General features: G+C 72.2%; 54 protein-coding genes and 2 riboswitches (1 of these 56 cut by a window edge). Of the genes, 29 read left to right on the top strand and 25 right to left on the bottom strand.

The genetic code is table 11. The features are described from left to right. Window positions 1–64, bottom strand: the start of a protein-coding gene (locus ABZ924_RS14015; RefSeq protein ID WP_361907991.1) for a CDP-alcohol phosphatidyltransferase family protein. It extends 659 nt beyond the left edge of the window; 64 of the gene's 723 nt are visible here — the first part of the coding sequence; its start codon is at window positions 62–64; its stop codon lies off the left edge, out of view. A 64-nt stretch (window positions 65–128) separates the two neighbouring features. Continuing rightward, window positions 129–1,328 (bottom strand): MFS transporter, encoded by a 1,200-nt coding sequence (locus tag ABZ924_RS14010; RefSeq protein WP_361907988.1) that lies wholly within the window; start codon window positions 1,326–1,328, stop codon window positions 129–131. A 71-nt stretch (window positions 1,329–1,399) separates the two neighbouring features. Here ABZ924_RS14010 and ABZ924_RS14005 point away from each other — a divergent pair, with 71 nt between their 5' ends. Then, window positions 1,400–1,903, top strand: coding sequence for a MarR family transcriptional regulator (locus ABZ924_RS14005; RefSeq protein WP_361907985.1), 504 nt, complete (start codon window positions 1,400–1,402; stop codon window positions 1,901–1,903). 51 nt (window positions 1,904–1,954) lie between these two features. Here ABZ924_RS14005 and glgX read toward each other — a convergent pair whose 3' ends face one another. Then, the gene (gene glgX, locus ABZ924_RS14000; protein ID WP_361907982.1) at window positions 1,955–4,348 is read right to left on the bottom strand and encodes a glycogen debranching protein GlgX; all 2,394 of its coding nucleotides are present in this window, start codon (window positions 4,346–4,348) and stop codon (window positions 1,955–1,957) included. Between the two features lie 206 nt (window positions 4,349–4,554). Between glgX and ABZ924_RS13995 the strand changes: the two genes are divergently transcribed. From ABZ924_RS13995 to ABZ924_RS13965, 7 genes are all read left to right on the top strand, one after another. Beyond that, complete coding sequence (locus ABZ924_RS13995; protein ID WP_361907979.1) at window positions 4,555–5,751, top strand: Ig-like domain-containing protein; 1,197 nt, start codon at window positions 4,555–4,557, stop codon at window positions 5,749–5,751. Window positions 5,752–5,927: 176 nt separating this feature from the next. After that, a complete protein-coding gene (locus tag ABZ924_RS13990; protein ID WP_361907977.1) occupies window positions 5,928–7,910 on the top strand; it encodes a choice-of-anchor A family protein in 1,983 nt (660 codons plus the stop codon). Between the two features lie 181 nt (window positions 7,911–8,091). Further along, entirely contained in the window at window positions 8,092–9,318 is a 1,227-nt protein-coding gene (locus ABZ924_RS13985) for an Ig-like domain-containing protein (protein ID WP_361908081.1), read from the top strand. A gap of 107 nt (window positions 9,319–9,425) precedes the next feature. Next, entirely contained in the window at window positions 9,426–10,193 is a 768-nt protein-coding gene (locus ABZ924_RS13980; RefSeq protein WP_361907974.1) for an enoyl-CoA hydratase-related protein, read from the top strand. A gap of 249 nt (window positions 10,194–10,442) precedes the next feature. Next, window positions 10,443–10,946, top strand: a complete 504-nt coding sequence (locus tag ABZ924_RS13975) for an ATP-binding protein (protein ID WP_361907971.1) — start codon at window positions 10,443–10,445, stop codon at window positions 10,944–10,946. Window positions 10,947–11,320: 374 nt separating this feature from the next. Continuing rightward, complete coding sequence (locus ABZ924_RS13970) at window positions 11,321–12,121, top strand: polysaccharide deacetylase family protein (protein ID WP_361907968.1); 801 nt, start codon at window positions 11,321–11,323, stop codon at window positions 12,119–12,121. Then, window positions 12,118–13,317 (top strand): YncE family protein, encoded by a 1,200-nt coding sequence (locus tag ABZ924_RS13965; protein WP_361907965.1) that lies wholly within the window; start codon window positions 12,118–12,120, stop codon window positions 13,315–13,317. Before ABZ924_RS13970 ends, ABZ924_RS13965 begins: the two co-directional genes overlap by 4 nt. An 89-nt stretch (window positions 13,318–13,406) precedes the next feature. Here ABZ924_RS13965 and ABZ924_RS13960 read toward each other — a convergent pair whose 3' ends face one another. Together ABZ924_RS13960 and ABZ924_RS13955 are read right to left on the bottom strand one after the other, a co-directional pair. Next, window positions 13,407–14,645, bottom strand: a complete 1,239-nt coding sequence (locus tag ABZ924_RS13960; protein ID WP_361907963.1) for a cytochrome P450 — start codon at window positions 14,643–14,645, stop codon at window positions 13,407–13,409. Further along, window positions 14,626–15,432, bottom strand: coding sequence for a tRNA-dependent cyclodipeptide synthase (locus ABZ924_RS13955; protein ID WP_361907960.1), 807 nt, complete (start codon window positions 15,430–15,432; stop codon window positions 14,626–14,628). The genes ABZ924_RS13960 and ABZ924_RS13955 overlap by 20 nt, the downstream gene beginning before the upstream one ends. Window positions 15,433–15,687: 255 nt before the next feature. Between ABZ924_RS13955 and ABZ924_RS13950 the strand changes: the two genes are divergently transcribed. Continuing rightward, entirely contained in the window at window positions 15,688–15,900 is a 213-nt protein-coding gene (locus ABZ924_RS13950) for an EF-hand domain-containing protein (RefSeq protein WP_361907957.1), read from the top strand. A 115-nt stretch (window positions 15,901–16,015) separates the two neighbouring features. On the opposite strand, the gene ABZ924_RS13945 is transcribed toward ABZ924_RS13950, so the two are convergent. The 5 genes from ABZ924_RS13945 to ABZ924_RS13925 all read right to left on the bottom strand — a co-directional run bounded on the left by ABZ924_RS13945 (window position 16,016) and on the right by ABZ924_RS13925 (window position 19,341). Next, window positions 16,016–16,591, bottom strand: coding sequence for a PadR family transcriptional regulator (locus ABZ924_RS13945; protein WP_361907954.1), 576 nt, complete (start codon window positions 16,589–16,591; stop codon window positions 16,016–16,018). A 91-nt stretch (window positions 16,592–16,682) separates the two neighbouring features. Continuing rightward, a complete protein-coding gene (locus tag ABZ924_RS13940) occupies window positions 16,683–17,504 on the bottom strand; it encodes an ATP-binding cassette domain-containing protein (protein ID WP_361907952.1) in 822 nt (273 codons plus the stop codon). Further along, on the bottom strand, window positions 17,501–18,250 hold the full coding sequence (gene cbiQ / locus ABZ924_RS13935; protein WP_361907949.1) for a cobalt ECF transporter T component CbiQ: 750 nt from the start codon (window positions 18,248–18,250) through the stop codon (window positions 17,501–17,503). The genes ABZ924_RS13940 and cbiQ overlap by 4 nt, the downstream gene beginning before the upstream one ends. Before the next feature lie 3 nt (window positions 18,251–18,253). Further along, window positions 18,254–18,640, bottom strand: a complete 387-nt coding sequence (locus ABZ924_RS13930; protein WP_361907946.1) for an energy-coupling factor ABC transporter substrate-binding protein — start codon at window positions 18,638–18,640, stop codon at window positions 18,254–18,256. A 5-nt stretch (window positions 18,641–18,645) separates the two neighbouring features. Next, on the bottom strand, window positions 18,646–19,341 hold the full coding sequence (locus ABZ924_RS13925) for an energy-coupling factor ABC transporter permease (protein ID WP_361907943.1): 696 nt from the start codon (window positions 19,339–19,341) through the stop codon (window positions 18,646–18,648). A gap of 27 nt (window positions 19,342–19,368) precedes the next feature. After that, window positions 19,369–19,588, bottom strand: a riboswitch (cobalamin riboswitch). Window positions 19,589–19,816: 228 nt separating this feature from the next. Between ABZ924_RS13925 and ABZ924_RS13920 the strand changes: the two genes are divergently transcribed. Then, window positions 19,817–20,530: a flavodoxin family protein gene (locus ABZ924_RS13920; protein WP_361907941.1), complete on the top strand. Its 714-nt coding sequence runs from the start codon at window positions 19,817–19,819 to the stop codon at window positions 20,528–20,530. Here ABZ924_RS13920 and fxsT read toward each other — a convergent pair. The 4 genes from fxsT to ABZ924_RS13900 form a co-directional block, all read right to left on the bottom strand. After that, window positions 20,527–23,616 (bottom strand): FxSxx-COOH system tetratricopeptide repeat protein, encoded by a 3,090-nt coding sequence (gene fxsT, locus ABZ924_RS13915; RefSeq protein WP_361907938.1) that lies wholly within the window; start codon window positions 23,614–23,616, stop codon window positions 20,527–20,529. The two genes, ABZ924_RS13920 and fxsT, sit on opposite strands and share 4 nt — an antisense overlap. Then, window positions 23,613–24,062 carry a hypothetical protein gene (locus ABZ924_RS13910; RefSeq protein ID WP_361907935.1) on the bottom strand — a complete coding sequence of 150 codons (450 nt, stop codon included), beginning with the start codon at window positions 24,060–24,062 and terminating at the stop codon, window positions 23,613–23,615. The genes fxsT and ABZ924_RS13910 overlap by 4 nt, the downstream gene beginning before the upstream one ends. A gap of 119 nt (window positions 24,063–24,181) precedes the next feature. Next, the gene (locus ABZ924_RS13905) at window positions 24,182–24,556 is read right to left on the bottom strand and encodes a tetratricopeptide repeat protein (RefSeq protein ID WP_361908078.1); all 375 of its coding nucleotides are present in this window, start codon (window positions 24,554–24,556) and stop codon (window positions 24,182–24,184) included. Continuing rightward, complete coding sequence (locus ABZ924_RS13900; RefSeq protein ID WP_361907933.1) at window positions 24,526–24,816, bottom strand: hypothetical protein; 291 nt, start codon at window positions 24,814–24,816, stop codon at window positions 24,526–24,528. Before ABZ924_RS13900 ends, ABZ924_RS13905 begins: the two co-directional genes overlap by 31 nt. Before the next feature lie 248 nt (window positions 24,817–25,064). Between ABZ924_RS13900 and ABZ924_RS13895 the strand changes: the two genes are divergently transcribed. Then, window positions 25,065–25,199, top strand: coding sequence for a hypothetical protein (locus ABZ924_RS13895; RefSeq protein WP_361907930.1), 135 nt, complete (start codon window positions 25,065–25,067; stop codon window positions 25,197–25,199). 151 nt (window positions 25,200–25,350) lie between these two features. Here the strand turns inward: ABZ924_RS13895 and ABZ924_RS13890 are convergent, their stop codons facing one another. From ABZ924_RS13890 to gcvT, 7 genes are all read right to left on the bottom strand, one after another. Then, window positions 25,351–25,884 carry a hypothetical protein gene (locus ABZ924_RS13890; protein WP_361907927.1) on the bottom strand — a complete coding sequence of 178 codons (534 nt, stop codon included), beginning with the start codon at window positions 25,882–25,884 and terminating at the stop codon, window positions 25,351–25,353. A 94-nt stretch (window positions 25,885–25,978) separates the two neighbouring features. After that, window positions 25,979–26,386, bottom strand: coding sequence for an SsgA family sporulation/cell division regulator (locus ABZ924_RS13885; RefSeq protein ID WP_361907924.1), 408 nt, complete (start codon window positions 26,384–26,386; stop codon window positions 25,979–25,981). A gap of 219 nt (window positions 26,387–26,605) precedes the next feature. Then, the gene (locus tag ABZ924_RS13880) at window positions 26,606–26,917 is read right to left on the bottom strand and encodes a hypothetical protein (protein WP_361907921.1); all 312 of its coding nucleotides are present in this window, start codon (window positions 26,915–26,917) and stop codon (window positions 26,606–26,608) included. Between the two features lie 310 nt (window positions 26,918–27,227). Continuing rightward, window positions 27,228–28,610 carry an L-serine ammonia-lyase gene (locus ABZ924_RS13875; protein WP_361907918.1) on the bottom strand — a complete coding sequence of 461 codons (1,383 nt, stop codon included), beginning with the start codon at window positions 28,608–28,610 and terminating at the stop codon, window positions 27,228–27,230. 291 nt (window positions 28,611–28,901) lie between these two features. Then, window positions 28,902–30,158 (bottom strand): serine hydroxymethyltransferase, encoded by a 1,257-nt coding sequence (gene glyA / locus ABZ924_RS13870; RefSeq protein WP_361907915.1) that lies wholly within the window; start codon window positions 30,156–30,158, stop codon window positions 28,902–28,904. A gap of 16 nt (window positions 30,159–30,174) precedes the next feature. After that, a complete protein-coding gene (gcvH, locus tag ABZ924_RS13865) occupies window positions 30,175–30,555 on the bottom strand; it encodes a glycine cleavage system protein GcvH (protein WP_361907912.1) in 381 nt (126 codons plus the stop codon). A gap of 80 nt (window positions 30,556–30,635) precedes the next feature. Then, window positions 30,636–31,751 (bottom strand): glycine cleavage system aminomethyltransferase GcvT, encoded by a 1,116-nt coding sequence (gene gcvT / locus ABZ924_RS13860; protein WP_361907909.1) that lies wholly within the window; start codon window positions 31,749–31,751, stop codon window positions 30,636–30,638. 173 nt (window positions 31,752–31,924) lie between these two features. After that, window positions 31,925–32,028: riboswitch (glycine riboswitch) on the bottom strand. Window positions 32,029–32,342: 314 nt separating this feature from the next. Here gcvT and ABZ924_RS13855 point away from each other — a divergent pair. From ABZ924_RS13855 to ABZ924_RS13805, 11 genes are all read left to right on the top strand, one after another. Beyond that, complete coding sequence (locus ABZ924_RS13855; protein ID WP_361908075.1) at window positions 32,343–32,987, top strand: AAA family ATPase; 645 nt, start codon at window positions 32,343–32,345, stop codon at window positions 32,985–32,987. 102 nt (window positions 32,988–33,089) lie between these two features. Continuing rightward, complete coding sequence (locus ABZ924_RS13850; protein ID WP_361908073.1) at window positions 33,090–33,824, top strand: enhanced serine sensitivity protein SseB; 735 nt, start codon at window positions 33,090–33,092, stop codon at window positions 33,822–33,824. Window positions 33,825–33,907: 83 nt separating this feature from the next. Then, window positions 33,908–34,648 (top strand): enhanced serine sensitivity protein SseB C-terminal domain-containing protein, encoded by a 741-nt coding sequence (locus tag ABZ924_RS13845; RefSeq protein ID WP_361907906.1) that lies wholly within the window; start codon window positions 33,908–33,910, stop codon window positions 34,646–34,648. A gap of 623 nt (window positions 34,649–35,271) precedes the next feature. Further along, the gene (locus tag ABZ924_RS13840; protein WP_361907903.1) at window positions 35,272–36,264 is read left to right on the top strand and encodes an ABC transporter permease; all 993 of its coding nucleotides are present in this window, start codon (window positions 35,272–35,274) and stop codon (window positions 36,262–36,264) included. Window positions 36,265–36,305: 41 nt separating this feature from the next. Next, window positions 36,306–38,069 (top strand): ABC transporter substrate-binding protein, encoded by a 1,764-nt coding sequence (locus ABZ924_RS13835; RefSeq protein WP_361907900.1) that lies wholly within the window; start codon window positions 36,306–36,308, stop codon window positions 38,067–38,069. A gap of 140 nt (window positions 38,070–38,209) precedes the next feature. Further along, a complete protein-coding gene (locus ABZ924_RS13830) occupies window positions 38,210–39,211 on the top strand; it encodes an ABC transporter permease (protein WP_361907897.1) in 1,002 nt (333 codons plus the stop codon). A 92-nt stretch (window positions 39,212–39,303) separates the two neighbouring features. Beyond that, window positions 39,304–40,326 carry an ABC transporter ATP-binding protein gene (locus ABZ924_RS13825; RefSeq protein ID WP_361908070.1) on the top strand — a complete coding sequence of 341 codons (1,023 nt, stop codon included), beginning with the start codon at window positions 39,304–39,306 and terminating at the stop codon, window positions 40,324–40,326. A 5-nt stretch (window positions 40,327–40,331) separates the two neighbouring features. Then, window positions 40,332–41,435 (top strand): dipeptide ABC transporter ATP-binding protein, encoded by a 1,104-nt coding sequence (locus ABZ924_RS13820; protein WP_361907894.1) that lies wholly within the window; start codon window positions 40,332–40,334, stop codon window positions 41,433–41,435. A 937-nt stretch (window positions 41,436–42,372) separates the two neighbouring features. Then, window positions 42,373–43,029, top strand: a complete 657-nt coding sequence (locus ABZ924_RS13815) for a trimeric intracellular cation channel family protein (RefSeq protein ID WP_361907891.1) — start codon at window positions 42,373–42,375, stop codon at window positions 43,027–43,029. A 58-nt stretch (window positions 43,030–43,087) separates the two neighbouring features. After that, the gene (locus ABZ924_RS13810) at window positions 43,088–43,945 is read left to right on the top strand and encodes a thioesterase family protein (protein ID WP_361907890.1); all 858 of its coding nucleotides are present in this window, start codon (window positions 43,088–43,090) and stop codon (window positions 43,943–43,945) included. 158 nt (window positions 43,946–44,103) lie between these two features. Continuing rightward, window positions 44,104–45,267: a cysteine desulfurase family protein gene (locus ABZ924_RS13805; protein ID WP_361907887.1), complete on the top strand. Its 1,164-nt coding sequence runs from the start codon at window positions 44,104–44,106 to the stop codon at window positions 45,265–45,267. A 16-nt stretch (window positions 45,268–45,283) separates the two neighbouring features. Here ABZ924_RS13805 and ABZ924_RS13800 read toward each other — a convergent pair whose 3' ends face one another. Together ABZ924_RS13800 and ABZ924_RS13795 are read right to left on the bottom strand one after the other, a co-directional pair. After that, the gene (locus ABZ924_RS13800) at window positions 45,284–46,027 is read right to left on the bottom strand and encodes a hypothetical protein (RefSeq protein WP_361907884.1); all 744 of its coding nucleotides are present in this window, start codon (window positions 46,025–46,027) and stop codon (window positions 45,284–45,286) included. A 100-nt stretch (window positions 46,028–46,127) separates the two neighbouring features. Beyond that, window positions 46,128–46,817, bottom strand: a complete 690-nt coding sequence (locus ABZ924_RS13795; protein ID WP_361907882.1) for an N-acetylmuramoyl-L-alanine amidase — start codon at window positions 46,815–46,817, stop codon at window positions 46,128–46,130. A gap of 69 nt (window positions 46,818–46,886) precedes the next feature. On the opposite strand from ABZ924_RS13795, the gene mnmA reads away from it, so the two are divergent. Continuing rightward, window positions 46,887–48,026: a tRNA 2-thiouridine(34) synthase MnmA gene (gene mnmA, locus ABZ924_RS13790; RefSeq protein WP_361907879.1), complete on the top strand. Its 1,140-nt coding sequence runs from the start codon at window positions 46,887–46,889 to the stop codon at window positions 48,024–48,026. Between the two features lie 58 nt (window positions 48,027–48,084). Here mnmA and ABZ924_RS13785 read toward each other — a convergent pair whose 3' ends face one another. Beyond that, complete coding sequence (locus ABZ924_RS13785; protein WP_361907877.1) at window positions 48,085–49,014, bottom strand: NADP-dependent oxidoreductase; 930 nt, start codon at window positions 49,012–49,014, stop codon at window positions 48,085–48,087. 124 nt (window positions 49,015–49,138) lie between these two features. On the opposite strand from ABZ924_RS13785, the gene ABZ924_RS13780 reads away from it, so the two are divergent. Beyond that, a complete protein-coding gene (locus ABZ924_RS13780) occupies window positions 49,139–50,119 on the top strand; it encodes a helix-turn-helix domain-containing protein (RefSeq protein WP_361907875.1) in 981 nt (326 codons plus the stop codon). An 81-nt stretch (window positions 50,120–50,200) separates the two neighbouring features. After that, a complete protein-coding gene (locus ABZ924_RS13775) occupies window positions 50,201–50,548 on the top strand; it encodes a DUF1330 domain-containing protein (protein ID WP_361907873.1) in 348 nt (115 codons plus the stop codon). A 696-nt stretch (window positions 50,549–51,244) separates the two neighbouring features. Here ABZ924_RS13775 and ABZ924_RS13770 read toward each other — a convergent pair. Then, a complete protein-coding gene (locus ABZ924_RS13770; protein ID WP_019707740.1) occupies window positions 51,245–51,448 on the bottom strand; it encodes a cold-shock protein in 204 nt (67 codons plus the stop codon). Between the two features lie 237 nt (window positions 51,449–51,685). Here ABZ924_RS13770 and ABZ924_RS13765 point away from each other — a divergent pair, with 237 nt between their 5' ends. The 4 genes from ABZ924_RS13765 (at window position 51,686) to ABZ924_RS13750 (ending at window position 56,626) form a co-directional block, all read left to right on the top strand. Continuing rightward, on the top strand, window positions 51,686–52,537 hold the full coding sequence (locus ABZ924_RS13765; RefSeq protein ID WP_361907871.1) for a menaquinone biosynthesis protein: 852 nt from the start codon (window positions 51,686–51,688) through the stop codon (window positions 52,535–52,537). 366 nt (window positions 52,538–52,903) lie between these two features. Continuing rightward, on the top strand, window positions 52,904–54,709 hold the full coding sequence (locus ABZ924_RS13760) for a protein kinase (protein WP_361907869.1): 1,806 nt from the start codon (window positions 52,904–52,906) through the stop codon (window positions 54,707–54,709). Window positions 54,710–54,783: 74 nt separating this feature from the next. Continuing rightward, entirely contained in the window at window positions 54,784–55,983 is a 1,200-nt protein-coding gene (gene mqnC / locus ABZ924_RS13755) for a cyclic dehypoxanthinyl futalosine synthase (RefSeq protein ID WP_361907867.1), read from the top strand. Between the two features lie 28 nt (window positions 55,984–56,011). After that, entirely contained in the window at window positions 56,012–56,626 is a 615-nt protein-coding gene (locus ABZ924_RS13750; protein WP_361907865.1) for a hypothetical protein, read from the top strand. Window positions 56,627–56,842 lie beyond the last annotated feature (216 nt).

Raw genomic sequence — 56,842 nt, 5'->3', positions numbered from 1 at the left:
AGACCCCCTTCGCCGACTTCTGCGCCCCGCGCAGCTCCCGCAGCGCGACTCCGACACTCGCCATGCGCACCCCTGATCCGTACGAGGGCACACGTGCACGGGTGTTGCACGTGTGTACGAAGGCCACATCATCGCAGGGCGGGGACGGGCTCCCGTTCCGCTTGCCGGCGGACGTCCGGAAGCAGCAGCACCCCGAGGTTGGCGGCGGCGGTGAGGACGGCCGCGACCAGCAGCGGCGCCGCCGTCCCGGTCGCCGCGGCGAGCGGCGCGGCCACCGCCAGCCCGAGCGGGCGGGCGGCGAAGGAGATGAGGGTGTCCAAGGAGCCGACCCGGCCGAGCGCATCCAGCGGGATCCGGCGCTGCATCTCGGTCTCCCACAGCGGGCTGAGCACCCCCAGGCCGAACATCGCGGCGAAGTACGCGCCCGCCGTCACCGCCACCGGCAGCCGCAGGGCGAACGCGGCGAGCGGCAGGGCCTGCGCCGCGGCCCCGACGGCCACGCCGTGCAGCGGGCGGCGGATCGGCAGCCGGCCGGCCGCCCACACCCCGACCAGCAGCCCGGCCGTGCCCACCTGCGCGACGACCACCCAGGAGGTCGCCCCGCCCAGGCTCTCGACGGCGATCAGCGGTCCGAGGGTCAGCAGCAGCCCGGCCGCCAGGTGCCAGACCCCGTGGGCGAGCACGTTGGCCAGGAACCACGGGTGCCGCCGGGCCTCGGTCCAGCCGTCGCGCAGTTCGGCGCCGAAGCCGGCCCGGACGCGGCCGCCCGGCGCGGGCGCGGTGCGCAGCCCGCCGAGGGTGAGCGCGGAGCCGGCGAACAGCGCGGCGGTGAGCAGGGACGACCAGCCGGCTCCGAGCGCCAGCATCATCGCGCCCGCGGCGGCCGGTCCCGCGATCTGGGCGAGGCCGCCCGCCACCCCGAGCCGGGCGTTGACCTTCAGCCGGTCCGGCGCCGGGGCGACGGCGGCGACGAGGGTACGGGCCGAGGGGTTGCCGAAGGCGACGCCGGCCCCGGTGACCGCGGCCAGCGCCGCGAGCGCACCGATGTGCACCGGGCCGGCCAGCAGCAGGAGCCCGGTCGCGGCCTGCGCGGCGGCGCGCACCAGGTCGGCGGCGAGCACCACCCGCCGGGCGGGGAAGCGGTCGGCGGCGACGCCGGCGACGGGGAGCAGGAGCAGCATCGGCAGCAGCTCGCTCGCGAGGACGGTGCCGAGGTCCCCGGCGGAGCCGGTGCCCACGACGGCCAGGGTGAGGGTGGTGGGGATGAGGGCGGAGGCGAGCGCGGCGAAGGTGCGGCCCACGAGCAGCCGCCGGATCGGCGAGGTCATGCCGGTGAGAGTATTTCGCCAGCGAATCATTCGTCAACGAAATATCTGGTGCGGGGTGCGATACTTCCCGCATGGACGCAGTGGACCCCGAGGACTCGGTCGACCGGCACATCGCCCGCTGGAGCGGCAAGGTGCCCTTCGACGTGCCCACCGAGCAGGTCATCACCCGGATCCAGCTGCTGGCCAAGCACGTGAAGTACGGCAAGGAGCGGGCCCTGGCCGAGACCGGGCTCCAGGAGTTCGAGTTCGAGACCATGCACCGCCTCGCCTCCCGCGGCACGCCCTGGCGGGCCCCCTCGGCCGAACTCGCCGCCGAACTGCTGCTCTCCCCGGCCGGCATGACCGGCCGCCTCGACACCCTGGAGAAGTCCGGACTGATCCGCCGGGTGCGCGCGGCGGGGGACCGCCGCCGCGTCGACGTCGAGCTCACCGAAGAGGGCCACAAGCGGTGGATCGAGGCGATGCGCTGGCGCGGCATGGCCGAGGCGGAGATGATCGAGCCCCTCGACGACACCGAACGCACCGCCCTGTCCGCCCTGCTGAAGCGGATGCTGCTGCACGTGGAACAGGCCTGACGGCGCGCGCCCGCCCGATCCACCCGCCCGCGACTGCCGCAGCCCGGCCCCTCAGCCCGCCACCCGCAGCAGCAGCACCGACCGCGCCGGCACCGTCAGCGTCTCCCCGCCGCGGTACCGGGTCCCCGGGGCCGCGGCCTGGTCCTCCCGGGCCGTGTCCAGCACCAGTTCGTACTCCGCCGCCCACGGCGGCCCCGGCAGCACCCACGCCAGCGGCCGGTCCCCGGCGTGCAGCAGCGCGAGGAAGCTGTCGTCGGTCACCTGCCGCCCCTGCTCGTCGCGGCCCGGGATGTCCCGTCCCGAGAGGTACATCCCGAGCGCGGCGGTCGGCGCGTACCAGTCCCGCTCCGTCATCTCCCCGCCCGCCGGGGTGAACCAGGCCAGGTCCCGCAGCCCGTCCGCGCCCTGCGGCCGCCCCGAGAAGAACGCCCGCCGGCGCAGCACCGGATGCTCCTGGCGCAGCGCCACCAGCCGCGCGGTCAGCGTGCACAGCTCCCGCCACGCCGGATCGCCCAGCAGCGACCAGTCCACCCAGCCCGTCTCGTTGTCCTGGCAGTACGCGTTGTTGTTGCCCCCTTGCGTCCGCCCGAACTCGTCGCCCGCCACCAGCATCGGCACCCCGGTCGACAGCAGCAGCGTCGTCAGCAGGTTCCGCAGCTGCCGCCGCCGCAGCGCCCCGATCCGGGCGTCGTCCGTCTCGCCCTCGGCCCCGCAGTTCCACGACCGGTTGTCGTTCGTCCCGTCCCGGCCCGCCTCCCCGTTGGCCTCGTTGTGCTTGCGCTCGTAGCTCACCAGGTCCCGCAGCGTGAAACCGTCGTGGGCCGTCACGAAGTTCACCGAGGCGTACGGCCGCCGCCCGCCCCACGCGTACAGGTCGCTCGACCCCGACAGCCGGTACCCCAGGTCCCGTACGTCGGGCAGCGCGCCCCGCCAGAAGTCCCGCACCGCATCCCGGTAGCGGTCGTTCCACTCCGTCCACAGCGGGGGGAAGGCCCCCACCTGGTAACCGCCCGAGCCCACGTCCCACGGCTCGGCGATCAGCTTCACCCGCCGCAGCACCGGATCCTGCGCGATCACCGCCGGGAACGGCGAGAGCATGTCCACGTCGTGCATCGAGCGGGCCAGCGCCGCCGCCAGGTCGAAGCGGAAGCCGTCCACCCCCATCTCCGTCACCCAGTACCGCAGCGAGTCGGTGATCAGCCGCAGCACGTGCGGCCGCCCCGCGTGCAGGGTGTTCCCGCAGCCCGTGTAGTCGGCGTAGCGCCGCTGGTCGGACTGGAGCCGGTAGTAGCCCCGGTTGTCGATCCCGCGCAGCGACAGCGTCGGGCCCAGCTCGCCCGCCTCCGCCGTGTGGTTGTAGACCACGTCGAGGATGACCTCGATCCCGGCCGCGTGCAGGGCCCGCACCATCCGCTTGAACTCGCCGACCTGCTGCCCGACCGTACCGGAGGCGGAGTACCCCGCGTGCGGGGCGAAGTAGCCGATCGAGTTGTAGCCCCAGTAGTTGCGCAGTCCCCGGCGCAGCAGGTGGTCCTCGTGTGCGAACTGGTGCACCGGCAGCAGCTCGACCGCCGTCACCCCCAGCCGCACCAGGTGCTCGACCGCCGCCGGATGGGCCAGGCCCGCGTACGTGCCGCGCAGCTCCTCGGGCACCCCCGGATGGCGCATCGTGAACCCGCGCACGTGCAGCTCGTAGATGACCGAGTCCGCCCACGGCGTCTTCGGCCGGACGTCGTCCGCCCAGTCGTCGTCATCGTGGACCACCACCCCCTTCGGCACGAACGGCGCCGAGTCGCGGTCGTCGCGCACGGTGTCCGCGATGTACTGCTGCGGCCAGTCGCGGACGTGCCCGTACACCTCGGGGGGCAGGGAGAACTCGCCGTCGACGGCCCGCGCGTACGGGTCCAGCAGCAGCTTCGCCGGATTGAACCGGGCCCCCGTCCACGGGTCCCAGCGGCCGTGCACGCGGAAGCCGTACCGCTGCCCGGGCCGCACCCCGGGCAGGAAGCCGTGCCAGATCTCGTGCGTGAGCTCGGTCAGCGCGCAGCGGGTCTCCGCGCCGTCGGCGTCGAACAGGCACACCTCCACCGCCTCCGCGCCCTGCGCCCACAGCGCGAAGTTGGTGCCGGCCGTGCCGTCCGGACCGGTGCGAAACCGGGCCCCCAGCGGATGCGAGGACCCCGGCCACACCGGGGGCCCCGCCGCTGTCCGCGCCGCCCGCAGGGCCGGCTCCGGACCCGGCGACGGCGCCGCGGGCGCCGTCGCGGGCGGCGCCGCGGGCCCGGGGCCGGCCACCGGCGCGGGCGCGTGCGCCGGCGCGGGCGCAGCGGCGCCCTGCACCCCGATGCGCCCGCCCGGCGCCGCGTCCGCGGCCCGCGCCGCTCCGGCCTCCACTGCCCCCATGGCGGCGGTATCCACCGCCTCGTACTCGGCTGCGCTCGACACTGCCCGCCTCCACGGCTCACGGGTACCGGCGGGGGCAGGGGTGGTGCGGCCCCGGGCGTCCCGGCCCGGGCCCGCCCCCGTCTGGTCCTTCCCACTGTTCTGCCCGGACAGTTCCGCCCGGAACGTGGGCCGCGCCGACGTTTCCCCCGGGGGGCCCGGTCGTTGGACGGTTCGTGACACTTCTGACGAGGCGGGCAGGGGCGGGCTTGGCCGCCGTGGCGGCATGGGCGGCCCTGCTGGGCGGGCTGGCCGGGTGCACCGACGACGGCCGTCCCCCGGTCGAGATCGAGCTGCCCGGCAAACCGAAGGCGCCCGAGGACGCCATCCGGATCACCCCCGACGACAACGCCAGGGGGGTCCCGGCCGAGGGCCCGCTGACGGTCCGGGTCCCCGAGGGCCGCCTCGAGCGGGTCGTCGTCACCAAGGTCGAGGACGCCCAGGAGGAACGCGTCCCCGGCTCCATCGCCCCCGACGGCCTCAGCTGGAGCCCCGACCCGGAGGCCGGCAAGCTCGCGCTCGCCGCCAAGTACACCGTGGACGCGGTCGCCCTCGACGGCCACAACCGCCGCCAGGCCCGGCACACCAGCTTCACCACCTACGTGCCCGCGGAGCGGTTCATCGGCTACTTCAAACCCGAGAACCGCTCCACCGTCGGCACCGGAATGATCGTCTCCTTCAACTTCAGCCGGTCCATCGTGAACAAGGCCGACATCGAACGGGCCATCACCGTCACCGCCGAGCCCGCCGTCGACATCGTTGGCCACTGGTTCGGCCGCGAGCGCCTCGACTTCCGGCCCAAGCAGTACTGGGAGCCCGGCACCGAGGTCACCGTCCGGGTGAACCTGCGCGACGTCCAGGGCGCGCCGGGCTCGTACGGCATCCAGGACAAGACGATCAAGTTCACCGTCGGCCGTTCCCAGGTCTCCACCGTGGACGCGGCCGCGCACACCATGGAGGTCCGCCGCGACGGCCGGCTCGTCCAGACCCTCCCGATCAGCGCCGGTGCGCCGAAGAACACCACCTACAACGGCAAGATGGTGGTGATGGAGATGTTCGACGTCACCCGGATGAACGGCCAGACGGTCGGCTTCGGCGGCGAATACGACATCCCGGACGTCCCGCACGCCATGCGCCTGACCACCTCCGGGACCTTCCTGCACGGGAACTACTGGGCCAGCCCCGACACCTTCGGCTCCACCAACACCAGCCACGGCTGCGTGGGCCTGCGCGACGACAAGGGCGGAGGCTCGGACACCCCCGCCGGCTGGTTCTTCGACCGGACCCTGGTCGGGGACGTGGTGGAGGTCGTCAACTCGCAGGACAAGACGGTCGCCCCGAACAACGGGCTGGGCGGCTGGAACATGTCCTGGACCGACTGGGTCGCGGGCTCCGCCATCAGCTGACCGTACGGGCCGTACGGTCCGTACCGATCGCACGGGACCAAGGGCCACACCACCCGGGTGATTGTCCTACCGGAAATCCCGCGGGCCTGGAGTGTCGTCCGTCCGCCGCGCCGCCGCCTGCGCTGGGCTGGCCCCAGCCCAGCGGCGCACGCGCGCCAGGACACGGACGGAGCGTCATGTCAGCAAGGAAATGGCCCCTCGGACTCGCGGTCACCGTCGCCGTCGCACTGGCCACCGGGGCCACGGCGGCCTCCACGGCCCTCGCGGCCGTCCCCGGCGGGGCCGGGACCGGACCCGCGCAGGTCCGGTCCGCGCCGGACGCGGGCGTCCGGGTGCAGGGCGTCCGCGCGCCGGGCGTCCGTGCGCCGGGCGTACGGCGGGCCCCGCTGCCGGGCGGGCTCGGCCCGTGCGCCCCGGGCCGCTGCCCCGACCCGTTCCCGCCGATCGGCAGCGACGGCGTCGCCCGGGGCCGGGACAACGCCGTCAACATCTTCGTCGGCGGTGACTTCCGCGTTCGCGAGCGCGCCTCCGAGGCCGAGGGCCGCGTCGTCGTCCTCGGCGACTTCGACCAGGACAAGGCGGCCGGCTTCGACAGCCGCTACAACGTCGGCATCGTCGGCGCCGGCTCCCTCGTCCCCCCGCCCGCCGGGGCGGACTTCCTCACCACTGGCGGCAGCGTCACCGTCGCCGAGGGCGAGCGCCTGATCGCCGACACCGGCGTCGTGCGCCACGCGGGCCGGCTCACCGGCACGGTCAGCGGCACCCTCGTCCACGACACCGGCGCGGCCGCCCCGTACGCGGGCCTGCGCGACCGCCTCACGGAGGCCAGCCGCTGCTACGCCCGCCCCGGTGGCCGGCTCCGCCCGGCCACCGGAACCGTCGTCAACAGCGGCTTCGAGACCCTCTTCACCGGCGACAACACCTCCCGCCTCCAGGTCTTCAACGTCGACGCCGACCTGGCCGGGGTCGGAGGGGTCCAGCAGGGCGTCCGCTTCACCCGGATCCCGCAGGGCGCGACCATCCTCGTCAACGTCCTCGGCCCCACCCGCACCATCAACACCTACAGCGGCGGCATCGCCGACACGGACCCGCTCAACGCCCACCGGGAACGGCTGCTGTGGAACTTCCCGGACGCCACCCGGATCGGACTGACCGGCACCGGCCAGTTCCAGGGCAGCCTCCTCATGGGCGAGCAGTCCTCCGAGACCACCGTCACCCTCCCCGGCATCAACGGCCGCTTCTTCACCACCGGCTCCGTCACGCACACCAGCTCCCAGGCCGGGGGCGGCGGACAGGAGTTCCACGCCTACCCCTTCACCGGAGACCTGCCCGAGTGCGGCGACCCGCAGCCGGTCACCGGCAGGGTGAGCGTCCTCAAGCAGGACCGCGAGACCGGCGGCCCCCTCGAAGGGGCCACGTTCGAGCTGTGGCGCGAGAGCAACGGCGTGCCGGGCCTGCAGACCACCGGCCCCGACCCCGACGAGCAGCTCCTGCCGGTGTGCGTGACCGGCCGCGACGGCGTGTGCGAGCGGACCGTCCCGGTCGGCACCTACTACTGGCGCGAGACCGCAGCCCCTGACGGCTACGTGCTGCCCGGACGGGCCGTCGCCACGCTGGTCCTGACGGAGCAGAACGCCGAGCGGGGCGCCACGGGGGTGCTGGACAACGACCGGCGGGGTCACGCGGGCGAGCTGGAGGTCCTGAAGAAGGACGCCAAGACGAAGCAGCCGCTGCGCGGCGCGGTGTTCGAGGTCTGGAAGGAGACCAACGGAACCGAGGGCCTGCAGCCGCGGGGCGAGGACTCCGACCTCCTCGTCCGGCCGGGCTGCGCCACGGACGACCGGGGCGGCTGCACCTTCGCGCACCTGGAGAACGGTACGTACTACCTGCGGGAGACGGACGTCCCCGAGGGCTACGCGCTGCCGGCGAACGCGGTGACGGGGCCGCTGGTCCTGGCCGACGACACCCCGGGCCGCCGGATCGCCGTGACGCTCGACAACAAGCGCGAGCAGCACAAGGACAAGGACAAGGACAAGGACAAGGAGCACGGGAAGGACCACGACAAGGACAAGGACAAGGACAAGGACCACGCCAAGGACGACCACGGCGAGGACGACCACGCCAAGGACGACCGTCCTGAAGGTGTCCCGCACGTCTGACCCGTCCCCCCACGGGCCCGCGCGCTGCGCCGTGCGGGCCCGTTCCCGTACCGTCCGGCGCGCGACTTGGGACGGAACGGTGACATGACCGTTTCTCTTCGTGATATCTCCATGTGATTTCCTGTCGGCATGCGCGCGACTGTCCGCGCGCGGGGGACATGGGGAGAAGAGAAGAGTGAACCTGCAGCCGATACGCGGCCGCGTCCGCCGCACCGGCCTGCCGGCCCTCCTGCTGGGGGCGGCCCTGCTGTTCACCAGCGCGTGCAGCGGCGGCGGAACCAACGGCGGCGGAGGCGGCGGCAGCAACGGCGGCGCCGGCGGGGCGGCCAAGCCCGGCAACGAGGCGTCGAAGGCCGTCGTCAACGTCAAGCCGGACGACGGGTCCAAGGAAGTCGCGACCAGCGGCGTCCTGAAGATATCCAGCACCGGCGGCAAGCTCACCACGGTGACCGTCGCCGACACCAAGGGCAACGCCGTCGACGGCAAGATCGCCGCGGACGGTGCGAGCTGGGAGCCGGCGCGCAACCTGGCCTCCGCCACCGAGTACAAGGTGCACGCGGTCGCCAAGGACGAGGCCGGCCGGGAGTCCGCCAAGGACACCACTTTCACCACCCTCACCCCGACGAACACCTTCGTCGGCCACTACGCGCCCGAGGACGGCGAGACCGTCGGCGTGGGCATGCCGGTGTCCTTCAACTTCACCCGCGGCATCACCAACACCGAGGCCGTGGAGAAGGCCATCACGGTGACGGCCGAGCCGTCCGTGCCGATCGAGGGCCACTGGTTCGGCAACGACCGCCTCGACTTCCGCCCGGAGAAGTACTGGGCCGCGGGCACCAAGGTCACGGTCAAGATCGCGCTCGACGGCGTCGAGGGCCGGCCCGGCGTCTACGGCAAGCAGACCCGTACGGTCACCTTCACCATCGGCCGCTCGCAGGTCTCCACGGTCGACGCGAGCGAGCACACCATGCAGGTCGTCCGCGACGGACAGGTCATCAAGAACCTCCCCATCACCGCGGGCGCCCCGTCGACGACCACGTACAACGGGCAGATGGTCATCAGCGAGAAGTACAAGGTGACCCGGATGAACGGCGCCACCGTCGGCTTCGGCGGCGAGTACGACATCTCGGACGTTCCGCACGCGATGCGCCTGTCGAACTCGGGCACCTTCGTCCACGGCAACTACTGGGCCTCCTCCGGCACGTTCGGCTCGGAGAACGTCAGCCACGGCTGCGTCGGCCTGAAGGACGTCCGCGGCGCCGGTGACGGCAACCAGCCCGCCGCCTGGTTCTTCAACGAGTCGCTCATCGGTGACGTCGTCGTCGTGAAGAACTCCAAGGACAAGCAGATCGCCCCGGACAACGGCCTCAACGGCTGGAACATGGACTGGGCGGAGTGGATCAAGTAGTCCTCCCCGTCGCGGCGCCCTAGCGGCGCCGAGCGCGGACCCGTGGCCCGGTGCTGTGACCCACAGCACCGGGCCACTTCGTGTTAACCGGCGCTAACCTTCCCCGTATGACCCTCTCTCTCGAAGTCTCCGAAGGCGTCGGCACCCTCCGCCTGGACCGGCCGCCCATGAACGCCCTGGACATCGCCACCCAGGACCGGCTGCGCGAGCTCGCGGCGGAGGCCACCGACCGGGCCGACGTCCGCGCCGTGATCCTCTACGGCGGCGAGAAGGTGTTCGCGGCGGGCGCGGACATCAAGGAGATGCAGACGATGGACCACGCGGCGATGGTCGCCCGGTCCCGCGCACTGCAGGACGCCTTCACCGCCGTGGCCCGCATCCCCAAGCCGGTCGTCGCCGCCGTCACCGGCTACGCCCTCGGCGGGGGCTGCGAGCTGGCGCTGTGCGCCGACTACCGCATCGCCGCCGACGACGCCAAGCTCGGCCAGCCCGAGATCCTGCTCGGCCTCATCCCCGGCGCGGGCGGCACCCAGCGCCTGTCCCGCCTGATCGGCCCCTCCAAGGCCAAGGACCTCATCTTCACCGGGCGCATGGTCAAGGCCGACGAGGCGCTCGCGCTCGGCCTCGTGGACCGCGTCGTGCCCGCCGCCGAGGTGTACGAGCAGGCCCGCGCCTGGGCCGCGAAGCTCGCCCAGGGCCCGGCCATCGCGCTGCGCGCCGCGAAGGAGTGCGTGGACGCGGGCCTGGAGGCGGACATCGACACCGGCCTGACCATCGAACGCAACTGGTTCGCGGGTCTGTTCGCCACCGAGGACCGCGAGCGCGGGATGCGCAGCTTCGTCGAGGAGGGCCCGGGCAAGGCCAAGTTCCTCTAGGCCGGATCGAGAACTCGTCGGTCCTCCCTGGGGGTGGATTAGCCAGACCTTAAGGCAGGGTTAAGGCAGCCTGTTGATCCACTCGGCGTGATCGTCGGTGCGCAGGGTGTCACCGCAGATCAGAGTGGTTTTGCGGGCTGCCTGATGCCCAACGCATATGACAGGACACCCCCTTGGGGCCGCGTGCTGCGGGGGGTGTTTTCCTGCGGAACGGCCCGGACGGGCGTGTCGGCCGTCCATGATGGGTTCATGGCGGGCCTGGAGGGTGTGGAACAGCCGCGGCAGCGCAGCAGCGCTTCCGCCGTGCGGCCGATGGCGGCGCTCGAGGACGAACAGGGCCTCAAGGCGCTGGACTTGTACGGCAATCCGGCCGAGGCGGAAGTGACGCTGCCGTCCATGCCGGAGTCGGCGAGCACCGCCCGCCGGCTCACCCAGTACGTGGTCATCCGCTTCTGGGGGTTCTCGCCGCAGGTCTCCGAGCACACCGTACTGCTCGTCTCCGAGCTCGTCGGCAACGCGGTCCGGCACACCGGTGCCCGCTCCTTCGGACTGCGGATGCTGCGCCGGCGCGGCTGGATCCGCGTCGAGGTGCGCGACCCCTCGCGCGGGCTGCCCTGCCTGATGCCGGTCCACGAGCTGGACACCACCGGCCGCGGGCTCTTCCTCGTGGACAAGCTGTCCGACCGCTGGGGTGCCGATCTGCTGCCCCGCGGCAAGATCACCTGGTTCGAGATGAGGGTGGCCGACCGCTGATACGCCTGAAGCCCCCTGGTCGCCGTGGTGGGGCGCGGTGGGGGCTTCATGGGTGCGCCGAGGATCGAAGGGGGTGTGATCCTCGGCGGGCGACTTCGCTCGGGTCAATGGGGAAGCCGTGGTTCCGACTATGGCAGACGGGGGACCGAATGCCAAAAGTCCCAACTCGGACATAAGTGTGTAAAGCCTAAGAGTTTCCATCTAAATCCTAGGTGAGGTCGGCCACTCGCCTCGCAATCCATGAATAACAATGCACCGTTCTGCGTGATTCGTTGATCGGATAGCGGAGAGTCCTCCGAACGGGTCCACTTCGACGAACACCCCGAATTGGGTCAATCGTTATCTTTCATGTCATCTGCCTCTTAAATGGGCAGGTGCCCTGCTCTCCGGACCGCCGATCAGCCCTCCGCGCCGGCGCGGCCGCCGCCGTCGGCGCCCTCGCCACCGCCTGCGGGGCGGGTGCGGGCGACCCGGCCCGCTCCGCGGCCCCCGCCGGGCAGGCCGCCGGGCGCGCCCCCGCCGAGCCCGGCCGCGCCCCGGCCGCGGCTCCGGCCCCGCGCCGCTTCCCCGGCCAGCCCGACGAGATCGCGCACGGCCCCCGCGACCGCCCCCGCGTCGCCCTCACCTTCCACGGCAACGGGGACCCCGCCACCGCCCGGGCCGTCCTCGCCGAGGCCGAACGCGCCGGCGCGCGGGTCACCGTACTGGCCATCGGCAGCTGGCTCGACGCCCACCCGGAGCTCGCCCGCCGGGTCCTCGACGGCGGGCACGAGCTCGGCAACCACACCCAGCGCCACCTCGCGATCAACGCGCTGCCCGAGGCGGAGGCCCAGGCCGAGATCACCGGCTGCGCCGAGCGCCTCAAACGGCTCACCGGCTCCATCGGCACCTGGTTCCGCCCCTCGCAGGCCCAGTACGCCACCGCGCTCGTCAAGAAGCTGGCCCGGCGGGCGGGCTACCCGCACGTCCTGTCGTACGACGTGGACTCCCTCGACTTCACCTCGCCCGGCGCCGCGGCCGTCATCCGCACGGTCACCGGGACGATCCGCAGCGGATCGGTGGTGAGCCTGCACTTCGGCTACGCGGACACGGTCGACGCGATGCCGCCCCTCCTCGAAGAACTCGCGCGCCGCAACCTGCGCGCGGTGACCACCACGGAGCTGCTGACCCCATGACCACCACCCGCCTTCCCCGGAAGGCCACCGTGCTGCTGGCCGGTCTGGTCCTCGCCGCCCTGGCCGGCTGCGGATCGGCGAGCAAGGGCCCCGCCGAGGCGCTCGGCTCCAAGGCGCCGGCCGACCCGCCCGGGCAGCCCGCCAAGGCGGTCCCGGTGGCGCCGCCCGGCCTGGCCGGGATGCCGCCGCTCCTCGACCCGAAGGACGTGTACGCGGCCGACCGGCCGAACCGGCTCTCCCCGGTGGTCAAGGACTTCCCCTCGCGCGTGTACGTGCCGAACACCACCTCCAACACGGTCTCGGTGATCGACCCGAAGACGTACAAGGTCATCGACACCATCCCGGTCGGCATCCAGCCGCAGCACGTGGTCCCGTCCTGGGACATGAAGACCCTGTGGGTCAACAACAACCGCGGCCACACCCTCACGCCCATCGACCCCGCCACCGGCGAGGCGGGCGAGCCCGTCGAGGTGCACGACCCGTACAACCTGTACTTCACGCCGAACGGCAAGTACGCGGTCGTCATGGCCTCGATGGACAAGGAGCTCGTCTTCCGCGACGCGCACACGATGGACCGGGTCAAGACGCTGCCCGTGAAGTGCCTCGGCGTCAACCACGCCGACTTCTCCGCGGACGGCCGCTACTTCATCGTCTCGTGCGAGTTCTCCGGCGAACTCCTCAAGGTCGACACCGAGAAGATGGCGGTCATCGCCAAGCAGAAGCTGCCCTTCGAGGGCGCCATGCCGCAGGACGTCAAGATCTCCCCGGACGGCAAGACCTTCTACGTCGCGGACATGATGGCGCACGGCATGTGGGTGCTCAGCGGCGACGCGTTCGACACGCCGCGGCTGCTGCCCACCGGAAAGGGCTGCCACGGCCTGTACATCAGCCGCGACTCCCGCGAGATGTACATCTCCAACCGCGGTGAGGGCACCATCTCGGTCTTCGACTTCCGCAAGAACGAGCTCACCAAGAAATGGGACCTCCCGAACGGCGGCAGCCCCGACATGGGCGGCGTCTCCGCCGACGGCAAGGTGCTGTGGCTCTCGGGCCGCTACAACTCCGAGGTGTACGCCATCGACACCGCCACCGGCCGGCAGCTGGCCCGCATCCCCGTGGGCGGCGGCCCGCACGGCCTGGCCGTCTACCCGCAGCCCGGCCGCTACTCGCTCGGCCACACCGGCGTCTTCCGGTAGCCGGCAGCAGCTCGGCCGCCGACCCGCCTGCAGCCCGTCAGCAGCGGCGCCCCGGGAGCTCGCACAACTCCCGGGGCGCCGCCGCCTCCTCACCAGGCGACCGGGAGACGCTCCGGCAGCCGCTTGATGAAGCCCGTACGCCAGACCAGGTTCTCGGCGGGCACCGCGAGCCGGAGCCCCGGCAGCCGGTCCACCAGCACCTCCAGCGCGATCTCGGCGTGCGCCCGGCCCAGGGCGGAGGCCGGGCAGAAGTGCCGGCCGGCTCCGAACGCCAAGTGCGGGTGGGGGCTTTCACGCTCCAGGTCCAGCCGGCCCGGGTCGGCGAAGGCCTCCGGGTCGAAGTTGGCCCCTTCCAGCAGGACCAGAACGAGCTCGCCCTCCCTGACGAGCACGTCCCCGACCCGGACGTCGGCCAGCGCGATGCGCGGCAGGCCGTCGCCCACGGAAAGGTTCCAGCGCAGCAGCTCCTCGACCGCCTTCCCCATGCGCTCGGGATGCCGGCGCAGGTAGCCGATGAGCTCCGGCCGCTGGAGCAGTGCCAGCACCGCGAGGACCAGGAACGCCGAGGTGGACACCGCGCCCGCCCCGAACAGCGACACCGCGACCGTCGCGAACATCTCGTCGGTCAGGTGCGCCGATTCCGGGTCGGCCTCCCTCAGCCCCGCGAACGTGCCGAGCAGCCCCGTACGCTGCTCGGCGGGCAGGGCGAGCTGCTCCCGGAGCCGGTCGGCGAAGTAGCCCACGTCCTTGTACCAGTTGAGCGCCGAGTCGGCGAACGGCTCGCGTGCGGTCATGAACGCGACGTCCAGCCCCGACATCAGACGCCGCCAGTCCTCGAACGGCACCCCCAGCACCCGGCAGTGCAGCGCCGCCGAGAAGGGGTCGGCGAACCCCGCCCGGAGGTCTGCGGGCCCGCCCTCGGACACGAGGGCGTCCACGAGTCCGTGAGCGGCGGCGTGCAGCGCGTCCCGGAGCCCGGGCTGCCGCGGGTTCAGCGCCTTCATCACCGCACTGCGCAGGCCGGCGCTGTTGATGTTGCCCATGTTGTTGACGACCTCGGGCGGAATCGTCAGCGCGTACTGGCGCGGCACGCCGGGCCGGGCCGTGTCCTTGAGGCTGAACCGCTCGTCCTCCAGGACCTGCTTGGCCAGCGCGTAGCTGCTCACCAGCCAGGCCGGGTCCCCGGTGAGCGTGCGGACGCGCGCGACCGGCGCCTTCTCCCGCAGCCAGGCGCACTCCTCGGGCAGCACGTCGCCGCGGCGCGACAGCGGGAAGTCGAGGAGGGGCTCGGCGGGGTCCCGGCCGGCCTCATGCTGCTCGACGCTCATCGACGCCCCTCTCGGCCTCGGCCTCGGTCTCGGATTCGGTGTGGGTCTTGGCCTTGGTCCTGGTCCCGGGCTCCGGCGCGGGCCCCGGCTCGGGCCCCGGCTCGGGGCGTACGACGGCGTACGCCTGGTTGCGGGTGGCGCGCAGGCCCCCGCCGCGGCCGAAGAGGACGTCGGTCATCGGCATCCGGACGTGGTAGGCCGCCACGGACGACGGAACGTCGAGAATGCTCGGGGTGTCCACGAAGAACGGGAGTTCGGCCGCCAGGTAGTCGAAACACACCTGCAACTGCTCTGCCGTGACGGATTCACCCTCCGGCAACTTCGGGCCGATAAAGTGCAGGGCCATCTCCTCACAGCCCTTGCGGAATTCCGGGTCAGTCTCCAGGAAATGGAGGACGCGCCGGTGCAGTAGTTGGTAGACGGGGTTCGACTGGAACTCGGAAAGGGCGCGCACGCGGATCTCCGCATGCGGGTGCCCGGATTCCTCGACACCCTTGACGATCCGGCGCCGGACCGCCTTGATCTCTTTCGCGGCGCGCCGGCCCGCGTGCTCCGGGCTGTGGCCGAAGGCGGCGAACATACGGTCCACGTGGAGGTCGGCGTAGACGAAGTCGATCTGCGCGAACCGGGGAGCCGCCCATCGGGCGAGACTGCGGATGCGCTCGGAGCTGAAGTAGCTGTTTCCGGGACTCACTCCGATGAGCACATGGTCGCCGTCTTCCCAGATATGTCGGCAGGTGCGGGTGAAGGGCAGAACTTCGAATGATGCGTCAGTTGTGATCGTCACCTGTGTGATCGCCCTTTATGCCACTTGTCCCTGGGAGCCCTGCGCTCCCGGTGTGGCGGCAATGCCGGTACGTTATGCCGTGACCCCGGAACGTGACAAGTCCCGTTCCGATTTCTTGGGCGGAATTATGTGTTCCGCATTCTGGAGGGGGAATTGAATTTCTTTCTGCCGCCCGAACGGGACCCGGGGGCGGGGCGGCGACCCGCTGGCGCTACCCTGAGCCGGTCAACGAGCACCAAGAAGGGGTGGATCCCAGTGGCGGACATCGAGAGCGCGCGGACGACGTTCGGCCGGTTCGACGTGGACGGCGACGGCTTCGTCACGGCCGACGAGTTCCGGCAGGCCATGGCGGAGATGGGCGACCCGTTCGTCACCGGCCCGGTCGCGGACGCCGTCATCGCCGCCAAGGACACGAACGGCGACGGCCTGATGAGCTTCGACGAGTTCTGGGCCTCCCTGAACAAGTAAGCCCCGTGCCACGCCCCCGTGCCGCCCCTGCCGGGCGGGACGGGGGCGTCAGCGTGCCCGGCCTCGGCCCGCCCGGGTCAGCCCCGCACACCAGCCCGCGGGTCAGCCCCGCGGGTCAGCCCGTCGCGGCGGGCCGGTCCGGCTCCGGCCCGGGCCCCGTCATGTCCTCGACCTCGGCGAGGGCCTCCTCCAGCCACCGCAGCCAGAACGTCTCCAGGCCGGTCCCGCCGTGCAGCACGAGCCGGCGCAGCCTGTCCTCGTCGGAGTCCCGCTCCGGCGGGAAGTCCTTGGCCTCGATGGCCTCGTACACCGCCAGCTGCCTGCGGTGGAGCTCCAGGTGGCGCCGCAGCTCCGCGGCCAGCCCCTGCGGCCCGACGACGGCCGCCGCCCGGATCCGCAGCAGCAGCGGATCCCGGATGGCCTTGGGGTCCTGGCTCTCGCCCACCCACCGGGCGAGCTCCGCGCCGCCGGCCGGCAGCACCTCGTACTCCTTCTTCTGCCCCCGTACGGGCACCTCGCTTGGCAGCGCCCGGATCAGCCCGGCCTCCTCCAGCCGGCCGAGCTCCCGGTAGATCTGCTGGTGCGTCGCGGACCAGAAGTACCCGATCGACTTGTCGAACCGCCGGGTCAGCTCCAGCCCCGACGAGGGCTTCTCGAGCAGGGCGGTGAGGATGGCGTGCGGCAGCGACATGCCGTCATCCTAGGGAGCCCCGGGACGGGGGCCGCGGGCACCGGCCCCCGGAGCCGCCGGCCCGGAAGCCGGCAGCGTCCCGGGCCGTCCGTCAGTGCCAGGAGGCCAGCGCCTCCGGGGTCTTCGGTCCCGCCGCCTGCGCCCCCAGCAGGTCCCGGGCCCGCAGCAGCGCCGCCACCGCCGGGGCCCAGGCCTGGCGCAGGCCCGCCCCCGCCAGCAGCTCCGGGTCCGACAGCAGCTGCGGCGCCGGGCCGAAGCGGATCCCGGACGGGGTCAGCACCGCCGCGTCGTCGGCCCAGCGCACGGCCAGGTCGACGTCGTGCGTGGCCATCACCACCGTCGTCCCGCGCGAGCGGAGCCCGGCCAGGGTGTCCAGCAGCCGTTCCTGGCCGTCGGGGTCGAGGCCGGCCGTCGGCTCGTCCAGGATCAGCACCCGCGGGGCCATCGCCACCGCGCCCGCGATCGCCGCACGCTTGCGCTGCCCGTACGAGAGCAGGTGCGTCGGGCGGTCCCGCAGCGCCGTGATGTCGAGCGCCGCCAGCGCCGAGTCCACCCGGGCCCGCACCTCCTCCACGGGCAGGCCCAGGTTCATCGGGCCGAACGACACGTCCTGCTCGACGGAGGCGGCGAACAGCTGGTCGTCCGGGTCCTGGACGACCAGCTGGACCGCGGTGCGCAGCCGGGTCAGGCCCGCCCGGTCGTACGACACCGCGCTGCCGTCGAGGCGCAGCTCGCCCGCGGCGGGCCGCAGGCCGCCGCTGAGCAGCCGCATCAGCGTGGTCTTGCCGCTGCCGTTGCGGCCCAGCAGGACCAGCGCGCGCCCCTCGGCGATGGCGAAGTCCACGCCGGTCAGCACCGGGGGGCCGTCCTCGTACGCGTAGCCGGCGCCGGCCAGTTCCACCAACGGGTTCACAGGTACACGCCCTTCAGGGTGAGAGTCAGCGCGACCAGGCCGGCCAGCAGGGCCGCCGAGGCCGCGAGGAAGCGCCACGACAGCGCCGCCTCGGGGACGAGGACCCGCAGCGTCCCGTCGTAGCCGCGCCCGGCCAGGCCCGACTGGAGCCGCGCCGCGCGGTCGAAGGCCCGGACGAAGGAGGTCGCGGCGAGCCCGGCCAGGGACCGCCACACCGCCGCCCGACCCGCGTGCCCCAGGCGGGCCGCCTGGGCGCGCTTGACCCGGTCCAGGGAATCCAGCAGCAGGAACCCGATCCGGTACATGACGAGTGCCACGTCCACCACGGGCGCGGGGACGCCGGCCCTGGCCAGCCGGGGCAGCACGTCCGAGACGGGGGTGGTGAACGCGAACAGCAGCACGCCGAGCGAGGCCGCCGACGTACGCAGCAGCAGCTCGGCGGCGTGCCGGGGGCCGTCGGGGGCCAGCGAGACGGGTCCCGCCGCCCCGCCCACCGCGAACAGCAGCGGCACCGCCCCGGTGAAGCAGAAGCCGAGCGGGATCCGGAAGGCCCGCCACAGCTGCCGCCCGGGGACCCCGGCCGGCCCGAGCAGCACGGCCAGGGTCGCGGCGGCCACCAGGGGGCCGCCGGGCCAGGGCGGCAGGCACACGGCGGTGACGGTCAGGCCGAGCCCCAGCAGGGCCTTCTCCAGCGGGTGGCGGCCGCGCCAGCGACTGCTGTGCGCGGCCACGTCGATCGGCAGCACCGCCTATGACTCCGCGGCCGCGGGGGTGGCTGCGGCACCGGCCGGGGCGGCGGCATCGGCCGCGGCGGCATCGGCCGATGCGGCGGCTGCGGCGGCCGCGCCCTGGCGGCGGCCCTTGCGGACGCCGAAGTAGTACGCGAGCACCCCCGCGCCGAGCGCCGCCTGGAGGGCGAACAGCGCCGACTCCACCTCGGCGGAGGGCGGTTCGTACAGCGGCGAGAACCACGGCTCGTAGTCCGGCTTGAGCTCGGTGATGGCCGCCTCGGCCTGGTTGTCGGAGCCCGAGAACGGCTCCTCCTTCCCCTCGCCGAGCCCCAGCGCGATCGGCAGGACGGCGAGGGCCGCCACCAGGAGCAGCAGCAGGCCGTTGATCTTCGCGTTCCGGCTCATGCCCCTCACACCGTCGCCTTCTGCTCGCTGCGGCCCGCGGTCAGCTTGGCGACGCCCAGCCGGACCAGGTCGGACTTGCTGGACTGCATCAGCAGCCGCATCACCAGGACGGTGAGCAGGCCCTCGCTCACGGCCAGCGGGATCTGGGTGACGGCGAAGATGCCGCCGAACTTGCCGAGCGCGCCGAGGAAGCCGGTGCCCGGGTCCGGGAAGGCCAGCGCGAGCTGCACCGAGGTCACGCAGTAGGTGACCAGGTCGGCGAAGAACGCCCCGAGGAACACCGACACCATCAGCGGTGCGTCGAAGCGCCGCAGCAGCGCGTAGATCCCGTAGCCCGCCCAGGGCCCGGCGATCGCCATGGAGAAGACGTTCGCGCCGAGGGTCGTCAGCCCGCCGTGCGCCAGCAGCAGCGCCTGGAAGAGCAGGGTGATCGTGCCGAGCACCGCCATGATCGGCGGCCGGAAGAGGATCGCGCCGAGCCCGGTCCCGGTGGGGTGCGAGCAACTGCCCGTCACCGAGGGGATCTTCAGGGCGGACAGGACGAACGTGAACGCCCCGGACGCGCCGAGCAGCAGCGTGCTCTCGGGGTTGGCCTTCACCTCGCGGGTGAGCGCACGGGCGCCGTGGACGACGAAGGGAGCGGACGCGACGCCCCAGGCGACCGCGTGCCAGGGGGGCAGGAAGCCCTCGGCTATATGCATGAGTGGGAGACCTCTCCAGCACCTCGTGGATGGACAACGCGCCCCGGCCGGTCTCCTGGCTCACGGGTGCTGATGCCCTGGCTCCGCCTTCCCGGGCGATGCGGATCCCCCCGCGCCGCCCAGTGGCTTCCCGCAGGAGTAGAGCCGGACTTCCCGTTCACAGTGGCGAGGGCCGCACCGGTCTTGCACCGGTTTCCCGTACACCAAGGCCCGCTGACCCTATTCGGCCGCATGGACCCGAAACAACCCGGCTTCCGGCCCCCGGCAGCCGCCGCCCGTTCCGCTTGCGGCCGCCGGGCCGCGCCGCGGTGCCCACGCCGCACGCGAACCGGTGCCCGGGCCACGGAAGTTCCCCGCCCCGGCGTACGACCGGCGCACGCCCCGGCGCCCTTCCGCTCCCGCACCCCGACGCGCGGCACGCCCGTACGGCCGCGCCCCGGTGGCGGGGCGGCCCACGGCTGCACAGGCTGTCCCAGTGGCCACCGAACACGACTACTCCGACCTGAGCGCCGTGTACGTCAACTGCACGCTCAAGCGCTCGCCCGAGACCAGCAACACCGAGGGCCTGATCTCCAGGAGCCGCGCCGTCATGGAGTCGGCCGGCGCCCGCACCTCCCTGATCCGCGCCGTCGACCACGACATCGCCACCGGCGTCTGGCCGGACATGACCGAGCACGGCTGGGAGAACGACCAGTGGCCGGTCCTCTACAGCGAGATCATGGCCGCCGACATCCTCGTCCTGTGCGGCCCCATCTGGCTCGGCGACAACAGCTCGGTGATGAAGCAGGTCATCGAACGGCTCTACGCCTGCTCCTCGCTCCTGAACGAGCAGGGCCAGTACGCCTACTACGGGCGTGTGGGCGGCGCCCTCGTCACCGGCAACGAGGACGGCGTGAAGCACTGCGCCATGAACATCCTCTACAGCCTCCAGCACCTGGGCTACACGGTCCCCCCGCAGGCCGACGCCGGATGGATCGGCGAGGCCGGCCCCGGACCCTCGTACCTCGATCCGGGTTCGGGCGGCCCCGAGAACGACTTCACCAACCGCAACACGACCTTCATGTCGTGGAACCTGATGCACCTGGCGGCCCTGCTCAAACGCTCCGGCGGCATCCCCGCCCACGGCAACCAGCGCTCCCGATGGGACGCCGGCTGCCGCTTCGACTTCCCCAACCCCGAACACCGCTAGCCGGCGGACTCCGTGTGGGCACCCGGCCGACGAGGATGGGCGGCGAGAAAGCGGCGCAGGGTGTCCTGTTCGCTGTCACTGAGCATGTGCGCCGATCGAGCAAGCGTGGCCTCGAACAGGGGAACGGCGAGTACTGCCTCTCCCGCCTCCAAGTACGTGACAGCGAGGTTGTGGCGAAGAGTGACGGTTTCGGGGTGCACGTCGCCGAAGACCTGCTCGTACTGAGCCAGTGCGGTCCGGAATAGGGGGATCGCTCGATCGATTCGTCCGGCCGCCCGGTATGCGAAGGCCAGGTTGCTGCGGCTGCGCAGGGCAGTGGGGTGGGTGTCGCTGAGGGCTTGCTCGGACAGGGTCAGCGCGGCTTCCAGCATGGAGATGGCGCGGGGCACGTCCCCGGACTGCAGGTGGGCCCCTGCGAGGTTCCCGAGGCTGATCAGCGTGGTGGGGTGGGCTTCGCCGAGAACTCGTTCACATTCGGCAAAGGAGGTTTTGAGAAGCGGAATGGCGCGAACAAGGTCACCGGCTTCTCGATATGCGTTGGCAAGGTTGTTACGACTGACCAGGGTGTGGGGGTGGGCGTTGCCCAGGGCCTGCTCGCAATGATCCAGACTCGCCTCCATCAAAGGGATGGCCCGAGTCGGATCGCCGGCCAGTTCGAACGATCTGGCCAGGCTGATGCGGTTGGCCACCGTGTCGGGGTGAGAGGCGCCGAGGATCTCCTGACACTGAGCGAGAGCCGTCTCCAACGCGGGGATGGCCTTGTGTAGATCGCCGATGACCAGGTACGCGTTGGCGAGACCACTGCGTGTGGCCAGGGTGTGCGGATGGGTCTCGCCCAGAAGCTCAATGCGGTGGCCGAGTGTGGTCTCGTACAGCGAAATGGCGCCTGCCGGGTCACCGGCCTCCAGGTACGCATTGGCGAGCCCGTTCTGGGAGCTGAGCGTATAGGGATGGGTATCGCCGAGCAGTTGCTGGTGGTGGGCCAGGCTGGTTTCCAGCATGGGGATGGCACGGGCCAGGTCGCCGACTTCGTGCAATGTGTGGGCAAGGTTGGTACGGACGGTCAGGGTTTCCGGGTGGGCGTCGCCGTGCACCTGCTCGCATTGCGCCAGAGCCGTCTCGAGGATCGTGACGGCGCGGTTCAGTTCGCCGGCGCCTCGGTAGGCCAAGGCGAGATTGGCACGGCTGGACAGGACGTCTGGATGGCCCTCGCCGAGTGCTCGTTGCCGCTGGGCGAGCACCGTTTCATAGAGAGGGACGGCGCGGGTCGCGTTCCCGGAGGACAAGTACGCGGCCGCGAGGCTGCTGCGGCTGGACAGCGCCTCGCGGCTCACATCACCGAGCACACGCTCGCAGAGAGCAAGAGTGGCCTCCTGGAATGCGATGGCCCGCACCAGATCACCCGAGGCTGCGTAGGCCTCGGCCAGACCGATGCGACTGTCGAGAGTGTGCGAATGGGCGTCGCCGAGGACTTCCTGTCGCAGGGTGAGGGTGCTTTCGTGCAACGAGATGGCACGGGTCAAGTCGCCCGATGCGCGGCAAGCGTCCGCGAGGTTGCGGCAGACAGTGAGGGTATCGGGGTGGGAACCCCCGAGTGCGCGCTCACACTGCGCATGGGTTTCCTCCAGCAGCGCGATGGCCTGCGCGAAGTCTCCGGAGTCGAGGTGGGCGGTTGCGAGGTTGCCGCGTACGGCAAGGGTGATGCGCTGAGTGTCACCAAGCACCTCTTCGCACTGGGCGAGAGCCGCCTGCAGGAGTGGGACGGCGCGGGAATTATGACCGCGTTGGGCCAAATATTGGGCAGCGGCGGCATAACGGCCGGCAAGAAAGCTGTCGCGGTGACCACGTGGGGTGGTGATTGCCAGAGCGATGAGGTGCGGCAGGAAGGTGTCCCATTCGCCGGATGGCTCGGAGTCTGGGGGCTCGGGGAGGGCGGCCACCACCCTGTGCAGGAGCAGCTCGGCCTCTCTTCGTCCGGCCGGGACCTCGCCATGCTCGACCCCATGATGCCTGAGGACCGTCTGAACAAGACGGTGAACGCTGACCGTATTCCGGCTGAGAGTGACCATGCTGTAGGCACGCAGGATGCCGAGGGCTTCGTGGAGGTCGTCGGCCTCTGTGTCTGCTGCTTCGAGCAGGGCGACAGGAATGTCGTCCGGCGCGAGCCATGAGAGGGTCTGGAGGATGGTGACCGCCAGCGGGCAGCGACTGTTCAGGGTCTTGAGGGTTTGGCTCCAGATGCGGGCGATGGTGCGTTCGGGGGCTGTGCCTTCGGCCGCTTTGCCGAGCTTTGTGGACAGCCGCCGGCGGTAGGCGTCGAAGCCGATGGTGGGGTTCTGGGCCAGGTATGCACCGGCCTGTTCCAGGGCCAAGGGCAAGTGGCCGAGTGCGGAGGCGAGCGCGCGGGCATCCTGGACCTGGCGTGGTGTCGGCGCCTCGTCCAAGGCGTGGCGGCAGATGAGGTCCGCAGCCTGGTCACTCGGCAGGATGCCGAGTGACAGGGTGCGGGTGGTGCGCGGCCAACCGGCCGCCTTGCGGCTGGTGGCGATGATCTGCCCCCTCAAGGCGCCCGTATAAGGGTCAAGATCTCGCGGGTCCTCGACGTTATCGAAGATCAGTAGCCAGCCGGGGTGCCAGTCGAGCCAGGTCAGGGCCCACTGCGCCTGCTGTTCGGTCGATGCCGACCCGGCCCAGGCCGGGAACAGGCGCAGGGCGAGTGCGGCAAAGGACTGCTCGATGCGTGCCGGCGAGTCGGCGGTGATCCACCACACGAGGCCGTGGGTGTCCCGGTGGCGGTGGGCGTAGTGGAGGGCGAGGGTGCTCTTTCCGGTGCCGCCAAGACCGTGGATGGCTGACACCGAGGCGACAGCGGATTCCCGCCCGGCAGCCATGTCGAGTTCGATCCAGGCGAGTTCCTCTTCGCGGCCCAGGAACAGGCCAGGCATCCTCAGATTGGTGGTTCCGGCGGGAGCTTGAACATCCCGAGCCGAGTGCAGCATCTCTGCCTGCAGGATGACGTCACCCGTGATGGCTGTGCCGATGTTCTGAGCGGCAATCGATCCGGGGCCGGACGCCTCGATCCTCACGCCGTCGCCGGAGTGGTGGTGGCCGGGTGTCCGCCGATGGAGTTGTTGTCGCCGGTGATGGCAACGCCGATGGACTGGGCGGCGATGGCGCGCTCGCCCGATGCGTTGACCGTCCCTGCTCCGGCAGGCGCAGGCAGAAGAGCGGCGAGCTCATTGAGCAGGTCGGGATCGTCACGCAGGGCGCGCTTGATCTGCAGGCGCAGTGCCGCCAGCGCGTCGGGATCGTCGACCTCCTCGGCAGCGTTCTGAACGGCTGTCTCGAGTGTCGCGCGGCCTTCGGGGTCGCGGCGGCGCCAGACGGCCTCCAACACCCTTTGGCCGATTGCGGCGGTCGAGTCAGCGGCCGCGTTTTCCACACGCGTCAGTACCGCATGACCGTATGCTCCGAGGGCTGCCGTCACGTAGGGTCCGGCTTCCTGGACCAACTCCGCAATTTCCATGCTCATTCGACGCACCCCCGTGTGTGACCTGGTCGATGTGAGAGAAGAATAGGGGCAGCGGCGGACCGAGATCCTGTGCACCCTGAGCGTCTGCGACGTGGGCGTGTCACTCGCCCGGTCGACTGCTACGTCGACAACTCCGCCAGGGCCGACTCTGGTTGGGTCAGGAGGCGGCGGGGGTCCATGCGGCGGCAGCCCGTTACGGCCTTCTCCAGCAGGTGGCGGGCCGCGGCCGGGTCGCCCGCGGCGAGGAGGGCGCGGGCCAGGGGCGGTACCGCCAGGGCCCGGACCAGGCTCGGCTCCAGGTCGCCGCAGCCCGCCGTGAAGGCCAGGACCTCCCGGAACGCGGCCTCCGCCTCGGTGCGGCGGCCGGCGATGCGGTGCGCGTCCGCGACCCAGCGCAGCATGCACATCCGGGGCGAGGAAGCCCCGCCCGACTCCGCCACGGCCAGCGCCTCGCGCAGGACTGTCAGGGCCTCGTCCGTGCGGCCGCGGGCCAGCAGGACCTGCCCGATGCCGCGCGGGCCGTGCGCCTGCCCCCGGTGCGGTCGTCGGCGGAGCGGGCCTCGGCTAGGCCCGCCTCCTGGAGCGCCTGGCAGCCGGCCAGGTCGCTGCGCACATCGAAGACGTATTCAGCGGCCGCCGCCGGCTCCCGGCAGGCGTACGGGTCCACCCGCGCGGCCTGCCGTACGGTCGCGGCGAGGGCGTCCCGCTCGGCCCCCAGCCAGCGCACCGGATCGGCGCGCGGCCCGGCCAGCATGCCGGGGCGGGGACGCAGGCGGCCGTCGGGCCGGGCCCCGCCGCCACCAGGGCGTCGAGGGCCTCCTCGGCGGCGGCCGCCGAGGCGGTGCAGTCCGGGGCGTCGAGCAGCCCCAGGCCGCGCAGCAGGGCCTGCGCCGGGGCGGGCAGCGCGCGGTAGTCGAGGAGCCGCCCTGCCCGCACCCCGTCGAGAACGTCGAGGCGGGCCCGCTCCTCCTCCAAACAGGCGGCGAGGCGGGGGAGTTCCCGGTGGGGGAGCGCGGCCAGCTCGGCGCCGACGATCCGCAGCGCGAGGGGCAGCCGCCCGCACAGCCGGACCAGCCGGACCAGCCGGACCAGCCGGCGGGCGGCCTCCGGCTCGGCCGCGACGCGGTGCGCCGGTGATCCCGCCCAGCAGGGCGAGGGCGCTCGCCTCGTCCAGCAGGGGCAGGTCCACGGCGGCGTCCCGGTCGGGCCCGGCGAGCCGGCGGCGTGACCGCCCGCCGTCTGGCCGCCCGGCGGCGTAACCGCCGGGCGGTCGGCCCGGATGCCCGTGTCAGCAGCACACGTTGCGGTGCGCGACGTCGAGGACGAACCGCTCGGGGGAGTGCAGCTTGAACGAGGTGAAGGACGGCTTGGTGTCGAAGGCGGCGCCGAAGGTCACGTACCCCTCGAAGTCGCCGGTCAGCGCCAGGCCCCGCAGCGCCGTCAGGTGCGTCCTGACGAGCGTGGGGCCGCGGTAGCTGCTCCTGCCGTCCTCCAGGTGGGCGGCGGCGGGATGCAGGCGGATCTGCAGGAAGTACTTGCCGGCGAGCGGGACGGGCTTCCCGGATCCGTCGTGGACCAGCTTCGGGACGCGGGTGACGGTGACGTCGGGCACCCGGCCCCTGAGGTCGATGACGATCCGGTCGTACGAGCAGTGCCCGGCCCAGCGGGCATTGACGACGAGCGGGGTCGGCGCGCCGGCGTGCACGGCGCCGGCCGCGGCCGGGACGGCGGCGGTGGAGGCCGGTGCGGCGAGGGTGATCCCGGCGGTGAGCAGGGCCCCCGTGGCCAGGGCCACGGTCTGCCGGCGGCGGAGGTGGTTCATGACGTCCCCCTGTTCCTTCTGAGACGGGGACTGCTGTCACTGCTGAGGACACACCCGGCGCACGCACGGTTCCGGCAAATCAAAAGAAATCGGACTAACGGGACAGGAGTCCGCTGACCTCCGCATCCAGGTCGTAGTGGCGCGGCTCCTCGCCCCGCGGCACCAGCTCGACCAGCCGCCGGCACAGCGCCCGCACGTCCTTCGCGCGGGCGGAGACCACGCAGCTCCGGCCGCCGCCGCTGAAGGCGAGGCACACCCGCGGCTCGCTGCCGCGCCGCCCCGGCCACACCCGGATGTCGCCCTCGCCGGTGGTGCGGCTCTCGCCGTCGAGCAGCAGGTCCCGGGAGAACACCCACCGGGCGATGTGTCTGCCGCCGCCCTCGAAGTCGAGGGTGAGCTCGTAGGGCCGCTCGCAGCGGTACGTGAAGGCCGCCAGCAGGGGGACGGGCCGCGCGGCGCCCTCCAGTCGGATCGAAAGGACGCGGTGCTCGATGCCGGTCATGGGCGGTGCGCCTCTCTGCAGCGGGGAGGGGGAGGGGAACGGAAGAAACTGAGGGAACGGTGGGGACGGAGGACCCTCTCCCGGAAGCTAGTCCACGCGGGCCCCGCACCCGCCGGGCCGAAGGTCCCCACTGCGGGGGCCCGTGGGCCCCTCTTCCCACAGGAACGCGCACGGGCCCGCCTCCCCGGGGAGAGACGGGCCCGCTGGGTCACCGTGCGGCTACGGCAGGGGGCCGAAGGTGAACACCCCGTGCCCGTTGCCCTGGCCGACGACCGTGGCGTCCGCGCCGTTGACCTGGGAGCCGTTGCCCTGGTTCGAGGCCCCGGAGCCGGTGGCCGCCTGCTGCACGGTGGCGGAGTTGCCGGCGTTGCAGCCGGCGACGCCGCTGGCGAAGATCTCGCCGACGGAGGCGTTCGACGCCGTCCCCGCCCCGGCCCCGTTGTCGGCCTGGGCGGTGCCGGCGCAGAGCGCGACGGCGAGGGGGAGCGCTGCGAGCGCGGCGATCACACGGGCGGTGCGGATGCTTGCCATGGTGAAGTCCTCCATTACGCAAAAGGGCTGCGGTTCACGGCGGTTGGCCGGCCGCCGGGGGTGTGGCCGCGACGTCACGTGATCACCATGGCGCAGAAGATCACCCCCCAACCAGCCCTGTCGGCACGGTTCGCCCTGAAGCGTGACCAACCCCCTCCCAAACCTCAACACCCGGACAATCCCCGGCGATTGCCCCACCGGAGCCGGTGTCGGGCCCGTTGCACCGGCACGACGGAAGGGCCCGGCGCACCGTGTGCGCCGGGCCCTCCAGGCGGGTCGGACCGACAGCCGGATCAGACCGTCAGCCGGGTCAGCATTCGATGACGTTGACCGCGAGGCCGCCGCGGGCGGTCTCCTTGTACTTGATCTTCATGTCGGCGCCGGTCTCCTTCATGGTCTTGATGACCTTGTCCAGGGAGACCTTGTGGGAGCCGTCGCCGCGCATGGCCATCTTGGCCGCGGTGACGGCCTTGACCGCCGCCATGCCGTTGCGCTCGATGCACGGGATCTGCACCAGGCCGCCGACCGGGTCGCAGGTCAGGCCCAGGTTGTGCTCCATACCGATCTCGGCCGCGTTCTCGACCTGCTCGGGGGTGCCGCCGAGGACCTCCGCGAGGGCGCCGGCCGCCATCGAGCAGGCCGAGCCGACCTCGCCCTGGCAGCCGACCTCGGCGCCGGAGATCGAGGCGTTCTCCTTGAACAGCATGCCGATGGCGCCCGCGGCGAGGAGGAAGCGGACCACGCCGTCCTCGTCCGCGCCGGGCACGAAGTTCACGTAGTAGTGCAGGACCGCGGGGAGGACGCCGGCGGCGCCGTTCGTCGGGGCCGTCACGACCCGGCCGCCCGCCGCGTTCTCCTCGTTGACCGCCATCGCGTAGATCGTCGTCCACTCGCTGCGGTGCATCATCGGGTCGCCCTCGGTGCGCAGCTGCCGCGCCGTCGAGGCGGCCCGGCGCTTGACCCGCAGGCCGCCGGGGAGGATGCCCTCGCGGGACATGCCGCGGGCGACGCAGGCCTGCATGACGCGCCAGATCTCCAGCAGGCCGGCGCGGATCTCCTCCTCGGTCCGCCAGGCCTTCTCGTTCTCCAGCATCAGGGAGGAGATCGACAGGCCGGTCTCCTTGGCGAGGCGCAGCATCTCGTCGCCCGAGCGGAAGGGGTACTTCAGCACGGTGTCGTCGAGCTTGATCCGGTCCTCGCCGACCGCGTCCTCGTCCACCACGAAGCCGCCGCCGACCGAGTAGTACGTCTTCTCCAGCAGCGGGGCGCCGGAGGCGTCGTACGCGAAGAGGGTCATGCCGTTCGCGTGGTACGGCAGGGCCCGGCGCCGGTGCAGGATCAGCTGGCTCGGCTCGTCGAAGGCGATCTCGTGGGCGCTTCCTATCTCGGTGCCCAGCAGCCGCAGCCGGCCCGTCTGGCGGATGCGCTCCACCTCGTCGTCGGCGGTCTCGACGTCCACGGTGCGGGGGGAGTGGCCCTCCAGGCCGAGCAGGACCGCCTTGGGGGTGCCGTGCCCGTGTCCGGTCGCACCGAGCGAGCCGTACAGCTCCGCGCGCACCGAGGCGGTCTGGGCGAGGACGCCGTCCTTCTTCAGCCGGTTCACGAACATGCGGGCGGCCCGCATCGGGCCGACGGTGTGCGAGCTGGACGGACCGATGCCGATCGAGAAGAGATCGAAAACGGAAATGGCCACTTTGGTGGACTCCCGGGGGACATCCCCATGGTGGTGGGGAACGGACCCGTCCAGTCGCTCACGCAGCGTAGCGGGCGGCCGACGGAGGGGGCGGGCTTTGCAGGGATTGCGGGCAAAGATCACCTCGTGGGCGCCCCTGCCCGGTTAATCAGCGTACGTCAGTTCGCAGAGGGGTCGGTTACGCCGGCCTGTACGGCGGCTTTCGCGGTCCCGACGTCCAGGACTGCGACCCCGGGCCATGGGAAAGGCCCGGCCCTGTGTGACACAAGGCCGGGCCTCCTAGCCGTGGCCTCAGAGCGACGGGTACAGCGGGAACTTCGCGGCGAGCGCCGAGACGCGCGCCTTGAGGGCCTCGCCGTCGTACGCCGGCTTCAGCGCCTCCGCGATGATGTCGGCGACCTCGGTGAAGTCCTCGGCGCCGAAACCGCGGGTGGCCAGCGCCGGCGTGCCGATCCGCAGACCCGAGGTGACCATCGGGGGCCGCGGGTCGTTCGGGATGGCGTTGCGGTTGACCGTGATGCCGATCTCGTGGAGGCGGTCCTCGGCCTGCTGGCCGTCCAGCTCCGAGTTGCGCAGGTCCACCAGGACCAGGTGCACGTCGGTGCCGCCGGACAGCACGTCCACGCCCACGGCCTTGACGTCGTCCTGGACCAGGCGCTCGGCGATGATCTTCGCGCCGGCCAGGGTGCGCTCCTGGCGCTCCTTGAACTCGGGCGAGGCCGCCACCTTGAAGGAGACCGCCTTGGCCGCGATCACGTGCTCCAGCGGACCGCCCTGCTGACCGGGGAAGACCGCGGAGTTGATCTTCTTGGCCAGCTCCTGCGTCGACAGGATGACACCGCCGCGCGGACCGCCGAGGGTCTTGTGCGTGGTGGTGGTGACGACGTGGGCGTGCGGCACCGGGTTCGGGTGCAGGCCCGCGGCCACCAGGCCGGCGAAGTGGGCCATGTCGACCATCAGGTACGCGCCGACCTCGTCCGCGATGCGGCGGAAGGCGGCGAAGTCCAGCTGGCGCGGGTAGGCGGACCACCCGGCGACGATCAGCTGCGGCTTGGACTCCTTGGCGAGGCGCTCGACCTCGGCCATGTCGACCTGGCCGTCCTCGCCGACGTGGTACGGGACCACGTTGTAGAGCTTGCCGGAGAAGTTGATCTTCATGCCGTGGGTCAGGTGACCGCCGTGGGCCAGGTTCAGGCCCATGATCGTGTCGCCCGGCTTGAGCAGCGCGAACATCGCGGCGGCGTTCGCCTGCGCACCGGAGTGCGGCTGGACGTTCGCGGCCTCGGCGCCGAAGAGCGCCTTGATGCGGTCGATGGCGATCTGCTCGACGACGTCGACGTGCTCGCAGCCGCCGTAGTAGCGGCGGCCCGGGTAGCCCTCGGCGTACTTGTTGGTCAGGACCGAGCCCTGGGCCTCCATGACGGCGACCGGAGCGAAGTTCTCCGACGCGATCATTTCCAGGGTGGACTGCTGGCGCACGAGCTCGGCGTCGACGGCGGCGGCGACGTCCGGGTCAAGCTCGTGGAGAGGGGTGTTCAGAACGGACATCTCGATCCCCTGTGGGTCAGTTTCCGGCGGTGAGCGCGTCGTACTCCGTCGCGGAGAGCAGGTCGGCCGGCTCCTCCGTGACGCGTACCTTGAACAGCCAGCCGCCCTCGAACGGAGCGGTGTTCACGAGCGCCGGGTCCTCCACGACGTCCTGGTTGGACTCGACGACCTCGCCGGTGACGGGGGAGTACAGGTCGCTGACCGACTTGGTCGACTCCAGCTCGCCGCAGGTCTCGCCCGCGGTCACCGTGTCGCCGACCTCGGGGAGCTGGGCGTAGACGACGTCACCGAGCGCGTTGGCCGCGAACTCCGTGATGCCGACCGTCGCGACGCCGTTCTCGGCGGCCGACAGCCACTCGTGCTCCTTGCTGTAACGCAGCTGCTGGGGGTTGCTCATGGCCTGATTCTCCTGGATGCGGGGGAGTGCGAACGAACAGTGGTCTTGCGTACCGAGACGGCTCGGCCGGCGGACGAGGGTTACTTCTGCCGCTTGTAGAACGGCAGGGCGACGACCTCGTACGGCTCATGCGTACCGCGAATGTCCACGCCGACGCCGGAGGTGCCGGGTTCGGCGTGTGCCGCGTCGACGTACGCCATCGCGATCGGCTTGCCGAGCGTCGGGGACGGGGCGCCGGAGGTGACCTCGCCGATCACCTCGCCGCCCGCCACGACCGGGAACCCGGCGCGCGGGACGCGGCGGCCCTCGGCGACCAGGCCGACGAGCTTGCGCGGGGCCTTCGTGGCGGCCCGCTCGGCGGCGGCCTCCAGGGCGGCGCGGCCCACGAAGTCGCCCTCCTTCTCGAACTTCACGACCCGGCCCAGACCCGCGTCGAACGGGGTCAGGTCGGTGGTCAGCTCGTGCCCGTACAGCGGCATGCCCGCCTCCAGGCGCAGGGTGTCGCGGCAGGACAGGCCGCACGGGACCAGGCCGGCGCCCTCGCCGGCCTTGGTCAGCGCCTGCCACAGCTCCACGGCGTGCTCGGGGGAGACGAACAGCTCGAAGCCGTCCTCGCCGGTGTAGCCGGTCCGGGCGATCAGCGCCGGGACGCCGGCGACCGTACCCGGCAGGCCGGCGTAGTACTTCAGCCCGTCCAGGTCGGCGTCGGTGAGGGAGGCCAGGATGGCGGGGGACTCCGGGCCCTGCACCGCGATCAGCGCGTACGCGTCGCGGTCGTCGCGGACCTCGGTGTCGAAGCCGGCGGCGCGCTCGGTCAGGGCGTCCAGGACGACCTGGGCGTTGGAGGCGTTGGCGACCACCATGTACTCGGTGTCGGCCAGGCGGTAGACGATCAGGTCGTCGAGGATGCCGCCGTCCTCCTGGCAGATGTGCGTGTAGCGGGCGCGGCCCACGCCGACGGTGGAGATGTTGCCGACCAGCGCGTAGTCGAGGGCCTTGACGGCCTCGGGGCCGGTCAGGGTGATCTCGCCCATGTGGGACAGGTCGAAGAGGCCGGCCTTGGTGCGCACGGCGTTGTGTTCGTCGCGCTCGCTGCCGTACCGCAGCGGCATGTCCCAGCCCGCGAAGTCGGTCATGGTCGCACCGAGCGAACGGTGCAGCGCATCGAGTGCGGTCAGGCGGGGTGCAGTGCTCATGGGTGTGGCTCCCGGGTCCCAGGGCATGACATGACGAGGACGTTCCTCCCCATCTGTCATCGGAACCTGAGAGGTTCGCCGAGAGTTCCGGGGGAACACCGACTTGCACCTTGGGTGGAGCACACCCCTTTCCGCCCGCGGCGGAGGGGGAGCGGCTCGCTTTTCAGATCTGCCTCATCCACGCGGTACGGGGCCTGAGAGATTCAAGGGAGGTACTTGCTCCTTCGGCGCCCGGGCGAGGCCGTGGGGCCTGCCGGGACTCTCCCGCGCGGATTCAAGCGGCCGGTATGCAGTTGGTCCAGATGGCGCACATCATTGCACGCCCTGCCGGGAATCGGGCGGGCGGCCCCGAAAGACTGTGTGATTCGCGGTACGGCCGTGTTTGTACGGCCGCGTTCGTCTGGTCGTGTGCCTGCGGCCGCGTGCGTACGCCCGTCCCGGTGGTCGGACGGCCCGGCCGCAACCGGGGCCGCCGGATTACCGTCTCTTTACATTCAGTGGGCAAGGGGTCCTGTGACCCGCATTCGGGGGGAGGCGATCACCGTGCGGAGATTCGGAGCGCTGGCGACGGGCGGGGCCAGGGCCGGCGCCGTGGACGGGCTGCCCGCGCAGCCGCGGCGGGCAGCCCGTCCCGCCGCCGCCGGCGGGCCCGTGCGCGACCTGCGGGGGCGGGGCGTGCGCGGACCGCAGTGGCTCGGCTTCGCCGAGGGGGACATCGTCGTGGTCTCCGGCCTGCCCGGCGGCGGGAAGAGCACCCTGATCAAGCGGGCCGCGCGAGGGGGCGGGATCGACTCGCAGGACGTGCGCGAGCGCTGGGAGCGGCGGGTGCCCGCGGCCCTGCCCTACGCCGCGTACCGGCCGCTGGTGCGGATCGCGCACTACTGGGGGCTGTGGCGGGTCCTGCGCACCGGAGCCTCGGTGGTCGTCCACGACTGCGGCACCCAGAGCTGGGTGCGCGCCCTGCTGGCCGCGACCGCCCGGCGCCGCGGCCGGGCCCTGCACCTGCTGCTGCTGGACACGTCCCCCGAGGAGGCCCTGGCCGGGCAGGAGGCCCGCGGCCGCGGGGTCTCCTCGTACGCCTTCTCCCGCCACCGCGCGGCGGTGGACCGCCTGCTGCGGGCCGCGGAGACGGGCCCCCTCCCGGCGGGCTGCGCCTCGGTGGTGCTGCTCGACCGTGCGGCGGCCGCCCGCCTGGACCGCATAGCCTTCCGCCCCGACCCGCGCGGCGCCGCCTGAACGCGGATCCGCAGCCCGCGGCCGGGGGCGGGACGGCGGGTGCCGCGCGGGGGGCTACCCTTCGGGCGACACCACGTGCGGGAACGGGAAGCGGAGGCGGGCATGCAGGGCGGCGGGTGGCCGGAGAACGAGCTGGAGCAGGTGCTCGGGGCGGCCCTGGGCGTGCCGGAGGCCGGCGCGCGGATCGTCGAGGCGCTCGGCCGCAGCAGCGTGTGGGTGCCGCTGCCGGGCGGCGGGGGCCCGGACAGCGCGTCCCTGACCCTGCCCACCATGGAGATCGGCGGCGCGCCGTACGTCCCCGTCTACAGCTCCGAGAGCCAGTTCCGCGCCTGCGTCGGCCCCGGCATGGACTTCGCCGTCGCCCCGGCCGTGGAGTTCGCCCGCGGACTGCCCCCGCAGCTCGGCATCGCCGTGAACCCCGAGGGCGCCGTCGGCGTCCCGCTGCCCCCGGCCGCCGTCGCCCAGCTGTGCCGGGTCGGCCGGACCGAGCTCGACGGACCCGCCACCGGCGGCCGCGTCCGCCTCTTCGAGCCCGACTGGCAGGACGATCCGGTGGACTTCCTCGCCGCCGCGGCCGAGGAGTTCCGGGCCACCGGCGTCGTCACCGCGGCGCACCGCTGCCTCGCCAGCGTCGAGGGCGGCGCGCCCGAGCTGTACATCGGTGTCCGGCTGGCGGGACGGGACGCCGCGATGCGAAACGCCCCGCTCGAGGCCCTCGGCCGGGCCCTGGCCCGCGTCCCGGCGCCCTGGCCGGTGCAGTTGATCCTGCTCGACGCCGCCGAGGACCCGGTGGTCGACTTCATCGTTACGCGCGTACGCCCCTTCTACCTGCCCTAGGGCCGCTTAAGCTGGTTACATCTGCGGGCCGCACGGGCGGCCCGGACACGGCGGACGACGTGGCGGACGAGGAGGGGTACCGGGTGAGTGCGTCAGGCACGGCCGCGGCCGGGCAGGTCGAGCACATGATGCGCCAAGTGACTCCCGGGCGCTACGAGAACTACGAGTCACTGCTGCACGCGCTCGCCGAGGGCCGGCTGTGGATGCTGCTCTGGCACGGCAGCCCCGGCTCGCCCGACGCCCAGTACGGCGGCATGGAGCTCGAGGGCCTCGGATACGCGCCCTGCGTGACCTCCCCCCAGGAGCTGGCCGCCAGCGGCTGGAACCGGGGCTACGAGGTCGTCACCGGGCGGGACATCGCCCGCGCCCTGTACCCGGACCGCTGGGGCCTGTGGCTCAACCCGCACGCCCAAGGCGGCGGCCTCGGCATCCCCTGGGCCGACCTGCGCAGGATCGCCACCGGCCTGGAACGGATGCCCGCCGGCCCGCTGCGGCTGTCCGAGCCCGCCCTGGAGCTCCCGCAGTTCTACGGGCTGCTGACCCAGCACGCCCACCGCACGCCCGCCGTGCGCTCGCTGCGCCGCGCCTGGGTGCAGCCCGCGCTGGGCTCGCCGTACCTCGCGGTGGGGCTCGACCTGTACGACGCCTCCGCGCCCGCGCTGGAATCCGTACGGGAGATGATGCGCCAGTCCGTCGGCGCCGTGCCCGAGGGCGTGCCGGTGTGCACGGTGGCGCTGGCCGACGAGCACGACCCCGTCGCGATGTGGCTCCGGTCACAGACGCGGCCGTTCTACGACCGTGAGGGCCAGGCCCCGGTCTACTGATCCGGGGTCGTTCGACCCCTGAGACTCCTCCTGTCGCGCGAGCCGAAGGCCGCGGGGAACACCGGTTCCCCGCGGCCTTCGGCTTGTCCGGATTTGGCCGCTGTTGAGGGCCCAAAAGACATGGCCCTGACGTCAGTTGGGCGCCATGTCCGTTTGCGTACCGACTGGATGGTGTTGCTCCGCTGAGGTGGCAGCGGAGTCCGGATAACGGGAATCGGACCCTCACATCACGGTTGCGCATCCATTCATCTGCGGGTCTGGCGGCTGATCGCAGCCCCGATGAAGACTCCCCACCCAAGAGCCGGTCAGTCCTCCAGGACCAGGTCCGGCCCATGCACCGCGCTTGTTGTTTCACCTGGCTCTCTGCACAACTTCTGCACCACTGCTGCACCGCTCCTGCACCGCGCACGGAACTGTCATGCGCACCGCAACCGCACCGCACTCGCACCGCAAAAGCACCGCAAAGCACCGCACTTCAAGCACTTCCTGCACTTCAAGCACTTCCTGCACCTCAGCACGCGTCCTGGCGTGTCACCACGCACTCGAGCGCCACTCCGCACCAACGCCGCCACAGCGGCGGGCATGGGCCGGCAACCCGTCGGCCGAGAGGGGTCCCCACCACGATGACGGCACCACTGCACGACACGAGCGCGGAATCACCCGCACCCGTGTCCGTAGCCGACGTCCCTGCGAAGGCCATCGAAGGCCGCTCGCCCGGCCGCATCGCCTGGATGCGGCTCAAGCGCGACAAGATCGCGCTGACCGGCGGCGTGATCGTGATCCTGCTGATCCTGGTGGCGGTCTTCGCGCCGCAGATCGTGAGCCTGCTGGGCCACCCGCCCAACGAGTTCCACGAGGACCTGATCGACCCGGATCTCGGCACGCCGACCGGCTCCTGGGGCGGCATCAGCTCCGACTTCCTGCTGGGCGTCGAACCGACCAACGGCCGCGACGTCTTCAGCCGGATCGTCTACGGAGCCCGCATCTCCCTGGTCGTCGCCTTCCTGGCGGCCTTCGTCTCCGTCGTCATCGGCAGCCTGCTCGGCGCGCTCGCCGGGTTCCTCGGCGGCTGGATCGACGGCATCATCAGCCGCCTGATGGACCTGCTGCTGGCCTTCCCCCAGCTGCTGTTCACCATCGCCCTGGTCTCCGTCGTCCCCAACTCCCTCTGGGGGTTCGAGGGTTCGGGCGTCCGCATGGGCGTACTGATCATCGTGATCGGCTTCTTCGGATGGCCGTACATCGGCCGTATCGTCCGCGGCCAGACGATCTCCCTGAGGGAGCGCGAGTACGTCGAGGCCGCCCGCAGCCTCGGGGCGGGCCGCGGCTACATCCTGATCAAGGAGCTGCTGCCCAACCTGGTCGCGCCGATCCTCGTCTACTCGACGCTGATCATCCCGACCAACATCCTGACGGAGGCGGCCCTGAGCTTCCTCGGCGCCGGCGTCAAGCCGCCGACCGCGTCCTGGGGAAAGATGCTCTCCGACGCCGTCCCCATCTACCAGGACGACCCCATGTACATGGTGGTTCCCGGTATCACGATCTTCATCACCGTCCTGGCGTTCAACCTCTTCGGGGACGGGCTGCGTGACGCACTCGACCCCAAGGGCAGCTGAACCGATTCACCGCTTCACCCACCTCTGGAGGTTGGACCACCGTGATCCGCAGAAAGCAGGCACTCGCGATCACCGCCGTGATCGCCGCCCTGTCCCTGACCGCCGCGTGCGGTGGCGACGACGGCGACAAGAAGACCGAGGGCAAGGGCGGCGGCAATGCCGCCTTCAACCTCGCCACCACCACCATGGTGAACCCCTCGGACGCCAAGGGCGGCGAGCTCAAGCTCTGGTCGCCGCAGGACGTCGACTACCTCGACCCGGCGCGTGCCTACTACGGCTTCGTCTGGGACATCCAGCGCCTCTACGTCCGTCAGCTGCTCGCGTACGACAGCAAGCCCGGCGAGGCCGGCAGCAAGCTCGTCCCGGACCTCGCCGAGGCCCTGCCGGTCCTGAGCAACGACGGCAAGACGTACACCGTCAAGCTCAAGGACGGCGTGAAGTTCGAGGACGGCACGCCGATCACCTCGAAGGACATCAAGTACGGCATCGAGCGCGTCTTCGCCCAGGACGTCCTCTCCGGCGGCCCGACCTACCTGATCGACAAGCTCGACCAGGGCCAGAAGTACCCCGGCCCGTACAAGGACACCGACCCCAGCAAGATGGGTCTGCAGTCCGTCCAGACGCCGGACGACAAGACGATCGTCTTCAACCTGGCGAACCCGGACTCCGACTTCAGCTACCTGCTGGCCATGCCGTCCTCCTCGCCGGTCCCGGCGGCCAAGGACACGGGTGCGACGTACACCAACAAGCCCGTCTCCACCGGCCCCTACAAGATCGAGAGCTTCACCGCGAGCAAGGGCGCCACCTTCGTCCGCAACGAGAACTGGGACCCGAAGACGGACACGATCCGCAAGGGTCTGCCGGACAAGGTCTCCTTCACGGTCACCACCAACCCGGACGACATGGACGCGCGTCTGCTGTCGGGTGACATCGACCTCGCGATCGACGGCACCGGCGTGCAGCAGGCCGCGAAGAACAAGATCCTGAAGGACGAGAACCTCAAGAAGAACGCGGACAACCCCTTCACGGGCTACATCCGCTACTTCGCCTTCCCGACCACGGTCGCGCCGTTCGACAACATCGAGTGCCGCAAGGCCGTCATCTACGCGGCCGACCCGAAGTCCCTGCAGACCGCCCGCGGCGGCCCGACCAGCGGTGACCTCGGCGCGAACATGCTGCCGCCCGGCATCCCCGGTTCGGACAAGAAGTACGACCCGTGGAACCTGACCAAGGGCGAGCCGCAGGAGGCCAAGGCCAAGGAGGCCCTCAAGGCCTGCGGCAAGCCGGACGGCTTCGAGACCACCATCGCGGTGCGCAACAACCGCGCCCCCGAGGTAAAGACCGCCGAGTCGCTCCAGGCGTCGCTGGCCAAGGTCGGCATCAAGGCCACGATCGACCAGTACGACGGCAAGCTCTCCTCCTCCACGATCGGTTCGCCCGAGAACGTGAAGAAGAAGAACTACGGCATCATCGTCATGGGTTGGGGCGCCGACTACAACTCCGGCGCGGGCTTCCTCCAGCCGCTGGTCGACGGCTCGTTCATCCAGCCGAACGGCAACAACAACTACACGATGACGAACGACCCGGAGATCAACCAGCTGTTCAAGTCGGCCTCCGCCGCCGCGACTCCGGACGCCGCCGCCCCGTTCTACACCCAGATCAACCAGAAGGTGATGGAGAAGGCGCTCTACCTCCCCATCAACTTCGACAAGGCCTTCGTCTACCACAACCCGCGTCTGACGAACGTCTACTTCAACGACTCCATGGGCAAGATCGACCTGGCCACCGTCGGCATCAAGCAGTAGCCACAGCCCGAGTCGTCACGTAACAACAGGCAAGTGCCTTCACCGCACATGCGCTAGTCCGAAGGGCAGGTGAAGGCCGCAGGCGGCGGCTGCCGTCCCCACGAGGGACGGCAGCCGCCCGCCCCGGGCGGCCGACTGCAGTGCTCGTCTACCTCATACGGCGGCTGTTCAACGTCGTCGCCACGCTGCTGGTGGTCTCCGTGGTCACCTTCGGCATCTTCTTCGCGGTCCCCAAGATCACGGGCAGCGATCCGGCGCTCATGTACGCCGGCCGCGAGACCAACGAGACCGCCCTGGCGGGCATCCGCGTGAAGATGGGCTTCGACAAGCCCATCTCCGAGCAGTACCTGACCTTCGTCAAGGGCATCTTCGCCGGCCGCGACTACGACGGCGGCACCGAGATCACCCACTGCAGCGCGCCCTGCTTCGGCTACTCCTTCAAGACCGAGGCACCCGTCTGGGAGACCATGGTCGACCGCATGCCGGTCACCCTCTCGCTCGCCCTCGGCGCGGCGGTCATCTGGGTGCTCGCGGGCGTCGCCACCGGCGTGGTCTCGGCACTCAGACGCCGCACGGCCATCGACCGCACGGTCATGGTCGGCGCACTCGCCGGCGTCTCCCTGCCGATCTTCTTCACCGGCATGGTCGCCCCCGCCATCTTCGTCTACAGCCTCGGCTGGCTGGACGTCTCCAACTACAAACCCCTGACCGAGGATCCGCTGGCATGGCTCAACGCCATGATCCTGCCCTGGGTCACCCTGGCCTTCCTCTTCGCCGCCACCTACGCCCGCATCACCCGCGCCACGATGCTGGAGGTCCTCGGCGAGGACTACATCCGCACCGCCCGGGCCAAGGGCCTCAAGGAGGGCGTGGTCATCCGCAAGCACGCCCTGCGCTCCACCCTCACCCCGATCGTCACGATGTTCGGCCTCGACCTCGGCGGACTCCTCGGCGGCGCGGTGCTCACCGAGACGACCTTCAACTTCCAGGGTCTGGGAACGGCGGCCGTCGCCGCCATCGGCCAGGGCGACCTGCCCGTGATCATGGGCGTCACCCTGCTCGCCGCCCTCTTCGTGGTGCTGGCCAACCTGATCGTGGACCTGCTGTACGCCGTCATCGACCCGCGCGTGAGGCTGACGTGACCGAGAACAACCCCACCTCCCGCCCCGGTGGAGCCCCGGCCCAGGGCCCCGCGTTCGTCCCCGAGCAGGCCGGCCCGCGCGACGGCGCCTTCCTGTCGGTGCGCGACCTCAAGGTGCACTTCCCGACCGACGACGGCCTGGTCAAGTCCGTCGACGGGCTCTCCTTCGACCTGGAGCGCGGCAAGACGCTCGGCATCGTCGGCGAGTCCGGCTCCGGCAAGTCGGTCACCTCGCTGGCCATCATGGGCCTGCACCGCACCGGCAACGCGCGCAGCCGCCCGCACATCTCGGGACAGGTCGTGCTCGACGGCGAGGACCTCGTCTCGGCCGACGCCGACCACGTGCGCAAGCTCCGCGGCCGGAAGATGGCCATGGTCTTCCAGGACCCGCTGTCCGCGATGCACCCGTACTACACGGTCGGCAAGCAGATCGTCGAGGCGTACCTGACCCACCAGGGCGGCGACAAGAAGGCCGCCCGCAAGCGGGCCGTGGAGATGCTCGACCGGGTCGGCATCCCCGAGCCGCACCGGCGCGTGGACGCCTACCCCCACGAGTTCTCCGGCGGCATGCGCCAGCGCGCGATGATCGCGATGGCGCTGGTCAACAACCCCGAGCTGCTGATCGCGGACGAGCCGACCACCGCCCTGGACGTCACCGTCCAGGCGCAGATCCTCGACCTGATCCGCGACCTGCAGAAGGAGTTCGGCTCCGCGGTCATCATGATCACGCACGACCTCGGCGTGGTCGCCGAGATGGCCGACGACATCCTCGTGATGTACGGCGGCCGGTGCGTCGAGCGGGGCAGCGCCGAGAAGGTCTTCTACGAGCCCCGCCACCCCTACACCTGGGGGCTGCTCGGCTCCATGCCGCGCATCGACCGCGAGCAGACCGAGCGCCTGATCCCGGTCAAGGGCTCGCCGCCCAGCCTCATCAACATCCCGAGCGGCTGCGCCTTCAACCCGCGCTGCCCGTACGCCGACGTCCCCAAGGGCGGCATCACCCGCACCCGGCGGCCGGAGCTCACCGAGGACGGAGGCGGGCACTGGTCCGCCTGCCACATGTCCTCCGAGGAGCGGAACCGGATCTGGACCGAAGAGATTGCGCCGAAGCTGTGACCGACATGAAGAAGAAGGACGGCGCCCCGCAGTCCGGCGCGCAGACGGCTGAGCAGACGGCAGCGGCCGCCGAGGAGCAGCCGCTGCTGAAGGTGACCGGCCTGGTCAAGCACTTCCCCATCAACAAGGGGCTGCTGCGCCGGCAGGCCGGGGCCGTCAAGGCCGTCGACGGGATCGACTTCGACGTCCGGCGCGGTGAGACCCTCGGCGTCGTCGGCGAGTCCGGCTGCGGCAAGTCCACGATGGGCCGGCTCATCACCCGCCTGCTGGAGCCCACGGGCGGCAGGGTCGAGTTCGAGGGGCGCGACATCACGCACCTCGGCGTCGCCGGGATGCGGCCGCTGCGCCGCGACGTACAGATGATCTTCCAGGACCCGTACGGCTCCCTGAACCCGCGGCACACCGTCGGCACCATCGTCAGCGCTCCCTTCAAGCTCCAGGGCGTCGAGCCGGAGGGCGGCCTCAAGGCGGAGGTGCAGCGGCTGCTGTCGCTGGTCGGCCTCAACCCCGAGCACTACAACCGCTACCCGCACGAGTTCTCCGGCGGCCAGCGCCAGCGCATCGGCATCGCCCGCGCCCTGGCCCTGAAGCCGAAGCTGGTCGTCGCGGACGAGCCGGTCTCGGCGCTGGACGTGTCGATCCAGGCCCAGGTGGTCAACCTGCTGGACGACCTCCAGCAGGAGCTCGGCCTCACGTACGTGATCATCGCGCACGACCTGTCGGTCATCCGGCACGTGTCGGACCGCATCGCGGTGATGTACCTCGGCAAGATCGTGGAGCTGGCCGACCGTACCTCGCTGTACGAGAAGCCGATGCACCCGTACACCAAGGCGCTGCTGTCGGCCGTGCCGGTGCCGGATCCGCGCCGGCGCGGTGCCAAGAGCGGGCGCATCCTGCTCAAGGGCGACGTGCCCTCGCCGATCTCGCCGCCGGCCGGGTGCCGCTTCCACACCCGGTGCTGGAAGGCCACGCAGATCTGCGCGGTGCAGGAGCCGCCTACGGTGACGCCGGAGGCGGGGCACCAGGTCGCCTGCCACCACCCCGAGAACGCCCCCGACCTGGCCCCCGGCGACCCGGCCCTGCCGGACGCGCCGGCCGCCGCGGTGTAGCCCGGGGCACTGCCGTCCGACGGCCCGGTCACCGAGTAGCGGTCGGCGACCGGGCCGTCGGCCATCCCCCGCAGCCCGCTTCCGCAGCCGGGGCCTTTCGAAGCGGGCCGGCAATCCAGCATCGCCATCGAAGCCGAGGGTCGGCACAATCCAGCCTCGCCGGCGTTTGAGGCGCGGGGGTTTGGGGCGGAGCCCCAGCAACCCCGGCTCCGTCGGCCTTCGCAGCCGGGGTCTGGCCATTCCAGCCTCGCCGGCGTTTGAGGCGCGGGGTTTGGGGCGGAGCCCATCAACCCCGGCTCCGCCGGCTTCGCAGCCGGGGTCCGGGCATTCCAGCCTCGCCGGCGTGTGAGGCGCGGGGTTTGGGGTGGAGCCCCAAGGATCCCGGCTCCGCCGGGCACCGGGCTCCGCCCGGACCCGTGCCTCAATCGCCGGCGGGGCTGGAGTTGCCGACCCCGGTCCCGGGCGCGGGCGGAGCCGGCTGGGCTTGTGGGGCGCTGCCCCAGGCCCCGCGCCTCAATCGCCGGCGGGGCTGGAGTTGCCGACCCCGGTCCCGGGCGCGGGCGGAGCTGGCTGGGCTTCTGGGGCGCCGCCCCAGGCCCCGCGCCTCAATCGTCGGCGGGGCTGGAGTTGCCGACCCCGGTCCCGGGCGCGGGCGGAGCCGGCTGGGCTTGTGGGGCGCTGCCCCGGACCCGCGCCTCAAACGCGGCGGGGCTGGAGTTTCCGGACCGCGGCTTCGAAGGCCGGCGGGGCTGGAGTTGCCGGGCCCCCGGCTCAGGTGGCGGCGGAGCCGGTTGGGCTTCTGGGGCGCCCCAGCCCCGCGGCTCAAACGCCGGCGAGGCCGGAAGGGCGCGGGGCCGGAGGGGCCGGGGCCGGGACTCGGAGTCGGAGGCGGGGCTGTCCCGTGGGGTGCCGGGCAGGCGGACGGCACAATGGGGCGGTGTTCCACGATCTCTTCCCGCCCGGCATCCAGCACGCCCTGGACCTCGCGGGCATCTTCGTCTTCGCCACCGCGGGCGCCCTGCTCGCCGTACGCAAGAACTTCGACGTCTTCGGCATCGCCGTCCTCGCCGAGGTCACCGCCCTCGGCGGCGGCCTCTTCCGCGACCTCGTCATCGGCGCCGTCCCGCCCGCCGCCTTCGGCGAGCTCAGCTTCTTCGTGACGCCGCTGATCGCCGCGGCCCTCGTCTTCTTCCTCCACCCCGAGGTGCAGCGGATCAACCGCGCGATCAACGTCTTCGACGCGGCCGGCCTCGCCCTGTTCTGCGTGACCGGCACCACCAAGGCGTACGAGTACGGCCTCGGGCTCACCGCGTCCGCCGCGCTCGGCACGGCCACGGCCGTCGGCGGCGGCGTGCTGCGCGACGTCATCGCCAACGAGGTGCCCTCGCTGCTGCGCGACCGCGAGATGTACGCCGTGCCCGCCGTCGTCGGCGCCTCGATGATCGCCGTGTTCATCGCCTTCGGAGTGCTGGGGGCCGCGACCACCGCCTTCGCGATCGCCACCACCTTCGTGCTGCGGCTGCTCGCGATGCAGTTCCACTGGCGGGCCCCGCTGGCCTGGAACCGCCGCTCCTCGGTGGCCGAGGAACCGTAACCTGCAGGCCACAAAGAAAAGCTACCGCTTAGTAGCCTTGCGTTGTAGGCTCGATCGCATGGCATACGCAGCGGCCCAGGCCTCCATCGGCGACAGCGAGTTCGACCGCGACACCACCGTCACCGCCCGCGCGGGCGAGCCCGGCGTGTACGACGCGGAGCTCTCCGCCGGATGGACGATCATCACCGCCGTCAACGGCGGCTACCTGCTGGCCCTGGTCGGCCGGGCCCTGTCGGCGGCCCTGCCGCACCCGGACCCCTTCACCGTCTCCGCCCACTACCTGACCTCCTCCGAACCCGGGCCCGCCGTGATCCGCACCGAGGTCGTCCGGGTCGGGCGCACGCTGTCCACCGGGCAGGCCTCCCTGTTCCAGTTCGACGCCGACGGCAACGAGGTCGAGCGGATCCGCGTCGTCGCCTCCTACGGCGACCTCGCCGCCCTGCCGGACGACGTCCGCACCACCGCCGTCCCGCCCGCGATCCCCGCGTACGAGGACTGCCTCGGGCCGGAGGCCGGACCGGCCGCCCCGATCCCCGGCAGCAACGCCATCGTCGACCGGCTCCGGCTGCGGCTGGACCCGGCGACCGCGGGCTGGGCGCTCGGCGCGCCGTCCGGGAAGGGCGAGATGCGGGCCTGGTTCGAGCTGGCCGACGGCCGGGACGCGGACCCGCTGTCGCTGCTGCTCGCGGTCGACGCCCTGCCGCCGACCTGCTTCGACCTGGGGCTGATGGGCTGGAGCCCGACCGTGGAGCTGACCGCGCACGTCCGCCACCGCCCGGCGCCCGGCCCGCTGCGGATCTCCATCACCACCCGGAACCTGGCCGGCGGCTTCCTCGAGGAGGACGCCGAGGTCTGGGACTCCGCCGGCCGCCTGGTCGCCCAGTCCCGCCAGCTGGCCCGCGCCCCGCGCGGCTGACCCGGCGCCGCGGACCGCGGCTGCGCCGCCCGGCCCCGGCCCCGGCCCCTGTGCGAGGGGGCCGGGGCCGGTCCGCGTGCGGCGGGTCGGTGCCCGGGCCCGCGGGCGGGGGACGCCGTGGGTCCGGGGTGCCCGCAGGCTCGTAGAATCAGGGGATCATGGCCTACCTCGACCACGCCGCCACCACTCCGATGCTCCCGGAGGCCGCTGCGGCGATGACCGCGCAGTTCGCCGTCACGGGGAACGCGTCCTCCCTGCACGCCGCCGGCCGCCGCGCCCGCCGTACCGTCGAGGAGGCCCGCGAGGCCCTCGCCGAGGCGCTCGGGGCCCGCCCGAGCGAGGTGGTCTTCACCGCCGGCGGCACCGAGGCCGACAACCTCGCCGTCAAGGGCCTGTACTGGGCCCGCCGCGACCAGGACCCGGCCCGCACCCGGGTGCTCGCCAGCCCCGTCGAGCACCACGCCGTCCTCGACGCCGTGCACTGGCTCGCCGAGCACGAGGGCGCCGAGGTCGAGTACCTCCCGGTGGACCGCCACGGCCGGGTCGACCCCGACGACCTGCGCGCGGCCATCGCCCGCAACCCCGGCGACGTGGCCCTGGCCACCGTGATGTGGGCCAACAACGAGATCGGCACCGTCATGCCGGTCCGCGAACTGGCCGCGGCCGCCGCCGAGTTCGGTGTCCCCCTGCACTCCGACGCCGTCCAGGCCGTCGGGCAGCTCGACGTCCGCTTCGGCGACAGCGGCCTCGCCGCGATGACCGTGAGCGGCCACAAGATCGGCGGCCCGTACGGCATCGGCGCGCTGCTCCTCGGCCGCGACCAGAGCCCCGTACCCGTCCTGCACGGCGGAGGCCAGGAGCGCCACGTCCGCTCGGGCACCCTCGACGTGCCCGCCATCGCCGCCTTCGCCGTGGCCGCCGTCCTCGCCGCCGAGCGGCGCGAGCGGTTCGCCGCCGAGGTCGGCGCACTGCGGGACGAGCTGATCCGCGCCGTCCGCGCGGCCGTGCCCGACGCCGTACTCGGCGGGGACCCCGACCACCGGCTCCCGGCCAACGCCCACTTCAGCTTCCCCGGCTGCGAGGGCGACTCGCTGCTGCTCCTGCTGGACGCCCAGGGCATCGAGTGCTCCACCGGATCCGCCTGCACCGCCGGCGTGGCCCAGCCCAGCCACGTCCTGCTGGCCACCGGCACCGACCCGCAGCTGGCCCGCGGCACCCTGCGCTTCTCCCTCGGCCACACCTCCACCCGGGAGGACGTCGCCGCCGTGGCCGCGGCCATCGGCCCGGCGGTCGAGCGCGCCCGCACGGCCGGCCTGAGCTAGCCCGTCTCTTCCGGACCTAGTCCGCGGGCTTCACCTTCCAGAATTCGGACTCGTCGACGCTCTCGGCCGGCGACGGCGTCTTCGAGGGGACGGGCTTGTCGTACTCGGAGAAGTAGGCCCCGTCCTGCGTTCCGCCGATCTTCCCCTGGATCCGGAGCAGGAGGGGCTTGCCCTCGGTGGCGACGTAGAGCGTGGCGCGGTCGGCCCCGGAACGGCCGGTGACCGTGATTGCGGGCGCGCCCTTGACGAGGGCCTTCCCGCCCTTTGCCACGTCGTCCTCGGTGAACGGCTTCGCCATGAACCGGCGCTGCAAATAGGACACGTCGCACGAGGCCACGAACGCAGGGGCGTCTTCGGGGTCGTCGAGACGGAGGTGCAGCCACCGTCCGTTCAGTTCCCGGAGCACCAACGTGGCGATCCCTTCCGAGAACTGCTCCGCCAAGAGCGCCGCGTCCGGTTTCGTCCAGACGTCCTTTCCGTGCTTGATGATCTGCACCCGGCCCTTGTTCGGGGCCAGGACGGCGGTGCCGACGCAGTTGCCCTTCCTGTCGAGGCGGAAGTCCACGGCGTAGGTGTCCGTGTCGTCCTTGGCCGGGCCCTGCCAGCGCAGCGACCGGGCGTCGAGGAGCGACTGTCGTCCCTTCTCCGCGATCACATGGGCCGGCTCGTCCTCGATGCCGTTCCCGCCCGGCGCCGCCGCTGTCCCCACCAGCAGGGCGCATGCGCCGACCCCTGCCGCCACCTGCGTGAGCCTGGACATCGCCTCACCTCCGGAACACCGGGCAGGCCACAAGATCAGCGTAGGCCCGGGGGACGGGCTCCGCAGCTCCGGCCCGGCACGAGCTCCGGCCCGGCACGCCTCAGCCGCTGCCGGGCCGCCCGTCCAGCTCGGCCCGGACCAGCCGCAGGTAGCGGTCCCAGTCCCAGTGCGGGCCCGGGTCCGTGTGGTCGGCGCCCGGCACCTCGGAGTGCCCGAGGATGTGCCTCCGGTCCACCGGTATCCCGTACCTCCGGCAGATGTCGGCGGCCAGCCGGGCCGAGGCCGCGTACATCGCGTCCGTGAAGTCCTGCGGGCGCTCCACGTACCCCTCGTGCTCGATGCCCACGCTCCGCTCGTTCATCGACCGGTTCCCCGAGTGGAAGGCGACGTCCAGCTCGCGCACCATCTGCTCGACGTGGCCGTCCTGGCGGACTATGTAGTGCGCGGACGCCTTGTGCCACGGGTTCTTGAACGCGTCCACCGACGAGGCGAAGCTGCCCTCGGTGACATGGACGACGATCCGGTCCACCCGGTAGTCGTCCGGCCGGTCCGCCCTCCGCCAGTTCGCCGGCGATGCCGCCGTCCAGCTCGCTTCCTCGTGGTCCAGCGCGCCTTCCACGCGCGGTTTGGACACCCCCGGCAGCATCCACCAGGCGCGCCCCACCTCGTCGCGCCCGGCGATCGCCGCCACCGCGAAGACCGCGAGCACGCCGAACAGCACGGCCCTGCGGATCCGCCCCCGCCCGGTCCGCTTGCCCGTCCCCCGGCCGTTCTCCTCCGTGCCCCCCATGTGATCCACCCCCCGTAGCCCAGAACGCGCTGGGGCCCCGGCCGGTTCCCCCGTACCCTGGAAGGCGCTATGACTGAGAACCTGCCGCGCACCTCCCGCCCCCTTCGTGTCCTGGCCGCCATGTCCGGCGGCGTGGACTCCGCCGTCGCCGCCGCCCGCGCCGTCGAAGCCGGGCACGACGTGACCGGCGTCCACCTGGCGCTCTCCGCGAACCCGCAGTCCTTCCGGACCGGCGCGCGCGGCTGCTGCACCATCGAGGACTCCCGTGACGCCCGCCGCGCGGCCGACGTCATCGGCATCCCCTTCTACTGCTGGGACCTCGCCGACCGCTTCCGCGAGGACGTGGTGGAGGACTTCATCGCCGAGTACGAGGCCGGGCGCACCCCGAACCCCTGCCTGCGCTGCAACGAGAAGATCAAGTTCGCGGCGCTGCTCGACAAGGCCCTCGCCCTCGGCTTCGACGCCGTCTGCACCGGCCACTACGCCACCGTCGTCGAGAACGAGGACGGCTCCCGCGAGCTGCACCGCGCCTCCGACATGGCCAAGGACCAGTCGTACGTGCTCGGCGTCCTCGACGAGAAGCAGCTGGCCCACGCCCTCTTCCCGCTCGGCGACACGATCACCACCAAGGAGGAGATCCGCGCCGAGGCCGAGGCCCGGGGCCTGGCCGTCGCGAAGAAGCCCGACAGCCACGACATCTGCTTCATCGCCGACGGCGACACCCAGGGCTTCCTGGCCAAGCGCCTCGGCACGGCGGAGGGCGACATCGTCGACGAGTCCGGCGCCAAGGTCGGCACCCACGACGGGGCCTACGGCTTCACCATCGGCCAGCGCAAGGGCCTGCGCATAGGCCACCCCGCCCCCGACGGCAAGCCGCGCTACGTCCTGGACATCTCCCCGGTGAACAACACCGTCACCGTCGGCCCGGCCGCCTCCCTCGACGTCGAGGCCCTCACCGCCATCCGCCCCCGCTGGTGCGGCACCGCCCCCGCCGGCGGCCCCGCGACGTACACCGCGCAGCTGCGCGCCCACGGCGGCGAGACGGAGGTCTCGGCGGAGCTGGTCGACGGCGAGCTGAAGGTCACCTTCACCGAGCCCGTCCGCGGCGTGGCCCCCGGCCAGGCGATCGTCCTCTACGACGGCACCCGCGTCGTCGGCTCCGCCACCATCGCCACGACCACCCGCGCCGGGGCGGCCGCCGCCCGCTGAGCCGCCCCGGCACGGGACGGCAGCGGCTCGGGGCTAGGGCGCGGGCGGGGGCCCGGGCTCAGACCACCGTCAGGACGATCTTGCCGGTGGTGCGGCCCCGTTCGCCGATCTCGTGGGCCTTCGCGGCCTCGGACAGCGGCAGGACCGTGTCGACCAGCGGCTTCAGCCGGCCCTGCTCGACCAGGGCCGCGATCGCCTCCAGGCCCTTCAGGTCCGGCTCCACCAGCACCCAGGACGCGTCCACCCCGTCCGCCGCGGCCCCGGCCGGGATCGCGTCCGGGCCGGTCAGCGACACCAGCCGGCCGCCCGGCTTCAGCACCTTCAGCGAGCGCTGCGCCACCTCCGGGCCGAGGGTGTCCAGCACCACGTCCACGTCCGAGACCGCCTCGGCGAAGTCCTCGGCGCGGTAGTCGACCAGCTCGTCCGCGCCGAGCTCGCGCAGGAGCCCGTGCTTGCCCGCGCTCGCCGTGCCGATCACGTACGCGCCGCGCGCCTTGGCGATCTGGACCGCCAGGTGGCCCACCCCGCCCGCCGCCGCGTGCACCAGCACCCGGTCCCCGGCGGTGACCCCGGCGGTGTCCACCAGCGCCTGCCACGCGGTCAGGGCCGCCAGCGGCAGCGCGGCCGCCTGGACGTGGTCCAGGGAGGCGGGCTTGCGGGCGAAGTGCCGGGCCGGGCCGACCACGTACTCGGCGTAGCCGCCCGCCTGCCGCGGGAAGAGCGGCATGCCGTACACCTCGTCGCCCGGGCGGTACAGCGTCACGCCGGGCCCGACCGCCTCGACGGTGCCCGAGACGTCCCAGCCGCTGATCGGGACCTCGGCCCAGTCGACCAGGGCGCCGCTCGCCCGGGTCTTCCAGTCCACCGGGTTCACGCCCGCCGCGTGGACCCGTACCAGGATCTCGTTCAGGCCCGGCTCGGGCCGGTCCGTCTCGACCTCGGTCAGGACCTCGGGTCCGCCCCACTGGCTGATGACGACGGCGCGCATGGATATCTCCTTCGTAATGCTTTGCGGTGTTCCGGATCGGTTTCACCGGCCGATGACACCAGCTTGGCGGCCCGCGCGACCGCATGGTGATGGCCGGACGGCCACCATGTGACAGAATCTGGCCATGCACCGTGTAGCCGTACTCGCCCTCGAAGGCGTCGCCCCGTTCGAGCTCGGGATGCCGTCGCGCGTCTTCGGCAACGCCCGGGACGAGGACGGCGCCCGGCTGTACGAGGTCACCGTCTGCACCGCGGACGGCCTGCCCGTGACCAGCGACGCGGGCTTCACCGTCGGCGTCGGCGCAGGTCCCGAGGCCCTCGCCGCGGCCGACACCGTGATCGTGCCGCCCACCCACGCCATGAGCGGGCTGCTGCACGGGGAGCCGCTGCCGCAGCCGATCGCCGAGGCCCTCGCCGCGATCCGCCCCGGCACCCGGATCGTGTCGATCTGCACCGGGTCGGAGGTGCTCGCCGCCGCCGGGCTGCTCGACGGGCGGGCCGCCACCACCCACTGGATGCACGCGCCGGAGTTCCGGCGGGCCTTCCCCCGGGTCAGGCTCGACGAAGGCGTGCTCTTCGTCGACGACGGCGACATCCTCACCTCGGCCGGCGTCGCCGCCGGCATCGACCTGTGCCTCTACCTGGTGCGGGCCGACCACGGCACCGCCGTCGCCAACCGCGCCGCCCGGCTGTGCGTCGTACCGCCGTGGCGCGACGGGGGGCAGGCCCAGTACATCGACCGGCCCGTCCCCGAACCCACCGCCGCCACCACCACCGCCACGCGCGCCTGGGCCCTGGAGCGGCTCGCCGAGCCCCTCACCCTCGCCGAGCTGGCCGCCCACGCGCGGATGAGCCTGCGCACCTTCACCCGGCGCTTCCGCGACGAGGTCGGCATGACCCCGGTCCAGTGGCTCACCGCCCAGCGCCTGGAAGTCGCCCGGCACCTGCTGGAGTCCAGCGACCTCCCCGTCGACCTGGTCGCCCACCGCTCCGGCTTCGGCTCCGCCAACTCCCTGCGCCAGCACATGCGCAGCGCGCTCGGCATCTCCCCGATCGCCTACCGCCGCACGTTCGGCCCCGGCATCCCGGCGGCGGCCACGGCATGACCCCGGAGGTCATCGACCCGTCGGCCGGGCGTCTGTGAGGATGGTCCAACAGCCCGCCCGAACAGGCCAATTGGAGCAGCCATGACCGCGTACGCCATCGGCCACATCCGTCCCGAGACGATGAACGAGGACATCCTCCGCTACATCGAGACCATCCAGGCCACCATGGACCCCTTCGAGGGCCGCTTCCTCGTCCACGGCAACCCGGTCGAGGTCCTGGAGGGCGCCTTCCACAGCGACCTCGTGATCATCGCCTTCCCGGACATCGAGCTCGCCCGCGCCTGGTACGCCTCCGAGGCCTACCAGGAGATCCTCCCCCTGCGCACCCGCCACATCGAGGCCGACATCCTCCTGGTCGACGGCGTCCCGGCCGACTACGACGCCGCGAAGACGGCCGCGAAGATCGGCGAAGCCGCGGGACTGCGGTGAGCCACCGCGTCACGTACGCCCTCGGCGGCCCGCACGCCTACCGGAGCACCACCGAGACCTGGGGCGCCATCGGCCTGGACCTCGACCTCCTCGCAGGGCCCGACGTCCTGGTGCCCCTGCTCGAGGAGCGCACGGCCCCGGCCGCCGGCTTCCCCTCCGCCGACGACTCGGTCGAGGCGGGCGTCCTGGCGGACCCCCGCCGCAAGGTCCTCCTCGCCTTCGCCTGGGAGGCACCCTGCACATCGATGCGCACCCGCGCGGCAGCGCTGGAACTGCTGCGGCTCGCCTGGACGGGCTGGGAGGTGCGCTGGTCCTACGACGGCCAGACCGGACTGCGCGCTGGGTCGGCCTCGGTCGGCCCGCCGCCGGGGCCGGACGGTGCATGCCGTTGCATATCCAGCGGGGGTCCGGCCATTCCAGCCTCGCCGGCGTTTGAGGCTGGGGGTACCCCCAGCGGTAGCTGGGGGAGGGTCCGGGCGGAGCCCCCGGTTTCGGGAAGGGGCGGGGAGGGGAACTGCTCCGCGCAGCGGCACACCCCCCCCACGCCCGCACCCCGCATCCGGCCGCCCGGGCCGGGCCCCGGAGCCGCGCCCGCCCCCCGGAGGGAAAAGGCAGGAGCCCCGCCCCGTCCGCGTAGGCGGAGGGGCAGGGCTCCTTGGGTACTGCTTTCCAACCGCGACGGTTGGCCCGGGTCGATTAGACCGGGGTGACGTTCTCCGCCTGGGGACCCTTCGGGCCCTGCGTGACGTCGAAGTTCACGGTCTGGTTCTCCTCGAGGGAGCGGAAGCCAGACGCGTTGATCGCGGAGTAGTGGACGAAGACATCCGGGCCGCCGCCGTCCTGGGCGATGAAGCCGAAGCCCTTTTCAGCGTTGAACCACTTCACGGTTCCGGTAGCCATGAGCCCTCCTATGGGCCAAAGGGTCGCCCTGCTCCAGAACCTGCTAAGAAGTCTGAAAACTACAAAAGCCTGCGGGTCACATTCTCCGCAGGCTTCGTACTGCAAGGGAAACCAAACTGCAACTTGCGTTGAGCCTAGCACGCAGAGGGTCGCGGAGACCAGAGGGAAAGATCACGTCACCCGGACGTTTGAGACCCGCGGGAAGGCTGACGGAGGGCCTCCGGCTAGTCTCGCGATGTGGACCTCTATCGCAGCCGGCCCCGCGTGGGCCACATTCAGTTCCTGAACTGCCTTCCCCTCTACTGGGGACTGGCCAGAACCGGCACGCTGCTGGACCTGGAGCTGAGCAAGGACACGCCCGAGAAGCTCAGTGAGCAGCTCGTGCGGGGCGAGCTCGACATCGCGCCGGTCACCCTGGTGGAGTTCCTGCGCAATGCCGATCAGCTGGTCGCCTTCCCCGATCTCGCGGTCGGTTGCGACGGCCCGGTGATGTCCTGCGTGATCGTCTCCCAGGTGCCGCTGGACCGCCTCGACGGCGCCCGCGTCGCCCTCGGCTCGACCTCCCGGACCTCCGTTCGGCTGGCCCAGCTGCTGCTGTCCGAGCAGTACGGGGTCCGGCCCGACTACTTCTCCTGCCCGCCCGACCTGGGGCTGATGATGCAGGAGGCCGATGCGGCCGTGCTGATCGGCGACGCCGCGCTGCGCGCCTCGCTGCACGATGCTCCCCGGCTCGGCCTGGAGGTGCACGACCTGGGGCTGATGTGGAAGGAGTGGACCGGGCTGCCGTTCGTCTTCGCCGTCTGGGCCACCCGCAAGGAGTACCTGGACCGCGAGCCGAGCGTGGTCCGCGAGGTGCACGGGGCCTTCCTGGAGTCCCGCGACATCTCCCTGGAGGAGGTCGCCAAGGTGGCCGAGCAGGCGGCCCGCTGGGAGGCCTTCGACGCGGCCCTGCTGGAGCGGTACTTCACCACGCTCGACTTCCGCTTCGGGCCGGAACAGCTCGCTGGCGTAAGGGAATTCGCCCGCCGTACGGGTTCCGCGACGGGGTATCCGGCGGATGTCCGCGTGGAGCTGCTGACGGTGTCCTGACCGTTTCCGCGCCCGGTTTCGGTGATCGATTGGGTGATCGGTACGGCGGTCGTCCGGCGGTCGCCCGGCGGTCTTCCGGCGGCCGTCCGGCGATCGGCCCGCGGTCGTGTGGTGATCGGTTTATCGGACTCCGTCGGCGGTCCGGTTTGTTTCCCGTGAATTCCGGACCTTTTCGCATTCCGGATGCCCGGCCGTAAAAGAAATGGCGACCTCCGGGGCCTCCGCCGGCCCGCGTGCGGCCCCCGAGCCGGGCGGAACGGCCCCGGCCGGTCCCTGATCACCCCTAAGGTGCTGCTGGGCGGTCCGCTGCGGATCACGCCCGCCAGGCGAAGGCACACGCGAAGCACCACGGGGGAGGGGGACGCGATGCAGCCGCTCGAGGCCGACGAACCGCGGACCATCGGCGCATACCGGCTGCTGGGCCGGCTCGGCTCGGGCGGCATGGGGCGCGTGTACCTCGGCCGCAGCGCGGGCGGACGGACGGTGGCCGTCAAGATCGTGCACCCGCATTTCGCGTCCGACACGGAGTTCCGCGAGCGCTTCCGCCGCGAGGTCGAGGCCGCGCGGCGGGTCGGCGGCGAGTGGACCGCGCCCGTACTGGACGCCGACCCCGAGGCACCGGTGCCGTGGGTGGCGACCGGGTACGTGGCAGGGCCCTCACTGGCCAGCGCGGTGGCCGCCCACGGGCCGCTCCCGCACGGCTCGGTCCGGGCCGTCGGCGAAGGCCTGGCCCGCGCCCTGGTGGCCGTGCACGGCCTCGGGCTCGTCCACCGCGACGTGAAGCCCTCGAACGTGATGCTGACCGTCGACGGGCCCCGCCTGATCGACTTCGGGATCGCCCGGGCCACCGACGGCACCGCCTCCCTCACCTCCACCGGGGTCTCCATCGGCTCGCCCGGCTACATGTCGCCCGAGCAGATCCTCGGCAAGGGCGTCACCGCCGCCGCCGACGTGTTCTCCCTCGGCGCGGTGCTGGCCTTCGCGGCGACCGGGCGGCCCCCCTTCACCGGCGACAACTCGGCGACCCTGCTCTACAAGGTCGTCCACGAGGCGCCCGAACTGGACGAGGTCCCCGCTCAGGACGGGCTGCGCGACCTGGTCGCGGCCTGCCTGGACAAGTCGGCCGCCGCCCGGCCCACCCCGGAGCAGGTCGCGGCGGCCCTCGAAGGGGCCCTGCTCGCCCCGGGCCGGCTGCCCGCGCCCGTACTGGAGGAGGCGAGCCGCGCGGCCGTGGCCCTGCTCGACCTGGAGGCCGCCGCGCCCGAGGACGAGCCGGGGCGGGTGCCGTTCGCGACGCCCTCGTACGGGGACCGGGTGCCCGTAGGCGGGCCCGGCATCGGGTCCTTCGGCGCGCCCGACCCCTCCTACGGGGACCCGGCCGGGGCCTCGTACGCCCCGCCGGCGGGCCCGTACGGGGCGCCGACGCCGGCGCCGGGGCAGACGCCCACGCAGACCGGCGGCGCGGCCTCCGTGCCCGAGCCGCGCACCGCGCCCGGCCGCGCAGGCGACGGCGACGGCGCCGGAGCCGGACGCAGCAAGGTCACCGTCACCGCGGCCGGGCGGCGCCTCAGCTGCACGGTGGTCGTCGCCGCGGCCGCCGTACTGGCCGCCCTGTCCGGCGGGCTGTACGGGCTGGGCCTGCTGCCCGGCGGCGGCAGCGCGAAGGAGGGGGGAGCGGCGGCCACTCCGCCGTCCGCCTCCGAGTCGCACGAGGCCTCCCCGAGGCCCTCGGACTCGGACTCGGACGAGCCCTCCACACCGACTCCGGACGCGAGCGAGAGCGGGGGCGGGGGCGGCAGCATGGGGACCCGGCACGACGTGCCCAAGGAGCTGGTCGGGCATTGGAAGGGCACGGTCACCACGGCCCGGTTGGGCGTCAGCACCGAGTTCGAGATCACCATCAAGGCCGGCAAGGTCGGCGAGGTCGTCGGCCGGGACAAGTCGGTCCTGCCGGGCTTCGACACCGACTGCAGCGGCAACTGGAAGCTCGGCTCCGCCACCGACCGCTCCGTCATCCTGGACAGCACCGGCAACCCCAACCCCGCTCCGGGCATCTGCTCCAAGGGCTCCGACGACGAGCGCTTCACCCTCAAGGCGAACGGAAAGCTGCACTACCGCTCGGGCGACGGCGCCGCAGGCAACCCGGAGGGCGACCTCACCCGCATCCCGTGAAATCCCCGCACGGGCCCTGGCGTAGGCTGGCTCGGTCCGGACCTCTTGACACACCGCCGAAGGGTGACGCACCGGTGACCGACCAGGCCGCTCTCCAGTCTGTCCTCGACCGCGCCGCCGCAGGGGGCCGGATCACCAAGGAGGAGGCGCTCGACCTCTACCGGCACGCCCCGCTGCACGCGCTGGGCCAGGCCGCCGACGCGGTGCGCCGCCGCCGCTACGCCGGCACCGAGCACATCGCCACGTACATCATCGAGCGCAACATCAACTACACCAACGTGTGCGTCACGGCGTGCAAGTTCTGCGCCTTCTACGCGGCCCCGAAGGACACCAAGAAGGGCTGGACCCGCGACCTCGACGACATCCTGCGCCGCTGCGCCGAGACCGTCGAGCTCGGCGGCACGCAGGTCATGTTCCAGGGCGGGCACCACCCCGACTACGGCGTGGAGTACTACGAGGAGCACTTCTCCGCCATCAAGAAGGCCTTCCCGCAGCTGGTCATCCACTCCCTCGGCGCGTCCGAGGTCGACCACATGGCCCGCATCTCCGGCGTCAGCGCCGAGGAGGCCATCCGCCGCATCCACGCCGCCGGCCTGGACTCCTTCGCGGGCGCCGGCGCCGAACTGCTGCCGGAGCGGCCGCGCAAGGCGATCGCCCCGCTGAAGGAGTCCGGCGAGCGCTGGCTGGAGATCATGGAGCTCGCCCACAACCTGGGCGTGGAGTCCACCTCCACCATGCTGATGGGCACCGGGGAGACCAACGCCGAGCGCATCGAGCACATCGCGATGATCCGCGAGGTGCAGGACCGCACGGGCGGCTTCCGCGCGTTCATCCCGTACACGTACCAGCCCGAGAACAACCACCTCAAGGGCCGGACCCAGGCGACGGTCTTCGAGTACCTGCGCATGATCGCGATCGCGCGGCTCTTCCTCGACAACATCGCCCACATCCAGGGCTCCTGGCTGACCGTCGGCAAGGAGGCCGGGCAGCTCTCCCTGCACTACGGCGCGGACGACCTCGGCTCGATCATGCTCGAGGAGAACGTGGTCTCCTCGGCCGGCGCCAAGCACCGCTCCAACCGCCAGGAGATCATCGACCTGATCCGCAAGGCGGGGCGCGTGCCGGCGCAGCGCGCGACGACGTACGAGCACCTCGTCGTCCACGAGGACCCGGCGAACGACCCGGTCGACGACCGCGTGGTCTCGCACATCTCCTCCACGGCGATCGAGGGCGGCACGGCGCACCCCGAGCTGAAGCTGATCTCGGCGCAGTGAGCCGGTTGTCGTTGCTGTTGCTGCTGCCGTGTTGACGCTGCACACCGCGGAGCTGCTGGTCGCCGGGGCCGGGGCGGTGCCGGTGCCCGGCGGGGCGGTGCTCGTCGAGGGCGACCGGATCGCCGGCATCGGGCCGTACGAGGAGCTCGGTGCGGCCCGGCCGCATGCGCGGGTGCGGCGCTGGCCCGGGGTGCTGACGCCGGGGCTGGTGGTGCACGGGGCGCGGGAGCTGCTGGAGGAGACGTACTACCCCGACGAGGCGTACGAGGCTGCCGCCGTTGCCGAGGCGGAGCTGACCGAGGCCCGGTGGGGCGGCAGTGCGCGGCGGGGCACGCAGAAGCTGCTGGCCCGGGGGGTGGTGGCCGTGACGGGGCGGCTCACCGTGCCGGCCGTCCGGACGGCGGTGGCCAGGTCAGGGCTGGTCCTGCTGCCGCCGGTCGCCTCCGCGGCGGTGCCGGCCTCTTTGGACCCGTTCGCCGGTCGGGCGAGTGCCGAGGAAGCCTTCCTCGGGGTTCTGGAGGCGGGGGCTCCCGCCCGGTTCGCGGTCTTCGCCGCCCCTGGGGTGGCCGAGTTGCCGGCGCTGGGCGCGACCGCCTGCGTGGCCACCGTCATCGGCGGCCGCCTCCTCCACCGCCGCCGCTGACCCGGCCGGCTGCCGCTGCCGCTGCCGGCTCCCGCTGCGCGGAGCCTGTCCCCTCCCCGCCCCTTCCCGAAACCGGGGGCTCCGCCCCCGGACCCGGTTCCGGGCGCTTCGCGCCCGGTGCGCTCAAACGCCGCGCGGGCTGGATTCATCCAGCCTCGCCGGCGTTTGAGGCGCGGGGTCCGGGGGCGGAGCCCCCGATCTTTGACGGGTCCGGGC

The sequence above is a fragment of the Streptomyces sp. NPDC046876 genome (assembly GCF_040645035.1).
Taxonomy (GTDB): Bacteria; Actinomycetota; Actinomycetes; order Streptomycetales; family Streptomycetaceae; genus Streptomyces.
Note: the sequence above shows the minus strand (reverse complement) of the source record. Positions and strands in the feature narration are given on the sequence as shown.

Bases quoted from the DNA above. Each gene is read 5' to 3' on its own strand.
- mnmA (WP_361907879.1), top strand. From the start codon at position 46,887: ATGACTGAGAACCTGCCGCGCACCTCCCGCCCCCTTCGTGTCCTGGCC.
- gcvH (WP_361907912.1), bottom strand. From the start codon at position 30,555: ATGAGCAACCCCCAGCAGCTGCGTTACAGCAAGGAGCACGAGTGGCTG.
- ABZ924_RS13810 (WP_361907890.1), top strand. From the start codon at position 43,088: ATGGCATACGCAGCGGCCCAGGCCTCCATCGGCGACAGCGAGTTCGAC.
- ABZ924_RS13930 (WP_361907946.1), bottom strand. From the start codon at position 18,640: ATGAGCCGGAACGCGAAGATCAACGGCCTGCTGCTGCTCCTGGTGGCG.
- ABZ924_RS13910 (WP_361907935.1), bottom strand. From the start codon at position 24,062: ATGAGCATGGAAATTGCGGAGTTGGTCCAGGAAGCCGGACCCTACGTG.
- ABZ924_RS13925 (WP_361907943.1), bottom strand. From the start codon at position 19,341: ATGCATATAGCCGAGGGCTTCCTGCCCCCCTGGCACGCGGTCGCCTGG.
- ABZ924_RS13945 (WP_361907954.1), bottom strand. From the start codon at position 16,591: ATGTCGCTGCCGCACGCCATCCTCACCGCCCTGCTCGAGAAGCCCTCG.
- ABZ924_RS13980 (WP_361907974.1), top strand. From the start codon at position 9,426: ATGACCCTCTCTCTCGAAGTCTCCGAAGGCGTCGGCACCCTCCGCCTG.
- ABZ924_RS13785 (WP_361907877.1), bottom strand. From the start codon at position 49,014: ATGCGCGCCGTCGTCATCAGCCAGTGGGGCGGACCCGAGGTCCTGACC.
- ABZ924_RS13800 (WP_361907884.1), bottom strand. From the start codon at position 46,027: ATGTCCAGGCTCACGCAGGTGGCGGCAGGGGTCGGCGCATGCGCCCTG.
- ABZ924_RS13770 (WP_019707740.1), bottom strand. From the start codon at position 51,448: ATGGCTACCGGAACCGTGAAGTGGTTCAACGCTGAAAAGGGCTTCGGC.
- ABZ924_RS13885 (WP_361907924.1), bottom strand. From the start codon at position 26,386: ATGACCGGCATCGAGCACCGCGTCCTTTCGATCCGACTGGAGGGCGCC.
- ABZ924_RS13775 (WP_361907873.1), top strand. From the start codon at position 50,201: ATGACCGCGTACGCCATCGGCCACATCCGTCCCGAGACGATGAACGAG.
- ABZ924_RS14005 (WP_361907985.1), top strand. From the start codon at position 1,400: ATGGACGCAGTGGACCCCGAGGACTCGGTCGACCGGCACATCGCCCGC.
- ABZ924_RS13965 (WP_361907965.1), top strand. From the start codon at position 12,118: ATGACCACCACCCGCCTTCCCCGGAAGGCCACCGTGCTGCTGGCCGGT.
- ABZ924_RS13990 (WP_361907977.1), top strand. From the start codon at position 5,928: ATGTCAGCAAGGAAATGGCCCCTCGGACTCGCGGTCACCGTCGCCGTC.
- ABZ924_RS13850 (WP_361908073.1), top strand. From the start codon at position 33,090: ATGCAGGGCGGCGGGTGGCCGGAGAACGAGCTGGAGCAGGTGCTCGGG.
- ABZ924_RS13780 (WP_361907875.1), top strand. From the start codon at position 49,139: ATGCACCGTGTAGCCGTACTCGCCCTCGAAGGCGTCGCCCCGTTCGAG.
- ABZ924_RS14010 (WP_361907988.1), bottom strand. From the start codon at position 1,328: ATGACCTCGCCGATCCGGCGGCTGCTCGTGGGCCGCACCTTCGCCGCG.
- ABZ924_RS13890 (WP_361907927.1), bottom strand. From the start codon at position 25,884: ATGAACCACCTCCGCCGCCGGCAGACCGTGGCCCTGGCCACGGGGGCC.
- glyA (WP_361907915.1), bottom strand. From the start codon at position 30,158: ATGTCCGTTCTGAACACCCCTCTCCACGAGCTTGACCCGGACGTCGCC.
- ABZ924_RS13840 (WP_361907903.1), top strand. From the start codon at position 35,272: ATGACGGCACCACTGCACGACACGAGCGCGGAATCACCCGCACCCGTG.
- ABZ924_RS13880 (WP_361907921.1), bottom strand. From the start codon at position 26,917: ATGGCAAGCATCCGCACCGCCCGTGTGATCGCCGCGCTCGCAGCGCTC.
- ABZ924_RS13805 (WP_361907887.1), top strand. From the start codon at position 44,104: ATGGCCTACCTCGACCACGCCGCCACCACTCCGATGCTCCCGGAGGCC.
- ABZ924_RS13760 (WP_361907869.1), top strand. From the start codon at position 52,904: ATGCAGCCGCTCGAGGCCGACGAACCGCGGACCATCGGCGCATACCGG.
- ABZ924_RS13795 (WP_361907882.1), bottom strand. From the start codon at position 46,817: ATGGGGGGCACGGAGGAGAACGGCCGGGGGACGGGCAAGCGGACCGGG.
- ABZ924_RS13820 (WP_361907894.1), top strand. From the start codon at position 40,332: ATGAAGAAGAAGGACGGCGCCCCGCAGTCCGGCGCGCAGACGGCTGAG.
- gcvT (WP_361907909.1), bottom strand. From the start codon at position 31,751: ATGAGCACTGCACCCCGCCTGACCGCACTCGATGCGCTGCACCGTTCG.
- ABZ924_RS13900 (WP_361907933.1), bottom strand. From the start codon at position 24,816: ATGCTGGCCGGGCCGCGCGCCGATCCGGTGCGCTGGCTGGGGGCCGAG.
- ABZ924_RS13960 (WP_361907963.1), bottom strand. From the start codon at position 14,645: ATGAGCGTCGAGCAGCATGAGGCCGGCCGGGACCCCGCCGAGCCCCTC.
- ABZ924_RS13975 (WP_361907971.1), top strand. From the start codon at position 10,443: ATGGCGGGCCTGGAGGGTGTGGAACAGCCGCGGCAGCGCAGCAGCGCT.